The 57,141-nt window shown below is 70.7% G+C and carries 50 protein-coding genes and 1 pseudogene (1 of these 51 only partly in view); 21 read left to right on the plus strand and 30 right to left on the minus strand.

The features are described 5' to 3' along the window. The first annotated feature begins 249 nt into the window (after window positions 1-249). Together corA and AB0I10_RS16655 are read left to right on the plus strand one after the other, a co-directional pair. Window positions 250-1,341, plus strand: a complete 1,092-nt coding sequence (corA, locus tag AB0I10_RS16650) for a magnesium/cobalt transporter CorA (RefSeq protein WP_363153278.1) — start codon at window positions 250-252, stop codon at window positions 1,339-1,341. Window positions 1,342-1,681: 340 nt separating this feature from the next. Next, window positions 1,682-2,569, plus strand: coding sequence for a methyltransferase domain-containing protein (locus AB0I10_RS16655; RefSeq protein ID WP_363153181.1), 888 nt, complete (start codon window positions 1,682-1,684; stop codon window positions 2,567-2,569). Window positions 2,570-2,783: 214 nt separating this feature from the next. Here the strand turns inward: AB0I10_RS16655 and AB0I10_RS16660 are convergent. Both AB0I10_RS16660 and AB0I10_RS16665 read right to left on the minus strand, forming a co-directional pair. Beyond that, window positions 2,784-3,050 (minus strand): annotated as a pseudogene (locus tag AB0I10_RS16660) (DUF4158 domain-containing protein); the annotation flags it as partial. A 182-nt stretch (window positions 3,051-3,232) separates the two neighbouring features. Next, window positions 3,233-3,790, minus strand: a complete 558-nt coding sequence (locus AB0I10_RS16665; RefSeq protein WP_363153182.1) for a DUF3291 domain-containing protein — start codon at window positions 3,788-3,790, stop codon at window positions 3,233-3,235. Window positions 3,791-4,242: 452 nt separating this feature from the next. Here AB0I10_RS16665 and AB0I10_RS16670 point away from each other — a divergent pair, with 452 nt between their 5' ends. Genes AB0I10_RS16670 through AB0I10_RS16680 form a run of 3 tightly spaced genes read left to right on the plus strand, consistent with a single transcriptional unit; the run spans window position 4,243 to window position 5,482 of the window. Continuing rightward, entirely contained in the window at window positions 4,243-4,590 is a 348-nt protein-coding gene (locus AB0I10_RS16670) for a helix-turn-helix domain-containing protein (protein ID WP_363153183.1), read from the plus strand. Beyond that, on the plus strand, window positions 4,491-4,880 hold the full coding sequence (locus tag AB0I10_RS16675; protein WP_363153288.1) for a hypothetical protein: 390 nt from the start codon (window positions 4,491-4,493) through the stop codon (window positions 4,878-4,880). The genes AB0I10_RS16670 and AB0I10_RS16675 overlap by 100 nt, the downstream gene beginning before the upstream one ends. Further along, on the plus strand, window positions 4,877-5,482 hold the full coding sequence (locus AB0I10_RS16680; RefSeq protein WP_363153184.1) for a transposase: 606 nt from the start codon (window positions 4,877-4,879) through the stop codon (window positions 5,480-5,482). The genes AB0I10_RS16675 and AB0I10_RS16680 overlap by 4 nt, the downstream gene beginning before the upstream one ends. Window positions 5,483-5,655: 173 nt before the next feature. On the opposite strand, the gene AB0I10_RS16685 is transcribed toward AB0I10_RS16680, so the two are convergent. Genes AB0I10_RS16685 through AB0I10_RS16695 form a run of 3 tightly spaced genes read right to left on the minus strand, consistent with a single transcriptional unit; the run spans window position 5,656 to window position 8,339 of the window. Then, complete coding sequence (locus tag AB0I10_RS16685) at window positions 5,656-6,843, minus strand: oxygenase MpaB family protein (RefSeq protein WP_363153185.1); 1,188 nt, start codon at window positions 6,841-6,843, stop codon at window positions 5,656-5,658. A gap of 49 nt (window positions 6,844-6,892) precedes the next feature. Next, window positions 6,893-7,966 (minus strand): polyprenyl synthetase family protein, encoded by a 1,074-nt coding sequence (locus tag AB0I10_RS16690; protein WP_363153186.1) that lies wholly within the window; start codon window positions 7,964-7,966, stop codon window positions 6,893-6,895. After that, window positions 7,959-8,339, minus strand: coding sequence for a hypothetical protein (locus tag AB0I10_RS16695; RefSeq protein ID WP_363153187.1), 381 nt, complete (start codon window positions 8,337-8,339; stop codon window positions 7,959-7,961). Before AB0I10_RS16695 ends, AB0I10_RS16690 begins: the two co-directional genes overlap by 8 nt. 992 nt (window positions 8,340-9,331) lie before the next feature. On the opposite strand from AB0I10_RS16695, the gene AB0I10_RS16700 reads away from it, so the two are divergent. From AB0I10_RS16700 to AB0I10_RS16710, 3 genes are all read left to right on the plus strand, one after another. Beyond that, window positions 9,332-9,925 carry a carbonic anhydrase gene (locus tag AB0I10_RS16700; protein WP_363153188.1) on the plus strand — a complete coding sequence of 198 codons (594 nt, stop codon included), beginning with the start codon at window positions 9,332-9,334 and terminating at the stop codon, window positions 9,923-9,925. Window positions 9,926-9,951: 26 nt separating this feature from the next. Then, window positions 9,952-11,517 carry a SulP family inorganic anion transporter gene (locus AB0I10_RS16705; protein WP_363153279.1) on the plus strand — a complete coding sequence of 522 codons (1,566 nt, stop codon included), beginning with the start codon at window positions 9,952-9,954 and terminating at the stop codon, window positions 11,515-11,517. A gap of 181 nt (window positions 11,518-11,698) precedes the next feature. Then, window positions 11,699-13,105: a M1 family metallopeptidase gene (locus tag AB0I10_RS16710; RefSeq protein WP_363153189.1), complete on the plus strand. Its 1,407-nt coding sequence runs from the start codon at window positions 11,699-11,701 to the stop codon at window positions 13,103-13,105. A gap of 45 nt (window positions 13,106-13,150) precedes the next feature. On the opposite strand, the gene sigJ is transcribed toward AB0I10_RS16710, so the two are convergent. From sigJ to AB0I10_RS16725, 3 genes are all read right to left on the minus strand, one after another. Next, the gene (gene sigJ, locus AB0I10_RS16715; protein WP_363153280.1) at window positions 13,151-14,092 is read right to left on the minus strand and encodes an RNA polymerase sigma factor SigJ; all 942 of its coding nucleotides are present in this window, start codon (window positions 14,090-14,092) and stop codon (window positions 13,151-13,153) included. A gap of 202 nt (window positions 14,093-14,294) precedes the next feature. Further along, entirely contained in the window at window positions 14,295-14,825 is a 531-nt protein-coding gene (locus AB0I10_RS16720; protein WP_363153190.1) for a hypothetical protein, read from the minus strand. Window positions 14,826-14,875: 50 nt separating this feature from the next. Next, window positions 14,876-15,214 carry an SH3 domain-containing protein gene (locus AB0I10_RS16725; RefSeq protein WP_363153191.1) on the minus strand — a complete coding sequence of 113 codons (339 nt, stop codon included), beginning with the start codon at window positions 15,212-15,214 and terminating at the stop codon, window positions 14,876-14,878. Between the two features lie 251 nt (window positions 15,215-15,465). Here AB0I10_RS16725 and AB0I10_RS16730 point away from each other — a divergent pair, with 251 nt between their 5' ends. Continuing rightward, window positions 15,466-17,814: a serine/threonine-protein kinase gene (locus tag AB0I10_RS16730; RefSeq protein WP_363153192.1), complete on the plus strand. Its 2,349-nt coding sequence runs from the start codon at window positions 15,466-15,468 to the stop codon at window positions 17,812-17,814. A 72-nt stretch (window positions 17,815-17,886) separates the two neighbouring features. Here the strand turns inward: AB0I10_RS16730 and ilvD are convergent, their stop codons facing one another. The 4 genes from ilvD to AB0I10_RS16750 all read right to left on the minus strand — a co-directional run bounded on the left by ilvD (window position 17,887) and on the right by AB0I10_RS16750 (window position 22,506). Continuing rightward, window positions 17,887-19,737, minus strand: a complete 1,851-nt coding sequence (gene ilvD / locus AB0I10_RS16735) for a dihydroxy-acid dehydratase (protein ID WP_363153193.1) — start codon at window positions 19,735-19,737, stop codon at window positions 17,887-17,889. Between the two features lie 224 nt (window positions 19,738-19,961). Then, window positions 19,962-20,594 carry a TetR family transcriptional regulator gene (locus AB0I10_RS16740; protein ID WP_363153194.1) on the minus strand — a complete coding sequence of 211 codons (633 nt, stop codon included), beginning with the start codon at window positions 20,592-20,594 and terminating at the stop codon, window positions 19,962-19,964. Beyond that, window positions 20,591-21,403, minus strand: coding sequence for a sugar phosphate isomerase/epimerase (locus AB0I10_RS16745; protein ID WP_363153281.1), 813 nt, complete (start codon window positions 21,401-21,403; stop codon window positions 20,591-20,593). The genes AB0I10_RS16740 and AB0I10_RS16745 overlap by 4 nt, the downstream gene beginning before the upstream one ends. Before the next feature lie 164 nt (window positions 21,404-21,567). Continuing rightward, window positions 21,568-22,506 (minus strand): Ppx/GppA phosphatase family protein, encoded by a 939-nt coding sequence (locus tag AB0I10_RS16750; protein WP_363153195.1) that lies wholly within the window; start codon window positions 22,504-22,506, stop codon window positions 21,568-21,570. Window positions 22,507-22,563: 57 nt separating this feature from the next. Between AB0I10_RS16750 and AB0I10_RS16755 the strand changes: the two genes are divergently transcribed. Next, a complete protein-coding gene (locus AB0I10_RS16755) occupies window positions 22,564-23,412 on the plus strand; it encodes a hypothetical protein (RefSeq protein ID WP_363153196.1) in 849 nt (282 codons plus the stop codon). Between the two features lie 75 nt (window positions 23,413-23,487). Here AB0I10_RS16755 and AB0I10_RS16760 read toward each other — a convergent pair whose 3' ends face one another. Beyond that, the gene (locus AB0I10_RS16760; protein ID WP_363153197.1) at window positions 23,488-25,374 is read right to left on the minus strand and encodes a sigma-70 family RNA polymerase sigma factor; all 1,887 of its coding nucleotides are present in this window, start codon (window positions 25,372-25,374) and stop codon (window positions 23,488-23,490) included. A gap of 278 nt (window positions 25,375-25,652) precedes the next feature. Here AB0I10_RS16760 and radA point away from each other — a divergent pair, with 278 nt between their 5' ends. Then, window positions 25,653-27,065 carry a DNA repair protein RadA gene (gene radA / locus AB0I10_RS16765; protein WP_363153198.1) on the plus strand — a complete coding sequence of 471 codons (1,413 nt, stop codon included), beginning with the start codon at window positions 25,653-25,655 and terminating at the stop codon, window positions 27,063-27,065. A gap of 122 nt (window positions 27,066-27,187) precedes the next feature. Further along, window positions 27,188-28,312, plus strand: coding sequence for a DNA integrity scanning diadenylate cyclase DisA (gene disA / locus AB0I10_RS16770; RefSeq protein WP_363153199.1), 1,125 nt, complete (start codon window positions 27,188-27,190; stop codon window positions 28,310-28,312). 228 nt (window positions 28,313-28,540) lie between these two features. Here the strand turns inward: disA and AB0I10_RS16775 are convergent, their stop codons facing one another. From AB0I10_RS16775 to AB0I10_RS16785, 3 genes are all read right to left on the minus strand, one after another. Further along, complete coding sequence (locus tag AB0I10_RS16775; RefSeq protein WP_363153200.1) at window positions 28,541-29,527, minus strand: NAD-dependent epimerase/dehydratase family protein; 987 nt, start codon at window positions 29,525-29,527, stop codon at window positions 28,541-28,543. Window positions 29,528-29,780: 253 nt separating this feature from the next. Beyond that, window positions 29,781-30,608: a hypothetical protein gene (locus AB0I10_RS16780; protein WP_363153201.1), complete on the minus strand. Its 828-nt coding sequence runs from the start codon at window positions 30,606-30,608 to the stop codon at window positions 29,781-29,783. Window positions 30,609-30,938: 330 nt separating this feature from the next. Further along, entirely contained in the window at window positions 30,939-31,676 is a 738-nt protein-coding gene (locus AB0I10_RS16785; protein ID WP_363153202.1) for a hypothetical protein, read from the minus strand. Window positions 31,677-31,960: 284 nt separating this feature from the next. Here AB0I10_RS16785 and AB0I10_RS16790 point away from each other — a divergent pair, with 284 nt between their 5' ends. Then, window positions 31,961-32,917, plus strand: coding sequence for an A/G-specific adenine glycosylase (locus tag AB0I10_RS16790; protein ID WP_363153203.1), 957 nt, complete (start codon window positions 31,961-31,963; stop codon window positions 32,915-32,917). A gap of 356 nt (window positions 32,918-33,273) precedes the next feature. Continuing rightward, a complete protein-coding gene (locus AB0I10_RS16795; protein ID WP_363153204.1) occupies window positions 33,274-33,825 on the plus strand; it encodes a SigE family RNA polymerase sigma factor in 552 nt (183 codons plus the stop codon). A 108-nt stretch (window positions 33,826-33,933) separates the two neighbouring features. Here AB0I10_RS16795 and AB0I10_RS16800 read toward each other — a convergent pair whose 3' ends face one another. Next, entirely contained in the window at window positions 33,934-34,146 is a 213-nt protein-coding gene (locus tag AB0I10_RS16800; RefSeq protein WP_363153205.1) for a hypothetical protein, read from the minus strand. 16 nt (window positions 34,147-34,162) lie between these two features. Here AB0I10_RS16800 and AB0I10_RS16805 point away from each other — a divergent pair, with 16 nt between their 5' ends. The 3 genes from AB0I10_RS16805 to cseC are packed head-to-tail and all read left to right on the plus strand — an operon-like array spanning window position 34,163 to window position 36,693. Further along, on the plus strand, window positions 34,163-34,663 hold the full coding sequence (locus AB0I10_RS16805) for a hypothetical protein (RefSeq protein WP_363153206.1): 501 nt from the start codon (window positions 34,163-34,165) through the stop codon (window positions 34,661-34,663). A 9-nt stretch (window positions 34,664-34,672) separates the two neighbouring features. Next, on the plus strand, window positions 34,673-35,383 hold the full coding sequence (gene cseB / locus AB0I10_RS16810; RefSeq protein ID WP_363153207.1) for a two-component system response regulator CseB: 711 nt from the start codon (window positions 34,673-34,675) through the stop codon (window positions 35,381-35,383). 8 nt (window positions 35,384-35,391) lie between these two features. Next, complete coding sequence (gene cseC / locus AB0I10_RS16815) at window positions 35,392-36,693, plus strand: two-component system sensor histidine kinase CseC (RefSeq protein ID WP_363153282.1); 1,302 nt, start codon at window positions 35,392-35,394, stop codon at window positions 36,691-36,693. 498 nt (window positions 36,694-37,191) lie between these two features. Here cseC and AB0I10_RS16820 read toward each other — a convergent pair whose 3' ends face one another. After that, entirely contained in the window at window positions 37,192-38,703 is a 1,512-nt protein-coding gene (locus AB0I10_RS16820) for an MDR family MFS transporter (protein WP_363153208.1), read from the minus strand. Between the two features lie 208 nt (window positions 38,704-38,911). On the opposite strand from AB0I10_RS16820, the gene AB0I10_RS16825 reads away from it, so the two are divergent. Beyond that, complete coding sequence (locus tag AB0I10_RS16825; protein WP_363153209.1) at window positions 38,912-39,526, plus strand: TetR/AcrR family transcriptional regulator; 615 nt, start codon at window positions 38,912-38,914, stop codon at window positions 39,524-39,526. On the opposite strand, the gene AB0I10_RS16830 is transcribed toward AB0I10_RS16825, so the two are convergent. Further along, a complete protein-coding gene (locus tag AB0I10_RS16830; protein ID WP_363153210.1) occupies window positions 39,508-40,200 on the minus strand; it encodes a M23 family metallopeptidase in 693 nt (230 codons plus the stop codon). The genes AB0I10_RS16825 and AB0I10_RS16830 overlap by 19 nt on opposite strands. A 720-nt stretch (window positions 40,201-40,920) precedes the next feature. Here AB0I10_RS16830 and AB0I10_RS16835 point away from each other — a divergent pair. Continuing rightward, on the plus strand, window positions 40,921-43,593 hold the full coding sequence (locus tag AB0I10_RS16835) for an NACHT domain-containing protein (RefSeq protein ID WP_363153211.1): 2,673 nt from the start codon (window positions 40,921-40,923) through the stop codon (window positions 43,591-43,593). Between the two features lie 149 nt (window positions 43,594-43,742). Here AB0I10_RS16835 and AB0I10_RS16840 read toward each other — a convergent pair whose 3' ends face one another. After that, window positions 43,743-46,268, minus strand: a complete 2,526-nt coding sequence (locus AB0I10_RS16840; protein WP_363153212.1) for an ATP-dependent Clp protease ATP-binding subunit — start codon at window positions 46,266-46,268, stop codon at window positions 43,743-43,745. A gap of 498 nt (window positions 46,269-46,766) precedes the next feature. Between AB0I10_RS16840 and AB0I10_RS16845 the strand changes: the two genes are divergently transcribed. Further along, window positions 46,767-47,486, plus strand: a complete 720-nt coding sequence (locus AB0I10_RS16845) for an SCO3374 family protein (RefSeq protein ID WP_363153213.1) — start codon at window positions 46,767-46,769, stop codon at window positions 47,484-47,486. On the opposite strand, the gene AB0I10_RS16850 is transcribed toward AB0I10_RS16845, so the two are convergent. From AB0I10_RS16850 to AB0I10_RS16895, 10 genes are all read right to left on the minus strand, one after another. Continuing rightward, window positions 47,417-47,749 carry an Lsr2 family protein gene (locus AB0I10_RS16850; RefSeq protein WP_363153214.1) on the minus strand — a complete coding sequence of 111 codons (333 nt, stop codon included), beginning with the start codon at window positions 47,747-47,749 and terminating at the stop codon, window positions 47,417-47,419. The genes AB0I10_RS16845 and AB0I10_RS16850 overlap by 70 nt on opposite strands. Window positions 47,750-47,906: 157 nt before the next feature. Beyond that, window positions 47,907-48,425, minus strand: coding sequence for an amino-acid N-acetyltransferase (locus AB0I10_RS16855; RefSeq protein ID WP_363153215.1), 519 nt, complete (start codon window positions 48,423-48,425; stop codon window positions 47,907-47,909). A gap of 9 nt (window positions 48,426-48,434) precedes the next feature. Continuing rightward, window positions 48,435-48,920 carry a BlaI/MecI/CopY family transcriptional regulator gene (locus AB0I10_RS16860; RefSeq protein WP_363153216.1) on the minus strand — a complete coding sequence of 162 codons (486 nt, stop codon included), beginning with the start codon at window positions 48,918-48,920 and terminating at the stop codon, window positions 48,435-48,437. 145 nt (window positions 48,921-49,065) lie between these two features. Further along, entirely contained in the window at window positions 49,066-49,245 is a 180-nt protein-coding gene (locus tag AB0I10_RS16865; RefSeq protein ID WP_363153217.1) for a hypothetical protein, read from the minus strand. 62 nt (window positions 49,246-49,307) lie between these two features. Next, window positions 49,308-49,949, minus strand: coding sequence for a hypothetical protein (locus AB0I10_RS16870; RefSeq protein WP_363153218.1), 642 nt, complete (start codon window positions 49,947-49,949; stop codon window positions 49,308-49,310). A 107-nt stretch (window positions 49,950-50,056) separates the two neighbouring features. Further along, the gene (locus tag AB0I10_RS16875; protein ID WP_363153219.1) at window positions 50,057-50,854 is read right to left on the minus strand and encodes a type III pantothenate kinase; all 798 of its coding nucleotides are present in this window, start codon (window positions 50,852-50,854) and stop codon (window positions 50,057-50,059) included. A 5-nt stretch (window positions 50,855-50,859) separates the two neighbouring features. Then, complete coding sequence (gene nadC / locus AB0I10_RS16880; protein ID WP_363153220.1) at window positions 50,860-51,936, minus strand: carboxylating nicotinate-nucleotide diphosphorylase; 1,077 nt, start codon at window positions 51,934-51,936, stop codon at window positions 50,860-50,862. Beyond that, window positions 51,933-53,660, minus strand: coding sequence for an L-aspartate oxidase (locus AB0I10_RS16885; protein ID WP_363153221.1), 1,728 nt, complete (start codon window positions 53,658-53,660; stop codon window positions 51,933-51,935). The genes nadC and AB0I10_RS16885 overlap by 4 nt, the downstream gene beginning before the upstream one ends. Further along, a complete protein-coding gene (gene panC, locus AB0I10_RS16890) occupies window positions 53,657-54,811 on the minus strand; it encodes a pantoate--beta-alanine ligase (protein WP_363153222.1) in 1,155 nt (384 codons plus the stop codon). The genes AB0I10_RS16885 and panC overlap by 4 nt, the downstream gene beginning before the upstream one ends. Then, the gene (locus AB0I10_RS16895) at window positions 54,808-55,926 is read right to left on the minus strand and encodes a DUF2520 domain-containing protein (protein ID WP_363153223.1); all 1,119 of its coding nucleotides are present in this window, start codon (window positions 55,924-55,926) and stop codon (window positions 54,808-54,810) included. The genes panC and AB0I10_RS16895 overlap by 4 nt, the downstream gene beginning before the upstream one ends. 203 nt (window positions 55,927-56,129) lie before the next feature. Here AB0I10_RS16895 and AB0I10_RS16900 point away from each other — a divergent pair, with 203 nt between their 5' ends. Next, on the plus strand, window positions 56,130-57,141 hold the 5' portion of the coding sequence (locus tag AB0I10_RS16900; RefSeq protein WP_363153224.1) for a beta-eliminating lyase-related protein. The gene runs 293 nt beyond the window's last position; 1,012 of the gene's 1,305 nt are visible here — the first part of the coding sequence; it begins with the start codon at window positions 56,130-56,132; its stop codon lies beyond the right edge, outside the window.

Below are 57,141 nucleotides of genomic sequence, written 5' to 3' on the forward strand. Positions count from 1 at the left end.
GGGACAGCGGGAGTGGTCCGCCGGTGTGAAGCTGGGACCTACGGCCTGGATACGGTTCATCACCGGGACGGGCACGGCAGCGTCGGCCCGATCTCGTCGTCCTGGCAGCGGTGGTCGACCGACCGGACGGCAAGCCAGCGCAAGGGGAACCTGGGAGCCCGAGCTCAGAGCCTTCCCGGCGACCTTGGTTCCGCGTTCCGCAGCTAGGCATACTGGCGGCCACGCCACCAGGTAGGAGCCAGCGTGTCGATGATGCATAACCTTCGCAAAACGGTCCGTATCCCTAGCGCGCGCCAGAAGGGCGTGGACCTGAGCCATCCGGCGCGGTCGCCGCTCGGTAGCTGCGTCGTGAACTGTGCGGTCTACGTGGACGGTGTGCGCCAGACCAGCCACTGCCCGGCGCACGAGGCGATCGAGCGGGTCCGCAAGACCGGCAACGGCTTCGTATGGATCGGTCTGCACGAACCGACTGAGGAGGAGTTCTCCGGCATCGGCGAACTCTTCGGTCTGCACCCGCTGGCTGTGGAGGACGCCGTCGACGCCCACCAGCGGCCGAAGCTGGAGCGCTACAACGACACGCTCTTCACCGTGCTCAAGACCGTCACCTACGTCGAGCACGACCGGCTCACCGCGACCAGCGAAGTGGTGGAAACCGGGGAGATCATGGTCTTCACCGGCCCCGACTTCGTGATCACCGTCCGGCACGGCGGCCACGGCTCGCTGGGGCCGCTCCGCGAAAGCCTCGAATCGACGCCCGCCCATCTGGCCAAGGGCCCGTCCGCCGTACTGCACGCCATAGCCGACCACGTCGTCGACGACTACCTGGCGGTCATATCCGCCGTGCAGGCCGACATCGACACGGTGGAGAGCGAGGTCTTCTCAGACCACCGGGGACGTGGCGCAGACCCCGGCCGGATCTACCAGCTCAAGCGCGAACTGCTCCAACTCAAACACGCCGTGGTGCCGTTGGGCCGACCTGTTCAGCTTCTCGCCGAGCAGCCCACGCAGCTGGTCGACGCTGAGATCCGGAAGTACTTCCGTGACGTCGCGGACCACCTGGCCCGGGCCAACGAGCATGTCACCGCCTGCGACGAGCTGCTCAACTCGATCCTTGAGGCCAACCTCGCCCAGGTGTCCATGGGCCAGAACGAGGACATGCGCAGGATCAGCGCCTGGGTCGCCATCATCGCCGTCCCCACCATGGTCTTCGGCGTGTACGGAATGAACTTCGACTACATGCCCGAGCTGCGCTGGACCTTCGGCTATCCGCTGGTGCTCGGCGTCGTGGCCGTTGCCTGCTTCCTCATGCACCGCGGGTTCCGCCGCAACGGCTGGCTCTAAGGGGCGTGTTCAGCCGTCCGTACGGTGGCGTCGGCGGCGCTTCCGCCCCTCTCGCCGGTCACAAGTGCTTCTGCTTCAGCAGGAGTTGACCGCGATGTGGGCGCGCCTGTCCTCTGTCGTCCACCGCAGTACGGTGGCCTGGGGCAGCCTGGAGTCCGTGGCTATGACCCGTGGCGGGACACCTGCGCGTGAGACGGAGTGGGGGCCGAATGCACGTACCCCTTCCGGCGCGTCACGGTGCAGAACCGTGCTGTAGGACGTGCGGGGTTCGCTGGCCGTGTGAGATATCCCCCTCCCGTCGTCGTGGCGCTGGTGGCCTGGGAAGGTTGACCATGTAGTCATGACCTCCTCGCCCCGCCCGCCGCACGTCGGACCGGATCCGATAGGCGGGACTACCGCGCTCGGTGGAGAGCCCGCTCCCGCCCGCGGGTACCTGCTGGACAACGCGCGTGCCGAGGCGGGCGAGCGATTCGTTTGGCTGGCCGAGCTGTTCGACGGTGTGACGCGCGGGCACTTCGATCGACTGGGGGTCAGGGCTGGCTCGCGCTGCTGGGAGGTGGGGGCCGGTGGCCGCAGTATCCCGGAGGCGCTCGCGGCGGCCGTCGGTCCGACCGGGCACGTGCTGGCCACGGACATCAACCCGTCGTGGCTGAAGGCAGGCGGCGGGTACGAGGTGCGCCGGCACGACGTCGCCGCTGATCCACCCCCGGAGCCGGGGACGTTCGATCTGGTGCACGCCCGGCTCGTGCTGGTCCATGTACCCGACCGGGCTCGGGCGTTGGCCACGATGGCGGCGGCGCTGCGGCCCGGCGGCTGGCTGCTGGTCGAGGACGCCGATACCGCTCTGCAGCCACTGGCATGCCTGGACGACAGCGGCCCGGCGCAGCGGCGGGCCAACCGGCTGCGCGACGCGGTCCGGGAGCTGCTGACGCGCCGCGGCGCGGACCTGCGCTACGGCCGGACACTGCCGCGGGCATTGCGTGAGGCCGGCTTGGTAGATGTCGCCGCGGCGGGCTCTTTCCCGGTCGGCGGGCTGGCCTGCGACCGGCTGGAGGCGGCGACCATCCGGCACGTGCGCGGCGAGCTGCTCGCGGCCGACCTGGCCGACGACGCCGAGATCGACGCGCACTTGGCCGCCATCCACGCGGGCAAACTCGACCTGACACTCGCGCCGCTGATCTCGGCCTGGGGACGCCGCCCAGCCGAGCACCCGCCGGCACTCGGTTAGTTGCGGATCCAGGCGTTGTCCGACCTGCCCACAGCGCTGTTCGTCGAGGAGATTTTCGGGCCGCCGGAGACGACGTCGGACCGATCCCCAGCCACGCAAGCGGGGTTCGCCCGAGGTAGGCGTCCGGCATCAGCAGCAGATCCAGCTCGTCGCGGCTCCGCGATGTGAGCAGGTGCGCCACCCGCGTCCAGGTCTCCTTGCGGGCACGGGCCCGCGCGGTGGCCACATGCTCCAGACTCGTCCAGCTCCTTCCACTCGCCGGTGTCCGTCGCCCGCCAACCGGCGTACGCGACCACCTCCGTAGATGATTCGTGCGCGTCTGCTCCCGCTCGCCGTACCCGCGCAGCTCACCCATCGCGATCCCGAGCCGCGGCGACAGCCGGCCCACCCCCGCTGCCGGCACCGCCGGCACCTTGTCGGGTACGAACCCCAGCCACGGCAGCGTGCACAACTGCACAGCGACGCCGAGTCGGGGGTGCCGGCGAAGCCGCTGGTGGGCAGGATGGTGTCTTGGTACTCATCGGTGCTCGCGAGGTAGAGGGCGAAGCCCCAGGTACTGGCGGATCCGCCGTAGCGCAGACGCATCTGTTCGCCGTCATTCAATCGAGCCTGCTTGAAGGGTACGGGCGTTTGACAGCGAACCCAGTCGTTCAGGCTCCCTTGTCAGCGAACCTGGTCGCTCATCGGCCCGATGCTTTTGATCCTGGTCGGAGTTCCGTCCGGGGCGAACGAGTGGTGGAAGGTGAAGGCGTGCGGCGCGGAGCCGTGGTCGTGGAGGTGTTCCAGCCTGGAAACCCCGTCCTGCCAGGTGGGTATCACGCCGTCGGAGACCCACCAGAACACGTAATTCGGGTGTCCTGTCCTCTCGAACCAGTCGTAACGCCTGTTCAGCGCCTCACGGTGCAGACCGGTGTAGATGGCGTCGAAGGCGGGGCGCAGGTCGGTCCAGAGTGAGAGGGTCGCGGCCAGGGCGGTGGTTTCCACCGTATGGCCCTTGCCGTACCAGGTCGGTACGGCGAACTCTCCCCATGCACCCCAGTCCGCCCCGAAGAGCATGCCCCGGTCACCGTCTGCCGCTTCAGCACGAGCGAGGTACCCGGGGTGCTGACTGATCTTCCGGTAGACGGCCTCACCAATGTCGTAGAACTCGCGCGTGAGAGGTGCGGGATCGGCGAGAGGTGACTTCAGGACGCCGAATGTGTACAGCGCAAGATGGGGCATGCGTCTCTCCCTGGGTGGGGGTGCCTGGTGTGGACCCGGTTCGGTGGCTTACGCACCGGGGCGAGGATTCGTGGGGCGTGACCAACTCATCCCGTCGCGGGTGGCTCAGCCTGAAGGAACTCCTGCGCGACCGTGGGCGATCGCCGAAGACCAGGTGAAGGTAGCTGCCTCTGCGGGCCATGTCGAAGTTGCGTTTTCCCTGCCCAAGTGGCCTCTTGCACCGGTCATTGCGGGGGCTGGGGCGGTGACGGGCGGGGAAGGCCGCGGGGTACCAGTGATCCACTTCGGCCGATCGGTTCGCCCGCCATGCCCGTCCGCACCCCCTGTCCGATAGCCCCGAGTGCCGCCGAACGCGTGCGGTTGAAGAAGATGGCCTACGGCCACAAGACCGAGCACCGGCTGCGGGTGCGTGCACAGGTGGTGCTGCACGCCGCGCATGGACGCTCCAACGCATGCAACGCCCGGGAGACGGGGCTGCTTTGGACACCGTGCGCCACTGGCGTAGCGGGTTCGCCCATGCGGGCCTGCCCGGGCTCAAAGACGGTCAACGCTGCGGCCGTCCCGCCTCGTTCACACCGCTGCAGGCCGCCGAGGTCAAGGCGCTGGCCTGCCGGCTGCCTGCCGAGAGTGAAGTACCGCTCTCACGCTGGTCGTGCCCGGAACTGGCCCGCGAGGCCGCCCGGTGGGTATCGCCCCGTTCATGTCGGCGTCGACCGTGCGCCGCTGGCTGGCCCAGGACGCGCTCAAGCCCTGGCAGCACCGCTCCTGGATCTTCATCACCAGCCCCGGCTTCCGGCTGAAGGCCGCCTGGGCGCTGGACCTGTACGCCCGCACCTGGCAGGGCGAACAGCTCGGCGATGACGAGTACGTGATCAGCACGGACGAGAAGACCTCCATCCAGGCCCGGTGCCGCTGCCACCCCACCCTCGCCCCTCGGCAAGGCCAGGGCGATGCGCGTCAATCACACCTACGGACGCGGCGGTGCCCTGGCCTGTCTCGCCGCCTACGACGTCCACGCCGCGAAGGTGTTCGGCCGCACCGAAGAACGCACCGGCATCGTCCCGTTCATGAACCTGGCTACCCAGGTTGAGCCAGGAACCCCACGCAAGCGCCAAGCGCGTGTTCTGGATCGTCGACAACGGCTCCTCCCATCGCGGTCAGAAGGCGGCCGACCGGCTCACCGCGGCGTTCCTGAACACGGTCATGCTCCACACCCCCGTGCACGCCTCCTGGCTCAACCAAGTCGAGATCTACTTCTCTGCCGTCCAGCGCAGGGCCCTCTCGCCCAACGACTTCACCGACCTCACCGAGGTCAGGGACCGGCTCCGAGCCTTCGAAGGCCGCTATCCGAAGACTGCGGTGAGGGCGCGCTGGATGCTCGCAGGCGACCGGGACGGAGAGGGCGAGGTCGCTCGCGTAGCCCCGGGTGGTGTGCCAGGAGCGCCCGATGTTCTGGAGAAAGCAGAGTTAGTCCTCAGCAGGCCCGACGACGCCATTGGGTCCAGGCAGGGTTGCGCTGAGGTTCCCGTCGGCGTTACGGACCCTCTGGGCTCGGTACTGACTCACGTTCGGGATGCCAGATCGACACTACGGATAACGTCTGTCTGGATGCTTCATCCGCGTGTCGGCCAGTGCTGTTTCTGCAGCGCGGAGCGTGAAGGGAGGGGTACGGATAGACCACGACGGTTGTGATACCGCAAGGAAGTTCTCAACTCCGAGGCCGTGGTCGAGCCCTGTCAGGGCAAGAACTGCAAGCTCACCGGTCTCAGATGCGCGCCCAACAGGGCAAGGAGGAGGCGGGAGGCTCGTTCCGCCTCCTCCTGCGAAGACTCCCGGCGGGCAGTCTCCGCGTCACCCCGTCTCGGTCAGTTCGCCGGGGTGGGCGTCGGAGCTGGGGGCACCCAGCGATGGGTGCGCGGCGCTTGCGAGCGTACGCCGTACTCGCCCTTGATCTCCTCCGGGATGGCGTACTGCATCACCCGGCCCCGGGTGAGCGAGCCCAGCTCGAAGGCAGCGAGCAGACTGCCCGCCTTGTCCAGCGCCCACTCGCCGAGCGGGCTGCTGTCCTCCACGGCCTCCAGCAGGCCGAGCATGATGGGCACCGCCTTGGCCGCCGTGTCCCACGGGCTGCGCGGGATCTGGAGCCAGTCGGCGAGGGTGGGGCCGACCAGGAAGCGGATGGTGGCGGGGACGATCGGGTCGAAGAGGGTGCCCGGGACCACGTCCTCGTACATCCGCATCAGCTGGTTGTTCAGCCGCACACCGTCCTCGGACGGGCCGAGATTGCGAGTCAGGTAGAGATCGGCGAACGCGCGGGCCTCGGTGAGGTTGTCCGGGGCGGACTCCATGTCGCAACCCAGGATGGAGCCGACGACCCGCCAGGCGTAGTAGTACGCCTCCGCTCCCTCCTCGCTCATGTGCACACCGAGCCGGTGCATCGCGTCCAGGACGAGGATCGAGAAGCAGATCTGCCCGCCGATCATGTCCTCCTGGCAGAGCGGCACCCCGTCCTTCTCGATGTCCCACCGCCCCGACCGGGTGAGGTGGTGACGCACCGCTGCGTGCAGCAGCCTCACCTTCTGGGCAGCCGGGATGAACTTGCTGCCCTCCTCGAAGGCATTGGTCTGCATCAGGTACGTGACGAACTGCCCGGTGTTGGCCATCCGGCGCGACGGGTAGTCCATGGAGTGCGTCGAGGCGAGCAGCTTGGCCACGCGCGGCACGGCGTAGGTGGCCGGCATCGCCGCGAAGGACAGGCCCGTGTTGATGTGCGCGACGTTGTCCATGAAGAACAGCCGGGCGCGTTCCATGATGTCCCAGTCCACCCACTTGGGCGGCATACCTGTCGTCTCCAGGAACGACTTCGCGGACGGCGGCAGTTCCTCGGGGAGCTTGTGCCCCGCAGTACTGAAGAAGCGCATGAGGACGTTGAAGTCCCGCACCTCATCGCGCTCGAACATGGCCGCGACGGTCTCGTCGGCGAGCGGGTCGCCCTGGTTGCGCAGCTCGTCCAGTTTCGCATCGGTGTAACGCTGCTCGGTTTGGGCCGACACAGTTTGCTCCTCTTTGTTCGTCTGTCCGTTGCTTGTGTGGAACTGCTGCTCACAGGGCCCGATCGGCCACCGAGGTGGCCATCGATCCGAGCGCCGTGCGTACTTCCATCGGCAGTGCTGTGGAGTTCAGGGCGCCCCGTGCCGCGGAGACCCGCTCCGCGATCATGTCCTCGATGCGCCGCCGGGCCCCGCAGTCGTCCATCAGCCGTCTCGCGAGCGCCGCATCGGACTCGTCCAGGGCGGGGTTGCCGAGGGTCTTCTCCAGTAGCAGCCGGTCGTCGGGAGCCAGGAGCGAGAGGGTCATGGCGAGCAGCGTGGTGGGCTTGCGGTCCCGCAGGTCGTCCAGGGTCGACTTTCCGGTCTCGGCCGGGTCGCCGAAGGTGCCGAGCAGGTCGTCGCGCAGCTGGAACGCCTCGCCCAGCGGCAGCCCGTACGCGGTGAAGGCGGCCAGTACGTGCCTGGGGGCCCCGCCGAGGGTGGCGCCCATGTGCAGTGGCCGCTCCACCGTGTACTTGGCGGTCTTGTACCGGGCGACCTCCAGCGATTCCGCGACCTCGGGTGCGGTGCTTCCGGTGCGCAGCACCTCCAGGAACTCGCCCGCGATGGTTTCGCGCAGCAGCGTCGACCACAGCGGTACCGTGCGCGCCACGTACGCGCCGGGTAGGCCGCAGGTGGCGAAGACCTGGGCCGCATACCCCATCAGCAGGTCGCCCAGCATCATGGCGAGCGCGGCGGACCGCTCCTGCCGCGCGTCATGGGGCTCCGCGCTCCCGCTGCCCCATCCTCCCGCGCCGTCCCCGGCGAAGGCGGCATGGGCAGTGGGGGCGCCGTGCCGCAGGCGGCTGTCGTCGATGATGTCGTCGTGCGTGCAGGCCGCCGCGTGCACCAGCTCCATGGCGGCAGCGGCCCTGATGACACCGTCGCAGTCCGGCTGACCCGCGGCCCGCCAGCCCCAGTACAGGAAGGCGGCACGCATCCGCTTCCCCCGGGTCAGCGAGTTGCGTAACTGGACGCACAGCGGCGCGAGTTCACTGGAGAGCCGAAGCAGTTCGGCCTCCTCCTCGTCGACCAGCCGATGCAGGTACGCGTCGATGCGCCGCCGGAATCCCAGGTCGTCATGCATGGGGCGACCCGACCCCCTCGGCCCGCGCGATGGCTTCGGTCCGCTCGACGGCCCGACGGGCCATCAGCTCAAGGTAGTTCTTGCTGTCCGCCTCAGTGACGCGCCGCGAGGCAAGTTCACCACGCGCCCGCAGCTCCTTCATCCCGTCCTCCATCAGCTCGCGCAGATCGGAACGCCGCATCGCTCCCTGCCCCCGGTCCGTCGCCTGCCGCACCTGGTCGAGCGCGAGATCGGCGGCCCCCAGGGCGAGCAGGCCGACTTGTTCCAGGGCGGCGAACGGATTCCACGTGGACGCTCCAGATGCCCCGTTGGACTGCGCTTGCCCCTGCTGCGCCTGTTCCTGCTGTGCCTGTTCCTGCGCTTGCTCGGCCATGCCCCGCACTCCTCTGCCAAGAGATCGTTAAGGAGCACCCAGTGAACCTTTTCGGCGCTCCGTCCCCCGGAGAAGGGCCATGGTTCCTACGAAAGAGTGATGAGCTTCCCAAACGCTTCAGGCCCGCGAGCATGGGCTGGGCGTCGCTCACCAAGCGAAGCGGATTCACTACGCAGAGTGAAGGGGTGGGATCGGGTCGCCAGATCGATCCGCTGAGTCGTCCACGCAGGGCGTGACCAGCTCCCTCAATAATGGAAATGACATTCATTCTCAGATTGCGTAAGGTGAGGTCGCGTGGATCGACACCGAGGAGGAACTGTGCCGCTGGCGATGTTGCAGGTACGGAAGACGGCCCATGCGTTCGTGGCCCTGATCTCAGGGCCGGGGGAGCGAGGGGAGGGCGCAGGTGGCGTCCCGTGACCGGGGGCTGTTGAACGTCAATGTGCGGCAACGCCCCTGACGCGCATGGTCCCGGGGGGCAGAGTCCCATGCGGTCGCAACAGTCGATGCCAGAGTGCATGCTCTGCTGTGCGACCACTCCCCGGTGCCGGAAGAGGCGTCAGGGTACTTCTGGGCCACCCGTAACCGCCTGAATCCCGACGACTTGCCCGCGCCTTTGGCGGACGCCGACGTGCCGTCGCCTGCCGTCCCCGCCATGGTTGCTTCGGACATCTCCGGTGCGGTGCGGTACGGCGACGGCCGGTCATCGGCCGATAGATCTCCTGCCGCGCTCCAGGTCTTCCGCGCTCCAGGTCTTCCGCTGCTGATCGGACCGTAGAGCGAGCCGCAATCTCCAAGACCGTGGCGCCGGTTCAGACACCTGCTGAGCATCCGCTCGGCCGGGCAGCGATTCCCGTCTGCCGCACCGAGTCGGCACTTACCGCTGGGCTCTTGCTCGCTCCGTAAGCGCTCACCACTCTCACCATCCGCGTCACATCGACGCGATCTCCGTCACACCGACGCGCCCGAGGGCGCTCAGGAGGCACCCCAACATGAAGCACCTCATCGACCACGCTCGCTCTTTCCCGCAACGGACCGCACAGTGGCCCGAGGAGTTGAGCCGACTGGCCGACGGGCAGTCACCACACGCCCTGTTCATCACCTGCTCGGACTCCCGGGTCATCCCTTCCCTGATCACCGGAGCACGCCCCGGAGAGCTCTTCGAGCTGCGCACGGCGGGCAACATAGTGCCTCGCCACAACGGGCCGCACCCTGCCGGCGAGGCGGCCACCATCGAGTACGCGGTCGAGGTTCTCGGCGTCGCCGACATCATCGTGTGCGGGCACTCGCACTGCGGCGCGGTGGGCGCGATGGTGCGGGGCGAGGACCTTACAGCGGTGCCCGCCGTCCGTGACTGGCTCGGACACGCGACACCACTGCCGGACGACACGGACTCCACAGGCCCCGACATCGCCGAGGCGGTGCAGTCCCACGTTCTCCACCAGCTCGACCGACTGCGCACTTACCCCTGTGTTGCGCGGCGCCTGGCCAACGGACGGCTGAGCCTGCACGGCTGGTTCTACGAGGTCCACACCGGTTCCGTGCTCGCCCACCGGCCGCACGCCAACACCTTCACCGCGCTGTGAGCGCGCCCAACCGGCAGCGGCCGGACCTGCTCCGCCGCGTCAAGAATTCCGGTTCCTTCGATCTGCGGCGCGACTTCGCCGCTTCCCTTGTCGTCTTCCTCGTCGCTCTGCCGCTGTGCGTGGGCGTGGCCGTCGCTTCCGGGGTGCCGGCCGAGCTCGGTCTGGTCACCGGCATCGTCGGCGGACTGCTCACCGGTCTGCTGCCGGGCAGCAGCCTCCAGGTCTCCGGCCCGGCCGCCGGACTGACGGTGCTGGTCTACGAGGCAGTTCAGGAGTACGGCCTGTCGGCCCTCGGCGTACTGGTTCTCGCTGCGGGCCTGCTGCAGCTGCTCATGGGCGCGCTGCGCCTCGGCCGTTGGTTCAGAGCCATCTCCGTCGCGGTCGTCGAGGGCATGCTTGCCGGCATCGGGCTGGTCCTGATCGCCGGTCAGCTGTACTCCATGGCCGATACCAAGGCTCCGTCCAGCGGCTTGGAGAAGATCGCCGGGCTGCCCGGGATGCTCATCTCCACCGTAGGTTCCGGCACCGCGCTGGCCGCTTTCGGGCTGGGGGCGGGCACGATCGCGGTACTCGTGCTGTGGAAGAAGCTACCGAAGGCCGTGCAGGTCATTCCCGCGTCGCTCGCCGCCGTCGCGGTGGCGACCGCTGCCTCGGTATTCCTCCAACTGCCCGTGGCCAAGGTCGAGGTGCAGGGCCTCCTGGGTGCCATCCAGCCGCCGGGCCCGGGCGACGTCGGCCGGCTCGCGGGCGTGGGCGCCATCGGCACCGTCCTCGCGTTCACCCTCATCGCGTCGGCGGAGTCGCTGTTCAGCGCGGCCGCGGTGGACCGGCTGCACGACGGGCCGCGTACCGACTACGACAAGGAGCTGATCGCGCAGGGCGCGGGCAACACGGTGTGCGGTGTGCTCGGCGCGCTGCCGATGACCGCGGTGATCGTACGCAGCGCGGCCAACGTCCAGGCCGGAGCGCGGACCAAGGCCTCGCGGGTGCTGCACGGCGTCTGGCTGCTGGTCTTCGCGGCGGCGTTCCCGGCCGCCCTGGGCGTGGTGCCGGTGGCGACGCTGGCCGGCGTACTGGTGTATGCGGGCTGGAAGCTGATCCCGCACAAGGAGCTGGTGCCGCTGTGGCGGGAGCACCGCGGCGAGGCGGTGGTGCTGGTGACGACGGCATTGGCGATCCTGTCCACCAACATGTTCGAGGGCGTGCTGCTGGGGCTGCTGATGGCCATCGCCAAGTCGGCGTGGGAGACCTCGCACGTACACCTGGAGATCGTGGGGCTGGAGGAGCCGGAGGCGGACGGCGAGGCGGTGGCTGCGCCCGGCGCCGATCCGGAGAGCCCGGACAGCCCGGGAAGCAACGTCTCCCGGCGGCCCATCCGCGTACGGGCCGTCGGCCATGCGACCTTCCTGCGGCTGCCCAAGCTGCTCGACCAGTTGGAGGCGCTGCCCCGGAACCGGGAGATCGAGCTGGATCTGTCCGGGCTTCGACATCTCGACCATGCGTGCGCGGCCGCGCTCGCCAACTGGGCCGAGCAGCGCCGGCGGGCCGGGAAGGAGGCCGGGGCGCCGGAACCGGCGCGCAAGGGGGTCTAGACGAGTAAGTCCCATGTCCCTTCTGGCTCGCGGCGTCTGGCACGGCACCGGCAGCACGCCGGCCACCACATCCGCCCTCCCGTGACGCCATCCAAAGCACCTTCTGACCGGAAGGGACCGGCGTTGCGGCGAAAATGACCGTAGGGTCGGTAATGCTGTGATCATCGACCCTAGGAGTGCTGTGAACCGCCGGCCCCTCCGCTCCTGCGGTGCGACCGCCGCCCTGTCCGTCGCCCTGCTGCTGTCCGCCTGTACGAGCGGGACCGGCGTCAAGGGGACGGACGGCGCGGGCGGGGTCGGCGATCCGCTGTTCCCGGCGCTCGGCAACGGCGGCTACGACGTCACCCACTACGGGCTCGATCTCGACTACGACATGCCGAGGGCTCATCTCGACGCGACCGCCGAGATCACCGCCAAGGCGAAGAAGGACCTGCGGTCCTTCAAGCTCGACCTCCAGGGGCTGAAGGTGTCCGGCGTCCGGGTCGACGGCAAGGACGCCGCCTTCACCCGCAAGGGACACAAGCTGACGGTCCGGCCGACCGTCGGGATCGAGAAGGGCGCGACGTTCCGCACCACCGTGACCTACGGCGGCACACCGCAGGAGATGACGGACCCGGGCGGCGCCCACGAGGGGTGGGTCAAGACCCGTGACGGCGCGTTCGTGGCCGGTGAGCCGGCCGGGGCGATGACCTGGTTCCCCGGCAACAACCACCCCGGCGACAAGGCCGCCTACGACTTCAAGATCACCGTGCCGAAGCGCTACACCGCCGTCGCCAACGGGGAGCTGCGGTCGCAGAAGACCGCCAAGGGCCGGACGACGTACGAGTGGCACAGCGGCGAGCCGATGGCCAGCTATCTCGCCACCGCCACCATCGGGACGTTCAACGTCAGCACCTCCCGTATGCGCGACGGGCTGCCGCTGTATGTCGCGGTGGACCCGAAGGAGGCCGCGGAGAGCAAGCAGGCACTGGACCGGCTGCCCGAGATCATCACGTGGGAGCGTGGGCTGTTCGGCAAGTACCCCTTCTCCTCCGCGGGCGCGATAGTCGACAACACGCCCGGCCGTATCGACTGGGGCGCCCTGGAGAGCCAGACCAAGCCGGTCTACGCCGGGGCGGCGGACACCGAGACCGTGGTCCACGAGATGGCGCACCACTGGTTCGGCAACTCCGTCACACCGAAGACCTGGAAGGACACCTGGCTCAACGAGGGCTTCGCGACCTACGCCGAGTGGCTGTGGGAGGAGCACGAGGGCGGCAAGACGCCCCAGCAGCAGTTCGACGCGTTCTTTGAGGACGACGAAGAGAACGACCGCTGGGACTTCCCGCCGGGCGATCCGGGCACGGCGGAGAACGTGACGGAGACGCCCGTCTACGAGCGCGGCGCGATGGTGCTCCAGCAGCTGCGCAAGGCCGTCGGCGACAAAACGTTCTTCGAGATCCTCAAGGAGTGGCCCGCCAAGTACCGCCACTCCAACGCCGATTCGAAGGATTTCATCGCCTTCTGCCAGGCGCGGACGGACGAGGACCTGACGGATCTCTTCGACGACTGGCTGTACGGGAAGGGGAAGCCGGACTGGGAGTACTGAGCCGGGCGGGCTCCTTGAGGCGCACCGGGAAGCGGCCTGCGGGTCTCACAGCCGGTCGAAATCGAGATGGCGGAGCTTGTCGGGGTTGATGACCGCGTCCACCTCCGTGATCCGCCCGTCGTGCACCGTGAAGGCGAAGACGCCGGCCTGCCGGCCCGCCGTGTCGACGAAGAGCAGACCGGTGGCGCCGTTGACGTCCTGCAGCGCGACCCGCATCGCCGACGGGTCGAAACCGCGGCTGACCATGCCGTGCACGTAGCGGGCGACCTTCTCGCGGCCCAGCACCGGGCGACGGGCGGCCGTCACCTTGCCGCCGCCGTCGGAACGCCAGACGACCTCGGGGTCGAGGACCGCCAGCAGCCCGTCGAAGTCGCCGCCCATGACGGCGGACAGGAACGCCTCGACCGTGCGCCGGTGTTCCACCCGGTCGACACTGCGGCGCGGCGCCTCGGCCCGTACCCTCTTGCGGGCGCGGGAGGCCAGCTGCCGTACGGAATCCGGGGTGCGGCCGACCGCCTCGGCGATCTCCGGGAAGGGCACCGCGAAGACGTCGTGCAGGATGAAGGCGGTGCGCTCGGCGGGGGTGAGCCGTTCCAGGACGGTGAGCAGCGCCATCCCCACGGACTCGTCGAGGGTGACCCGGTCCTCCGGGCTCTCGGGGAGCGCACCGCCCGCACCGCCCAGGGTCAGCGCCGCGCCGCCGACGGACCCGGCGAGCACCGGCTCCGGCAGCCACGGCCCGACGTAGGTCTCGCGGCGGGCGCGCGCCGAGCCCAGCAGGTCGTAACAGATGCGGCTCACGACAGTGGTGAGATAGCCGCGCGGGTTCTCCACCTGCGGATCGTCGGGCAGCGCCTGCCAGCGCAGCCAGGTCTCCTGCACGGCGTCGTCGGCGTCCGTGACCGTCCCCATGATCCGGTACGCGACGGCCCACAGCCGGCCCCGCTGCTCCTCGAACTGCGCGAACCGCTCGCCGCCGCGCGCCAGGTCCCGGCCGCCCTCCGGGGTCCCCGTTTCCGCCACCACTTGCTCCTCCGTTGTTGTCGTGCGCTACCTCGGCCGACCGCCGGTACAGGGCGCGGCCATCCCATAGGACGAAGCGGGTGGGCGGAGTGTGACAGGCGGGAGATCCGTACGTTGCCAAGTGCGGCGCTGCGGTGACGTGTTGCCGCTGCGCGGGGCCCTGGGGCTAGGTGCGCTTCTTGCCCTTCGGCTTGGGCTTTCTTGCTGCTGGGTTGCCCGTGCGGGCGCCGCGGCGGCGTTCGTAGCGTTCGCGGGCCGTCTCGTATTCCGTGCGGTGCAGCTTCTCGCCCGGGGCCTCCAGGAGGCTGCGGCAGAAGTAGGCGAGGAGCGAGCCGATGAAGCCGATGAGCATCAGGCTCTGTGCGGACTTGTCGGCCGCGCTCTGGGCGGCCGGGTCCGGGCGGCGGACGAAGCCGTCCCAGGTGCGGCGGAAGGCGAGAGCGCTGCAGATCGCGAAGCCCGCGACGACGAGGATGCCGACGAACGCGCCGACGTCGGCGACCTCCAGCCCCTGGAAGGCGAAGCGCAGGACGGCCGCGCCGGCCGCGGCGAGTGCCAGCGAGCCGACCGCGACGCCGGCCCGGCGCAGGCCGTAGCCGCCGTCGTGGTGGACCCAGGTGGTGCCGAAGAACCGGATCTCCTCCGGCTCCGGGCCGCCCCGCTCCGCGCCGCCGGGGGTCGTCTGCTCATCGCTCATACCGCCGATTATCCCGGCGGCTGTCCCCGGCGGCGCGGGCGGCCCGCGGGTCAGCTCGTGCAGGGCCTCGTGACCGGGCCGTCACTGCCCGTCTGGACGTAGGCGTCGGAGACGTACTGACCGGGGGCGATGTTGTCCCAGATGTCCGAGGTGCCGCACGGGCCGCTGACCCGCTGGCCGCGCCGCTGGCAGTGGATCTCGATCCGCGCGCCCTTCGCCAGCTGGCGGACGACCGGGGTGTCGGTGCTGGGGCCCTTGCGGACATTGACCTCGTAGCCGGGCGCGATGGGGAAGGTGCGGCGGTGGGTGGCGGCCTGGACGGTGGTCGGCGCGGCGGTGGCGGTGGCGGTGTCCGTACCCGGGAAGCCCTGTGGGTCCTGTGTGGTCATTTCGTGTTCCCCCGTTGAATCGTGACGTCGAATCGTGACGTCGAATCGTGAGTCGGAGTCGGAGTTGGAGTTGGACTCGTGACGTGAATCGTGACGTGAATCGTGCTTTGGGAGCCGCGCCCCCTGCGGGGCGTTGCCATAGTGCAACCCGCACGCTAGCAAGCCTCATTCATCTCGTACGTGGCATCGACTAGGCTCCGCGCGTCGCACCTGCGACCGAATGGCACGGGTAATGACACGGGGGTGGAACGATGCCGCCGCTGCGTGATTCCGGGGTCGGCCCGGAAGCGGAGCGTCCGGAATACGCTGGGCAATACCGCCTTGAGGCACGTCTGGGCGCCGGCGGTATGGGCGTGGTCCATCTGGCGCGCTCGTCCTCCGGACTGCTGCTCGCGGTCAAGGTCATCCATGCCGAATTCGCCCAGGACCCGGAATTCCGGGGGCGGTTCAGGCAGGAGGTGGCGGCCGCGCGCCGGGTCAGCGGGGCCTTCACCGCACCCGTCGTGGATGCCGACCCGGACGCCGCGCGGCCCTGGATGGCGACCCTCCACATCGCCGGTCCGACCCTTTCCGAGCATGTGAAGCGGAATGGCCCGCTGCCCCCTGCCGAGGTGCGGCGGCTGGCGTCCGGTCTGGCGGAGGCGCTGCGTGACATCCACCGGGCCGGGGTCGTGCACCGCGACCTCAAGCCGGGAAATGTGCTGCTGGCCGCCGACGGTCCGAAAGTCATCGACTTCGGTATCTCGCGGCCGTCCGACAGTGAAATGCGTACCGAGACCGGCAAGTTGATCGGGACGCCGCCGTTCATGGCGCCCGAGCAGTTCCAGCGGCCGCGCGAGGTGGGGCCCGCGGCGGATGTCTTCGCGCTGGGTTCGGTGCTGGTGCACGCCGCCACCGGAAGCGGGCCGTTCGACTCGGAGAGTCCCTACCTCGTCGCGTATCAGGTGGTGCACGACGAGGCGGATCTGGCGGGTGTGCCCGAGGAGTTGGCGCCGCTGATCGAGAGCTGTCTGGCGAAGCATCCGGAGGACCGGCCGACGCCGGACGTCCTGATGAAGCTGCTGCACACCGATGTGCCGACGGAGGTTCAGGAGCAGGCACTGCAGCAGGTAAAGCGCTGGCCGGGGGTGGAACGGGGCGGCGCGGCGGATGAGACGGGCGCCGGTCCCGGGCCCGGCGCGCGGATACCGGGCCAACGGCAGCCGGTGCGCGCCGAGTCCACACCCGTCCGTGCCGAGCCCGCACCATCGCGGGCCGAGGCCACGCACGTCCGCGTCGTGGCGCCCCGGACGACGGAACCCGCCGACCCCGTCCCCCCGGCTCCCGGCCCACTCCGTCGTCCCCGACGCCGCTGGCCGGTCTGGGCGGCCGTGGCGCTGGTCCTGTCCGGAGCGGGGGCCTTCGCGGGATTCCGGGCGCTGTCCTCCGGGGAGCCCGAAGGGGACCCGGCGCTGCAGACCCATCCGCCGCGCGCCTCCGCCGCCGACTTCCGCCCCTGGCGGACCACCCTCCTCGAACGCCCCGAGGGCCACGCCGCCGAGATGCCGTTCTGCACGACGGGCACCGCAGGCGGATCCGGTACGGACACCGCCGCACGTCCGGCCGCCGTCTTCTGCGTCCAGTCCGGGATACGGGCCGCCCGCCTGGACCCGGCCACCGGCCATGTGGTGTGGCGCCGTACGGCCGGGCCGACCACGAAATCCGCCACGCCGCCGACCGAGCCGGTGCTCTCCGGCGGGCTGCTGTACGTCTTCTCCCCCGACGGCAAGCGGCTGGAGGCGCTCGACCCGTCGGTCGGCGGGAAGGGCGCCACCCGCTGGACCAAGGACCTCTCCGGGTACGAGGGCGGGGCCACGATCGTCGGCGACCGCGTACTGCTGGCCTCCGGTGACGGTACGGTCACCGCGCTCGACAGCACGACCCACCAGCAGCGATGGCGCAAGCGCTACCCCCAGCACAAGCGGGCGTCCTTCAAGGCGTTCGGCGACGCCCGTACCGCCTATGCCGTGGGAGGCTCGGTCGACGGCCCCGACACCCCGGTCACCGCCATCGATCCGAAGGACGGCGAGGTGCGCTGGCAGCGGCGGCTGTCCGGCTCGCTCACCCTGGCCGGCACCGGCTCCTCCGGCGCGCTCTATTTCACCGTCGCCGACCCGGTGTCCAGCTTCACCACCACCGCCGTCGTCCGCTACGACCCGGACACCGGGCGCAGCCGGCGCATCCCGCTCGCCGTGCCGCTCGACGGCGTCCTGGCCGTGGTGCGCGGCGAGACGGTGTATCTGCTGGCCGAGGGCGGTGGGCTGCACGCCGTCGGGGAGCGGAAGTGGGATCTGGAGACGTCGGTCAGCCGGGCCTCGGCGCCGGTGGTGACCGGCGACCGGCTGTATTTCACCGCGCCGGACGGGCGGCTGCTGGCCGTCGACACCAGGTCCGGCACGCTCCTCGGGCAGACCCGGGCACGGCTGGCCGCGGACCGGCACAACGGCTTCCTGGAGACGCTGCCCGCCCCGCTGGTGGACGGGCCCCGCGGCCGGATCTATGCGGCGGCGCCCGACGGCACGGTCTTCAGCGCGGCGGCGAAGGACCCGGCGGGCTGGTGACGCCCCCGTCCCCGTAGGCGAAGGGCCCCGGCCGCTGATTCCAGCGGCCGGGGCCCTCACAGAGCATCAGGTTCAGCCCAGCTTCGACACGTCCCGCACCGCGCCCTTGTCGGCGCTGGTCGCCATGGCCGCGTACGCGCGCAGCGCCTGCGAGACCTTGCGCTCGCGGTTCTTCGGGGCGTACGTGCCGTTCAGCGCGGCCTCGCGGGTGCTCAACGTGGCCTCGTCGACGAGGAGTTCGATGGTCCGGTTCGGGATGTCGATGCGGATCCGGTCGCCGTCCTCGACGAGCGCGATCGTGCCGCCGGAGGCCGCCTCGGGCGAGGCGTGGCCGATGGACAGGCCCGAAGTGCCGCCGGAGAAGCGGCCGTCGGTGATCAGGGCGCAGGTCTTGCCGAGGCCGCGGCCCTTGAGGAACGACGTCGGGTAGAGCATCTCCTGCATGCCGGGGCCGCCCTTGGGGCCCTCGTACCGGATGACCACCACGTCGCCGTGGGTGATCTCCTTCTTGAGGATCTTGTCGACGGCTTCGTCCTGCGACTCGCAGACGACGGCCGGGCCCTCGAAGGTCCAGATCGACTCGTCGACGCCCGCGGTCTTCACGACACAGCCGTCGACCGCGAGGTTGCCCTTGAGGACCGCGAGGCCGCCGTCCTTGGAGTACGCGTGCTCGGCGGAGCGGATGCAGCCGCCCTCGGCGTCCGTGTCCAGGGCCTCCCAGCGCTCGGACTGCGAGAAGGCGGTGGCGGAGCGGACGCAGCCGGGGGCCGCGTGCCACAGCTCGACGGACTCGGCGGACGGCGAACCGCCTCGCACGTCCCAGGTCTTGAGCCAGTCGGCGAGCGAGGAAGAGTGGACGGTGTGCACGTCCTCGTTGAGCAGGCCCGCGCGGTACAGCTCGCCGAGCAGGGCCGGGATGCCGCCCGCGCGGTGCACGTCCTCCATGTAGTACGTGCGGTCCTTGGCGACGTTCGGGGCGACCTTGGCGAGGCACGGGACGCGGCGCGAGACCGCGTCGATGGCCTCCAGGCCGAAGTCGACGCCCCCCTCCTGGGCGGCGGCGAGCAGGTGCAGGATCGTGTTGGTGGAGCCGCCCATCGCGATGTCGAGCGCCATGGCGTTCTCGAAGGCGTCGAAGGTGGCGATGTTGCGCGGCAGGACCGTCTCGTCGCCCTGCTCGTAGTAGCGCTTGGTGATGTCGACGATCGTGCGGCCGGCGTTCTCGTACAGCGCCTTGCGGGCGGTGTGCGTGGCGAGCACCGAGCCGTTGCCGGGGAGGCTCAGGCCGATGGCCTCGGTCAGGCAGTTCATGGAGTTGGCGGTGAACATGCCGGAACAGCTGCCGCAGGTCGGGCAGGCGTTCTCCTCGATGAGCTGGATGTCCGCGTCGGAGATGTTGTCGTTGACCGCGTCCGAGATCGCGTCGACCAGGTCGAGCGTGCGGACCGTGCCGTCGACGAGCGTGGCCCGGCCGGACTCCATGGGGCCGCCGGAGACGAAGACCGTCGGGATGTTGAGCCGCAGGGCGGCGTTCAGCATGCCCGGGGTGATCTTGTCGCAGTTGGAGATGCAGATCAGGGCGTCCGCGCAGTGCGCCTCGACCATGTACTCCACGCTGTCCGCGATCAGGTCGCGGGACGGGAGGCTGTAGAGCATGCCGCCATGCCCCATCGCGATGCCGTCGTCGACCGCGATGGTGTTGAACTCGCGGGGCACCGCGCCCGCCGCCTTGATCACCTCGCTGACGATGCGACCGACCGGCTGCAGATGCGTGTGACCGGGCACGAACTCGGTGAAGGAGTTGGCGACGGCGATGATCGGCTTGCCGATATCCTCGCTCGCTACACCCGAGGCCCGCATAAGGGCGCGGGCACCCGCCATGTTGCGGCCATGGGTAACGGTGCGGGACCTCAGCTCAGGCACGATGGTCACTCCCTCGGTATTCGTCCGTACGACCGCCGGTGGCGGTGGGTCCCCCCTGCTCCTCAAGAGCTTGGGGGCGGGCCGGATCGGCCTGCCACGTGCCGCCCGGCGTCATATAGCAGCTGAAGCCGAGATTACGCTCTTGATCCAAGATCTGGACGGTGACTCCGGTATGTGAGATGGCTGACCAGAGTGCGGACGGACCGGTGCCGGGTCCCGCCGCCTCACGGCTGGGTCAGATACCGCTGGAGCGTCGGCGCGACCATCGCGATGATCTCCTCGGTGTCCGCCGAGGCGACCGGCTCCATCTTGATCACATAGCGCAGCATCGCAATACCGATCAGATGGCCCGCGGCCAGCTGCACCCGGAACTCCGGATCGGGAACGTGCACTTCGCCCGCGACCCGCTGGAGCAGCCGGCGCTCGATGAGCCCGCGCAGCACCGCCGCCGCGGTGTCGTTGGTCAGCGCCGAGCGCATGATCGCCAGCAGCGGCTGCCGGCTGACCGGGTTCTCCCACACGCCGAACATGAAGCGGGCCATCCGCTCGCCCACCGCCTCGCCGCCACTCGCGATGACCTCCGGCATGGTCAGCGCGGGCGCGAAGGACAGCTCGATGGCGGCGGCGAAGACCTGCTCCTTGGTGCCGAAGTAGTGATGCACCAGCGCCGGGTCCACCCCGGCCGCCTTGCCGATACCGCGTACCGACGTCTTGTCGTAGCCCCGCTCGGCGAATTCCGTACGGGCCGCGGCCAGGATCCGCTCGCGGGCACCGGGCCCGCCCTCGGTCTCGGCACGGGCCGGGCGGCCGCGGCGGCGGCCCGGAGCCGGGGCCCCGTCGTCTCCGCCGCCGGTCACGAGCCCGGCACCCAGGTCGGCGAGGCGAGATGCAGGCGGGTGAAGGCCAGCGCCTCGGCGAGGTCGGCCTCGCGTTCGGCGGCGGACATCGCCCGGCGGGTGTTGACCTCGACGACGACATGGCCCGCGAAACCGCCGGCGGCCAGCCGCTCCAGCAGGTCGGCGCAGGGCTGGCTGCCGCGGCCCGGCACCAGGTGCTCGTCCTTGGCGGAGCCGTTGCCGTCGGCGAGATGGACATGCGCCAGCCGGTCGCCCATCCGCGCCACCATCTCCAGCGCGTCGTTGCGCGCCGTGGCGGTGTGCGACAGGTCGACGGTGAAGTGCCGGTAGTCGTCGGTGGTCGGGTCCCAGTCCGGCGCGTACGCCAGCATCTCGCGGTCCCGGTAGCGCCACGGATACATGTTCTCGACGGCGAACTTCACATCCGTCTCATGCTCCATCCGCCACACGCCGCGGACAAATTCCCTCGCGTAGCCGCGCTGCCACCGGAACGGCGGGTGCACCACGACCGTGGACGCACCCAGCTTCTCCGCGGCGTTCCGCGCGCGCTGCAGCTTGACCCAGGGGTCGGTGGACCAGACCCGCTGCGTGATCAGCAGACAGGGCGCATGCACGGCCAGGACCGGCACCCCGTGGTAGTCCGAGAGCCGGCGCAGCGCCTCGATGTCCTGGCTGACCGGATCGGTCCACACCATGACCTCGACGCCGTCGTAGCCCAGGCGCGCGGCGATCTCGAAGGCCGTCGCCGTCGACTCCGGATACACCGAGGCCGTGGACAGGGCGACCTTCGCATCCGGGATGCGCACCACTGGCTCTGTCACGAGGGACAGCGTACGGGCCAGGACTGCGCACGGGGCAGGAGGTCCGGACGACCACGCTCCGCCGTGTGACGCGCCTTACACATACAGCCGCCGTACGCACACACCCCATCCGTACGGCACCGGCACGCCACGCGCGGCGGCAGCGACACGCCCTACGGAGTCGGCGCCGGAAGATGGTCCAGCCGCCGCAGGATGACGCCCTCCCGCAGCGCCCACGGGCAGATGTCCAGCGTCTCGACCCCGAACAGGTCCATCGCCGCCTCCGCGACCAGCGCCCCGGCCAGCAGCTGCCGCGAACGTCCCTCGGACACGCCGGGCAGCGCGGCGCGCTCCAGCGCCGACATCCCGGCGAGCCGCGGCACCCACTCCTCCAGCTTCTTGCGGGTCAGCTCCCGCTGGACGTACAGCCCCTCGGCAGAGCGCGCCGCGCCCGCGATCCGGGCCAGCTGCTTGAAGGTCTTGGAGGTCCCGACGACATGATCGGGCGTCCCATAGCGGGAGAACTCGCTCACCACCCGGGCGATCTCGGCCCGCACCCGGCGGCGCAGCGCCCGTACGTCGTCGCTCTCGGGCGGGTCGCCCGGCAGACCGCTGCTGGTCAGCCGGCCCGCACCGAGCGGCAGCGAGACCGCCGCGTCCGGCTCCTCGTCGAGACCGTAGGCGATCTCCAGCGAGCCGCCGCCGATGTCCAGGACCAGCAGCCGGCCCGAGGACCAGCCCAGCCAGCGGCGGGCGGCGAGAAAGGTGAGCCGCGCCTCGTCCTCGCCGGACAGCACCCGCAGCTCGACGCCGGTCTCCCGGGCGATCCTGCGCAGCACCTCCTCGCCGTTGGTGGCCTCGCGGATCGCGGAGGTGGCGAACGGCAGTACTTCCTCGACGCCCTTGTCCTCGGCCACCTGGAGCGCTTCGTGGACCGTGGCCTCCAGCCGCTCCACGCCGGCGTCGTTTATGGCGCCGGCTTCGTCGAGCAGTTCGGCAAGGCGCAGTTCGGCCTTGTGCGAATAGGCGGGCAGCGGGCGTGCGCCGGGGTGTGCGTCCACCACCAGGAGATGGACCGTATTCGAACCCACATCGAGGACACCGAGTCTCATACGAGGAAACCTACTGCCGTGGCAGGCGTCACTTGTCAGCCGCCTTAGGCTGGAGTCGTGGCAAAGACGAAAAAGGCGAAGCAGGAAAAAGCCCTGAAGAAGGACGAAAAGCGGCGCGCCCAAGCGGCGCGGGCGGCGCAGACTGCGCACGGGGCCTCGGCCGACGAGGTCGGCCTCGACTTCGCCCGCGCCTGGGTCACCTTCCCCGACCCGGCCGACGACGAGCAGCTCTTCCGCTGCGACCTGACCTGGCTGACCTCCCGCTGGACGTGCATCTTCGGCAGCGGCTGCCAGGGCATCCAGGCCGGCCGCGCGGACGACGGCTGCTGCACGCTCGGCGCGCACTTCTCCGACGAGGACGACGAGAAGCGGGTCGCCCAGCATGTGGCACGTCTCACGCCCGACCTGTGGCAGTTCCACGACGTCGGCACGGACACCGGCTGGGTCCAGGAGGACGAGGACGGCGAGCGGCAGACCCGGCGCTGGGAGGGCTCGTGCATCTTCCAGAACCGTCCCGGCTTCGCGGCCGGCGCCGGCTGCTCGCTGCACATCCTCGCGCTGCGCGAGGGCCGCGAACCGCTGGAGACCAAACCGGACGTCTGCTGGCAGCTGCCGGTCCGGCGTACCTACGACTGGATCGACCGGCCGGACGACACCCGCGTCCTCCAGGTGACGATCGGCGAGTACGACCGGCGCGGCTGGGGCCCCGGCGGCCATGACCTGCACTGGTGGTGCACCTCGGCGACCTCGGCGCACGGCGCGGGCGAGCCGGTCTACGTCTCCTACAAGCCCGAACTCACCGAGCTGATGGGCAAGAAGGCGTACGCCAAGCTGGCGGAGCTGTGCGAGGAGCGGCTGTCGGCGACGCTGCCGATGGCGCCGCATCCGGCGGACCCGCGGAAGTGAGCGTCCGGGCGCCGCTGTAACGGCGTCACAGGCCCCGTACCGTCGCCCGGCCCGCTCCCGCCCCTGCCCGCACGGTCAGCGAGCGGGGCGAGTGGTGTGCGACGGCCGCGGCGCCGACGGCCCGCCGCTGCTGCTGCCGCTGGGAGCCTGGCTCGCGGTGGGCGTCGGCGTCTCGCTCGGCCGGGTCGGGGACGGGCTGGGCGTGGAGTGCGTCGGCGTCGGCCCGGGCTCGCTGTGGGTCGGCGTCGGCGTCGGATGCGACGGGGTCGGATGAGGGTGCGTCGGCGAGGGGCGGCCCGGGGCGGGACCGGACGCGCCGTAGCCCTCCAGCGTGACGGCGGCGCTGCCGGGATCGATGGCGATACGGGCCCGCCAGTGCCCCTCGGGCTCCCGGTCATGGTCGACATGGACCGTGACCGTCGTGGACTCCCCCGGCCGCAGCTTGCCGGCCGTCTGGCTCAGCTGCACCCAGGGGGCGACCGCCGACGCCGCCCACCGCACCGGGGAGCCGCCGGACGCGCTGATCGTGATGACCGTCGTGCCGCCGCTCGGCTGCGCGGTGACGGTCAGCCGCCCCGGCCCCTTCCGCTCCCGGCTCGGCTCACCGGGCCGCCGCGCGGTGCCGTCCGCACCGACCACCTCGACCGACACATCGGGTGACCCCGCGCCGGCCGCGAAGCCCCGCTCGGGCGTCGCCCTGGCGTTGCCGGCGTTCTTGTACGGGCGGCCGTCCAGGCGCCCGCTGTCCGACTCGTTGGCCGTCACCGAGGGGACACCGTCCATCTCGCCGGTCGCCGGGGCGTTGCGGTACGCCGCCCACACCGCCAGCACCGGCGCCGCCAGCACCGTCGCGACGACAGTGGTCGTCAGCGCCCGGCTGCGCAGCTTGCGGCGGCGGGCGGCCCGGTCCGTGGGCCCTACGGGGAAGCCGGTGCGGTCGTAGCGAGGAGAACCGTTTGGCCTGCCGGAGCGGCCGCCTCCGGTCCCGGCCGACGCGCCCGGCACCCCCTCCGCACGCCCCGACCGGGAGCGCCGGGCCGCCGCCAGCGCACCGAGAACGGCCTCGCGCTCCGCGCTGACCAGCGGCAGCGCGCCCTGGGCCGCGGGCGCGGTGCCCGGCCACGGCCCGGCGGCAGTGGCCCGCTCGGCCGTCCGCCGGCACTCGGCACACTCGTCCACATGGCGCACCAGCTCACGGCGGAGCGCCACACCCAGCAGCATCTGGGTGTCGCCGGCCAGCCGCGCGACATCGGGACACCGGCCGCGCTCGACGACGGCCAGCGCGGCCCGGGTCCGCTCGACCTCGCAGGACGCGGCGGCCAGCAGCGCACGGGTGGCGACCGGTTCCGCACCGAGCACCGCGGCGACCTCACGGGCCGGGAGGCGATGGCGTACCGACAGCTCCAGCGCCTCGCGCTGCTCGGGGCTCGTCCCGGCGGCCTCCGGCCAGGCCAGCGCGGCGAGTTCGCGCTGCCGCCGGGCGTCGACGGCCGCCTCGGCGTCCGGCTCGCTGGGGGTCCCCCCGCTCGAACGAACGTGAGAGTGGGGGAGGAGCTGAGACCGGGGGATCGTCGGAGGTGCTTGGGGGAGCTCGGCGAGCCGGCGCAGACAGGCCCAGCGGGCCAGCGCGTAGAGCCAGGGGCGGTAGAGGGCCGGGTCGGCGGGCCGCCGGCCGTGCTGCCGCTCGGCGAGCGCGAGCGTCTCACCGAGCACCACGGTCGCCGCGTCGTGCTCGCACAGGACGGACAGGCAGTAGGTGAACAGCCCGTCCAGATAGGGCTCGTAGGGCTCCTGGCGGCCTGCGCCGTACCGGCTGTTGGAGACGTCGGCACCAAGGGGACCGTTGGCGCCGTCGGACCGGCCGGGCCGCTCGGAAGGCTGCGGCCGGCTCCGGCCCGGAGAGCCGCTGCGCGACCGGTGTGCGCCGGTGGACTGCCTGGAGTGCTCTGGCCTGCTGCTCATCACCCGGCGACGGTAGGCGGATGATGCAGCCGCACTCGCTCCTCTTGGCCGCTTTTAACCCATACGGGTGACCATCTCCCTCAAAAGGGGACACGAATCGCCCATTCCGCGCCCGGCGTGCTCGGGTTACGTCACCCGGTTGGCGCAATGATCGGCGATATCAGCAATACCGGCGATATCACCAACGGAGCCGCCGCTGCTCCTTGAGCGCTGGGACGGGGGCCTGCTCCTGAAGCGCTCCGGGGAGCATTGTCGGACCCCGCCGATACGGTGAGCCCATGGCAACCCGTAAAACGTCGGCCAAGGAGCGCCCCTCCTACCGTTGCACCGAGTGCGGCTGGACCACCGCGAAGTGGCTCGGCCGCTGCCCCGAATGCCAGGCGTGGGGCACGGTCGAGGAGTTCGGCGGCGCCCCCGCGGTGCGTACGACCGCGCCCGGCCGGGTCACCACCGCGGCCCTGCCCATCGGCCAGGTCGACGGCAAGCAGGCCGCCGCCCGCTCCACCGGCGTGCCCGAGCTGGACCGCGTCCTCGGCGGCGGGCTGGTCCCCGGCGCCGTCGCACTGCTGGCCGGCGAGCCCGGCGTCGGCAAGTCCACCCTCCTCCTCGACGTCGCCGCCAAGGCCGCGAGCGACGCCCACCGCACCCTCTACGTCACCGGCGAGGAGTCCGCGAGCCAGGTACGGCTGCGCGCCGACCGCATCGGCGCCCTCGACGAGCACCTCTACCTGGCCGCCGAGACCGACCTCTCCGCCGTCCTGGGCCACCTCGACACCGTCAAGCCGTCCCTCCTCGTCCTGGACTCGGTGCAGACCATCGCCTCCCCCGAGATCGACGGCGCGCCCGGCGGCATGGCCCAGGTCCGCGAGGTGGCCGGCGCGCTGATCCGGGCCTCCAAGGAACGCGGCATGTCCACCCTCCTGGTCGGCCATGTCACCAAGGACGGCGCGATCGCGGGCCCCCGCCTCCTGGAGCATCTCGTCGATGTCGTCCTGCACTTCGAGGGCGACCGGCACGCCCGGCTCCGCCTCGTACGCGGCGTCAAGAACCGCTACGGCACCACCGACGAAGTCGGCTGCTTCGAACTGCACGACGAAGGCATCACCGGCCTCACCGACCCCTCCGGCCTCTTCCTGACCCGCCGCGCCGAACCGGTCCCCGGCACCTGCCTGACGGTCACCCTGGAGGGCCGCCGCCCCCTGGTCGCCGAGGTCCAGGCGCTGACCGTCGACTCCCAGATCCCCTCCCCCCGACGTACGACATCCGGCCTGGAGACCTCCCGGGTCTCGATGATGCTCGCCGTCCTGGAGCAGCGCGGCCGGATCAGCGCCCTGGGAAAGCGCGACATCTACAGCGCGACGGTCGGCGGCGTGAAGCTGTCCGAGCCCGCCGCCGACCTCGCCGTGGCCCTCGCACTCGCCAGCGCGGCCAGCGACACCCCCCTCCCCAAGAACCTGGTCGCCATCGGCGAGGTCGGGCTCGCCGGCGAGGTCAGACGGGTCACGGGCGTCCAGCGCAGGCTCTCCGAAGCGGCCCGCCTCGGCTTCACCCACGCCCTCGTCCCGTCCGACCCGGGCAAGATCCCCGACGGGATGCGGGTGCTGGAGGTCGCCGACGTCGGGCAGGCGCTGAGCGTCCTTCCCAAGCGGGTACGGCGGGAGGCCCCACGGGAAGAGGAGCAGCGCCGGTAGACTTTGCCCTGGTCTCGCCCGTCACCGCAGTCTTGCCGCCGGCCACGTACGCTCCTCTGGTACGTCACCGCAGCAAGGGCCGGGCGGCCGCGGACCGACAGACCGTGCGACGGAGGAGTGCAGTGGCAGCCAACGACCGGGCATCGTCTCCCGGCAGGTCCGGTGGAAGCTCCGGCACCGAGAGCCTGATGCGCGCCTCGCTGAGCGCCGTCGCGCCGGGCACGGGGCTGCGCGACGGCCTGGAGCGCATCCTCCGCGGCAATACAGGCGGGCTGATAGTGCTGGGCTTCGACAAGACCGTCGAGTCCATGTGCACCGGCGGCTTCGTGCTGGACGTCGAATTCACCGCGACCCGCCTCCGCGAGCTCTGCAAACTCGACGGCGCCCTCGTCCTCGACAAGGACATCACCAAGATCCTGCGGGCCGGTGTGCAGCTGGTGCCGGACGCCTCCATCCCGACGGAGGAGACCGGCACCCGCCACCGCACCGCGCAGCGCGTCTCGATCCAGGCGGGCTTCCCGGTCGTCTCGGTCAGCCAGTCCATGCGCCTGATCGCCCTCTACGTCGACGGCGAGCGCCGCGTCCTGGAGGAGTCCGCCGCGATCCTCTCCCGCGCCAACCAGGCGCTGGCCACCCTGGAGCGCTACAAGCTCCGCCTGGACGAGGTCGCCGGCACCCTCTCCGCCCTGGAGATCGAAGACCTGGTGACGGTCCGCGATGTCTCCGCCGTCGCCCAGCGCCTGGAGATGGTCCGTCGCATCGCCACCGAGATCGCCGAGTACGTCGTCGAACTCGGCACCGACGGCCGGCTCCTCACCCTCCAGCTCGACGAACTGATCGCCGGCGTCGAGCCCGAGCGCGAGCTGGTCGTCCGCGACTACGTCCCCGAACCGACCGCCAAGCGCTCCCGCACGGTCACCGAAGCGCTCTCCGAGCTGGACGCGCTCAGCCACACCGAACTGCTCGAACTCCCCATCGTGGCCCGCGCGTTGGGCTACAGCGGCGCTCCCGAGACGCTGGACTCCGCGGTTTCCCCGCGCGGCTTCCGCCTGCTGGCGAAGGTCCCGCGGCTGCCCGGCACGGTCATCGACCGCCTCGTCGACCACTTCGGCGGCCTGCAGAAGCTGCTCGCGGCGAGCGTGGACGACCTCCAGACCGTCGACGGCGTCGGCGAGGCCCGCGCCCGCTCGGTCCGCGAGGGCCTCTCGCGACTGGCGGAGTCGTCGATCCTGGAGCGGTACGTGTAGGCGTAGGCCCAGGCCGTACGTCTAGGACTACGTCGGTCCAGGCCGTACGCCTAGGAGTACGGCCAGGAGCACGTCCAGCCCTCGGAGCGTTTCACGACCGCTCCACGACCCCGTACGGCCCGCACGGTGCACACCGCGCGGGCCGTACGCATTCCCGACGCCGCAGGCATTCCCGACGCCGTACGGATTCCCGACGCCCTACACGGCCCCGCCGCTCCCCCGCCGCCCTCAGGCGCGCAGCACCTGCGCCTCCTTCTCCGGTGCCAAGCCCTTCGCCGGGCGGTCCGGACGCTGCGGTGCCGTGCCGCCGATGCTCTGGAGCCAGGCCCAGGTGTCGGCCACGGTTTCGCTGACGGGACGACAGTTCAGCCCGGTGGCAAGGGCCTTGGACACATCACCGTGGTAGATCGCGTCACACAGCTCGCCCGGCGGCAGCCAGACGGGCAGCTCCGTCCATGGCTCGATACCGGCGGCAAGCACGTCTTCCGGGGCGGTCCAGCGCAGTTCGGCGTCCGAGCCCGTGACCTTCACACAGCTCTCCAGCAGCTCGCCCATGGTGGCGTGCCCCGGCGCGCTGATCATGTTGTACGGGCCGCCGAGCCCCGCCTGCACCGCGTCCAGCGTCCATTCCGCGAGGTCGCGGGCGTCGACGTACTGCAGGGCCAACTCCCGCGGCCCCGGCGCGAGGACGGGGCCGCCGCGGGCGATCCGGCCCAGCCACCACGGCAACCTCCCGCAGTTCTCGTAAGGACCGATGATCAAGCCGGCCCGGACCAGCAACGCCCGGTCCCCGAATGCGCCGATCGCGGCCAGTTCGCCGCCGCGCTTGGCCTGCGCATAGTCGTCGGAATCCGTGGAATCCGGGGACCCCGGCACCAGCGGGCCCTCCTCGTCGAGCCCCCGCGCGGCCGGATACTCATACACCGACCGGCTGGAGACATACACATACGTCCCGACCCGGCCCGCGAGCAGCCGCGCTGTGTCCCGTACGGCCGACGGCGCGCCGGACCAGGTGTCGACGACGGCGTCCCACTCGCCTTCCTCCAGGGCCGCGAGCCCCGCCGCGTCCCCGCGGTCGCCGTGCAGCGCCGTCGCGCCCTCCGGCGGGGCGTGGCGCCCACGGTGGAACACCGTCACCTGCCAACCCCGCGCCAGCGCCGCCTCGCTGACCGCCCGGCCCACGAACTCCGTTCCACCCAGCATGAGTAGCTTCATGCCGCGACTGTGCCCCACGACTGCCGGCCGAGCCAGCACTGCACGCTCTCAGCGCAACGAACGGAGCATGAGGCTCCGGAGGCGTGCGGGAGCCCGTCAGGGCAGGAGCCCGTCAGGGCGGGGCGGGCGCGTGGCGACACCTCCTGGGCCGGGGCGTGTGACGACACCTCCTCGGCCCGGGGGCTCATCACCAGCCACCCCCACCCCCGGCTGCTCAGCCCTTGGCAGGACCGCTCAGCCCTTGCGGGACCGCTCAGCCCTTGCCGAGCACGAAGTACGTGTGGACCGGCGACAGGCCCGGCACCTCGGCCTCGATGCGGTACTTGCCGGCCGGGACCGCGGCCGCGCTCGGCGTCGCGCACTGGGGGGCGCTCGCCCGGCGGTCCCACTCGACGGTGCGCTTCACGGCGCCCTTCGCCGGGACCTGCAGCAGCGCGGAGCCGGTGCCCGACGGGCAGTCGTTGGAGGCCCAGACCCGGTCGTCGTCCGCGGTGTCGTCGGTGATGGTGAGCACCGCCGCCTTCCGACCGAGGTCCACCTTGCAGGCGGAACCCGTCGTGTTCTTCACCGTCAGCTCGAACTTCGGCTTCTCGCCCGGCTTGTAGGAGTCCTTGACGCTGCGCAGCGTCAACTTCCCAGTGTCGGAAGTGCAGTTGGGGAGAGGAGAGCCGGCCGGTACGGCGTCGCTGCCCGAACCCTCCCCGATCGGCACGCTGCCGCCGGAGCCCGAACCGCCGCCTGTGCCACCGCCGGAGCCACCCGCTCCGGACCCGCCGCCCGAAGAGCCCGATCCGCCACCGGAGTCCGAACCCGATTCACCGCCGCCGCCCGAACTGTCGCGCCCGCCCGGCTTTTGACTGATCGCGGGCCCGGTACCGGAGGGGCCGGGCGTGATCGACGCAGCGGGCCCCGAGCCCTCCGCGCCCTTGCCCTCGTCACCGGTCTTGCCGCTGTTTCCGCCCAAGTTGAGCGCCCACACCACCAGGAGGGCGAGCAGTGTGACGATGGCCAGCGCAACGGCCCTCCGCCGCCAGTAGATGGAGGAGGGAAGCGGCCCGATCGGATTGCGCAGTGATCCCACGCGGAAACTCTACGAGAGATCCGCAGCCGCACCGGCCAGTACCCGCCGCACGAAGCTGCAACTTTTCCCATGATCGGCCCGGAGACGCACCCCCGACCGCTTTTCCCCCATCCCCCTCACGTCTCCTCCACATCCCATGAGCGCGTACGGGGAGCCCCGGCGGGGCCGATGAGCGGGAAACCCCAGCGGGGTCAAGGAGCGGAACGGGCGGGAAACCCCGGCAGGGCCAACGGGCGGAACGAGCGGGGAACCCCGTCAAGGCCAAGGGGCAGAACGAGCGGGAAACCCGGCAAGGCCAAGGGGCGGGGAGCCCCGCCAGGGCCGACCGCCTTACGGGGCGTCCGGCCGCCGCCACTCCTCCTTGTGCCCGAAGCCCTGGCCGTTGTCGATCAGCCGAAGCCAGTCGGGACGCAGTTCCCACAGCGTGGTCCGCTCCAGGGCCGCGCGGAGCTGCTCGCCGGCCACGACGAAGGGGAAGCGCTCGGTGTAGACGCGCCAGCCGGCCTCCCGCTCGGCACCGGTCAGCGGGCGGCAACCGCCCCGGCCCTGCAGCCCGGTCAGGCCGGTCCACTCCTGGCCGTCCTTCTGCGCCGTGAACGCCACCCGCGCGCCCGGCTGCGCGAGGGCCCGGCCGTGCCGCGTCGTGGTCGCGCTGACGAAGTACAACGAGGGACCGGCAGCGATCCGCCCAGCGGGCCCGTCACCGGCGGGCCCGGCACCGGCGGGCTTGGCACTGGCAGGCTTGGCAGGCCCGGCACCTCCCGGCCCAGCAGCCTTGACACCGGCCGGCCCGACACTCCCGCCTGCCCCCCATACGTACGCCTCCTCCGCGGCGTACAGCACCGCGCACGCCTGCGGCCCGTCCTCGTCCACGTACGCCAGCGTCATCGTCGTATGCCCGGCCAGCGCCCGCCGGATCGCCTCCGGGCAGGCCGCACCGCCTGCCGCCCCCGCAGCACCGGCCCCCGCCACCCCCGCCGCGCCGCCCACGCCCGCCGCGCCGCCCTCACCGCTCATCTCCGCCATACCCGCATCCTCGCTCGCCGCCTCCACTATTACGAGCAACAATTACGGAGAGTAATCAATTCCTTCGGATTGTAGCCGGTTTGCAGTGAGGCGAGGGGAGCGAGGGGGCGAGGGCAGGGGAACGAGGCGAGGGGAGCGAGTTGGCCTGGCCGAGACGTGGCCGAGCAGCTCGGGGCGTGCCTTCTCCCCTTCCTCCACCTCGCCCCCGTACCGCCGGTAGCCCCCACCCGTGCGCATCCGGCCGTGCTGCGTGCGGGTGGGCGTGCGGCGGGGCGGGCCCGGTGCGTTACCCGGGTGCCGCTCGGCGTGCCAGGATCGGTGGTGCCATGACTTCGACGCCTGCCACCACCACTGCCACGTCCGCCGCCGCCGAGACCGCTTCCGCCGCTTCCGCCGCGGAGACCGCCGACGGGACCGGCCTGCACGGCCCGGTCACCGCCTGGTTCGACGAGCACGCCCGCGATCTGCCCTGGCGCCGCCCCGAGGCGGGTGCCTGGGGCGTAATGGTCAGCGAGTTCATGCTGCAGCAGACGCCGGTCAGCAGAGTGCTGCCGGTGTACGAGCAGTGGCTGGCCCGCTGGCCGCGCCCCGCCGACCTGGCCGCCGAGGCGCCGGGCGAGGCGGTGCGCGCCTGGGGCCGGCTCGGCTATCCGCGGCGCGCGCTGCGCCTGCACGCCGCCGCATCGGCCATACAAGAGCGGCACGGCGGCGACGTCCCGCGCGAGCACGCCCAGTTGCTGGCGCTGCCCGGCGTCGGCGAGTACACGGCCGCCGCCGTGGCGTCCTTTGCGTACGGGCAGCGGCATGCGGTGCTGGACACCAATGTGCGCCGGGTGTTCGCGCGCGCCGTCGCCGGCCGTCAGTACCCGCCGAACGCCACCACCGCCGCCGAACGCAAGCTCGCCCGTGCGCTGCTTCCCCAGGACGAGACGCTCGCGGCGCGTTGGGCGGCGGCCACGATGGAGTTGGGCGCGCTGGTGTGCACGGCGCGCGGCCCCGAGTGTGTGCGCTGCCCGATCGTCGCGCAGTGTGCCTGGCGGCTGGCCGGTTCCCCTGCGCACGAGGGTCCGGCGCGCCGTACGCAGACCTATGCCGGTACGGACCGGCAGGTGCGCGGCAAGCTGCTCGCCGTCCTGCGGGAGGCTGTTGCGCCGGTGCCGCAGGTGGTGCTGGACGCGGTGTGGGACGAGCCGGTGCAGCGGGCCCGTGCGTTGGACGGGCTGGTGGCGGACGGCCTGGTCGAGCCGCTCAGTGGTGGCCGGTACCGGCTGCCGCTGACGTAACGGTCACCCAGGGTGCCGGTGGCTTCGGGCCGTTGCATCACTTGGGCCGGATGGCCGGAAAATGACCCCGAAGCGGCTTGATTACCGCCGCTGTGCGGGCCGCATGCGGCCGCCATGCAGCCCATAGGTCTTCCGGTGGGGGTGACCCTCCCCCCGGAGTATGACCCGCCAGGGCCCCCCGTCCGCCCAAGGTATGACCCCTGGAGCGCTGTTACACAACCGAGGGTTTTCCGTGCATTCGCTGTGGGGGCGACGCACATTACGTCGCAACACCCCCTCCGTAGCGTCTTCCTCGTGCTGGAGATGACTGCCAGCGCAGTCAACGTGGGGAACGCAAGCGGATCGGAGGCGTCGGAATGGCGACCAGCGGCGGCAAGGTACTGGACTTCGAAGAGTACGTACGTACGCGGCAGGAGGCTCTGCTGCGCAGTGCCCGGCGCCTGGTACCCGACCCGGTGGATGCCCAGGACCTGCTCCAGACGGCCCTGGTCCGCACGTACGGCCGCTGGGACGGCATCGCGGACAAGTCCCTGGCGGACGCCTACCTCCGCCGCGTCATGATCAACACCCGGACGGAGTGGTGGCGGGCCCGCAAGCTGGAGGAGGTGCCCACCGAGCAGCTCCCGGACGCGAGCGTGGACGACGGCACCGAGCAGCGCGCCGACCGCGCCCTGCTGATGGACATCCTCGGGGTGCTGGCTCCCAAGCAGCGCAGCGTCGTGGTCCTGCGGCACTGGGAGCAGATGAGCACCGAGGAGACCGCTGCGGCGCTCGGTATGTCCACCGGTACGGTCAAGAGCACCCTGCACCGGGCACTGGCCCGGCTCCGTCAGGAGCTGGAGAACCGCGACATCGACGCGCGGATCCTGGAGCGCGGCGAGCGGGAGCGGGAGCGGTGCGCGGCCTGACCGGCGGCGTACGGCACCCGGGAGCACGCAGGTCAGCGCGCAGGTCGGCACGGCGGACCGGGCGTAATTCAGGGCTCACAACACGGCGCACAGCTTTACGCGCCACAATCACCACAGGAACAGCAGCGGGATCAGCGGCTGTGCGAGCAGCACGGTGAGCGGGAGCGGATTGTCCAGGAACAGGTTGACCAGGAGCGGGTTGACCAAAGGCGGCGCGGCCACGGCGGGGGTGGCCGCCGTCGGCCTTTTGCTGTCCGGGTGCAATCCGGGGGGCGGTGGCGTACGCACCGAGGGGTCGGCGAGCAGCTCGCCCGCGCCCAAGGGTTCGCTGAGTGCTGTGCCCGCGCCGTCGTCGTCCGGGGGCGGTGACGAGGTCGATGTGGTGTCGCTGATGAGGGACGACCCGAAGGTCGGCGACTATGTGAAGAAGTCGCTGGCCGCACCGTGTGCGGCCGATGCGTACCCGGTCGAGGTGTCGTATGCGTCGCTGACCGGCGGCAAGTCCCGCGATGTGATCGTCAATGTCCTCACCTGCGCGGACTCGGTCGGTATCGGCTCGTACGTCTACCGTAGGGACCGAGGTGCGCCGGGCGGTTATGAGAATGTGTTCGCCGATGAGCAGCCGTCGGTCAGCGCCGCGGTCAACAATGGCGAGCTGGAGACCTCCACGCAGACCTATAAGGCAGGCGACAAGGTGGGCTACCCGTCCGGCGAGGATGTGACGATCTACCGCTGGGCGGATGGTCGTTTCACCCGGCGCGCCAGCCACTACACCGACTACAGCAAGACCACCGTCAACGGCGTGGAGCCGGACGACGGCACGGGATCGGAGGGTTGAGACAACCGCATGGCCGACACCCATGTGCTCTTCGTCGAGGACGACGATGTGATCCGCGAGGCCACCCAGCTCGCTCTGGAACGGGACGGCTTCATGGTCACCGCGATGCCCGACGGGCTGGCGGGCCTGGAGGCGTTCCGCGCGAACCGCCCCGACATCGCGCTGCTCGATGTGATGGTGCCGGGGCTCGACGGCGTCAGTCTGTGCCGCCGGATCCGCGATGAGTCCACCGTTCCCGTGATCATGCTGTCGGCGCGTGCCGACTCCATCGATGTGGTGCTCGGTCTGGAGGCCGGCGCCGACGACTACGTCACCAAGCCGTTCGACGGCGCGGTGCTGGTCGCCCGGATACGGGCCGTGCTGCGCCGCTTCGGGCACGCCAGCGGCCCGGACGGCAACGGCGCGGGCGCGGTGGACGTGGCCGGGCCCGCCGAGGCGGTGCTGCGCTTCGGTGATCTTGAGGTGGACACCGAGGGCATGGAGGTCCGCAAGGGCGGCGAGAACGTCGCGCTGACGCCGACCGAGATGCGTCTGTTGCTGGAGTTCTCGCACGCGCCGGGTACGGTCCTCTCGCGTGACCGGCTGCTGGAGCGGGTGTGGGACTACGGCTGGGGTGGTGACACCCGGGTCGTGGACGTTCATGTCCAGCGGTTGCGCGGAAAGATCGGGCAGGACCGGATCGAGACGGTCCGCGGCTTCGGTTACAAGCTGAGAGGCTGATGGCCGCGGTGGTCAGGGTGGCCCTGCGGACGGGTCTGAGGTGGAAGCTCAGCGCCGCGATCGCGCTCGTCGGAGCGCTGGTCGCGATCGCGCTGAGCCTCGTCGTACACAATGCCGCCCGCGCCTCCATGCTCGAAAACAGCCGCGATGTACAGATCGAGCGGCTGAACTTCACGCAGAAGATCTTCGAGTCCACGAACCAGCTGCAGTTCGGTGCCCGGATAGACGACCCGGCGCTGCCGAAGCCGCTGCGTGACGAGGTCGCCGGCGGCGAGCGCGCCACGTATCTCCAGGACACCGGGGAGACCGTCCCCGAGGTGTGGGCGGCGTCCCCGCTCGGCAACGGCAGGGTGCTGTCCATGCACGACCGGTTCCCCGACCGGTTCGCCGTTCTGGACGACCTGGACCGGGCGCTGGTCATCGGTTCGACGGCGGTCGTGGTGGGCGGCTGCGCGCTGGGCGTCCTGGTCGGCGGGCGGCTTTCCAAGCGGCTGCGCACGGCGGCGGCCGCGGTCGGCAGGCTCGCCGACGGCGACACGTCGGTCCGTATCCGCGACGAGGTCGGCGGCCGGGTCAGGGATGAGACGGACGACCTGGCCTGGGCCGTGGACGCGATGTCGGACGCCCTCCAGCAGCGCATCGAGGCGGAGCGCCGGGTGACCGCCGACATCGCGCATGAGCTGCGCACGCCGGTCACCGGCCTGCTGACCGCCGCCGAGCTGCTGCCGCCAGGCCGCCCTTCCGAGCTCGTACGGGACCGGGCGCAGGCGATGCGCACCCTCGTCGAGGACGTGCTGGAGGTGGCCCGGCTCGACGGCTATGCGGAGCGCGCCGAGCTGCAGGACGTCGCGCTGGGCGAATTCGTCACCCGCCGTGTGCGCTCCCTGAACCCGGACATCGGCATCGATGTCGTGCGGGATGCGGAGGTCACGACCGACCCGCGCCGCCTGGAGCGGATTCTCGGCAATCTCATCGCCAATGCCGCCCGGCACGGCAAACCGCCGATCGAGGTCACCGTCGAGGGCCGGGTGCTGCGGGTCCGCGACCATGGGACGGGCTTCCCCGAGGCGTTGCTGCGTGAGGGCCCGAGCCGGTTCCGTACCGGCAGCAGCGACCGGTCGGGCCGCGGCCACGGCCTGGGCCTGACGATCGCGGCCGGTCAGGCGCGCGTCCTGGGCGCCCGTCTGACGTTCCGCAACGCGGACGAGCTGACGGACGGGTCGACCGGTGCCGTCTCGGTGCTGTGGCTCCCGGAGAACGCACCGACGTCGACCGGGAGCTTTCCGGTCATCCAGCTTCCGGATCGCTAGCCTCTGCGCTTTGCCTGGGCCGTCTTGGTTGCTCGCCGGTTCGCTGCGCTTTGCCTGAGCCGTCTTTGGCTGTCCCGCCGTGGTGGTTACGCGCCGTTGCGCCTGCGGCGGGCGTGGTTTTGTCGGGTGCGGTGACAGCCCTCCGGACTCCGTCCTGCGGGCTGTCCCCTCCCGTGGGTGGGTGGAGGAACCGAGTGGGGGCGGACGTTGAGTGTCCAGTTCCCCATGACTCGTCCACTGGGCGACTCGTCCACTGGGCAAGCGTGATCGCTTACGTGCACCCCCACCGTCTTTTCCCACAGTCAACGGGAGGGGCCGGACCGCAGGACGGAGTCCGGAGGTCCGGAACCGCACCCGACAGCCCCGCGCAGCGGCAACAGCCCCGCCGCAGGCGCAACGGCGCGTAACCACCACGGCGGGACAGCCAAAGACGGCTCAGGCAAAGCGCAGCGGACCGGCGGGACAGCCGAAAACGGCGAGCAACCAAGCCGGCCCAAGCTAAGCGCCAGCGCCCCGCAACGGGACCTCCTTAAGGAACCAGGCCGCGGCGAAGCCGATGATGCTGATCACTGCGCCCCACAGGAAGACCTGGTGGGTGCCGGTGGCGACCGCGTGGGCGTATGCGTCCTTGATCATCGGCGGCAGTTTGGCCAGGCTCTTCGGGTCCATCTGGGCGCCGCCGCTGGTCAGCTTGTCGCCGGCCCCGCCGATCCGCTCGGTCATCGCGGTCTGCACCTTGCTGGTGAAGACCGCACCGAAGATCGCGACGCCGAAGGAGCCGCCGATCGTACGGAAGAGGGTGGCGGAGGAGGAGCCGACGCCCATGTCCTTCATCTCGACGCTGTTCTGCGCGATCAGCATCGTGGTCTGCATCAGGAAGCCCATGCCGGCGCCGAGCACCGCCATGAAGGCGCCCGAGGTGAAGCGTGTGGTGCCGGTGTCCATCAGGGACAGCAGCGCGAGTCCGGCGGTGATCAGCCCGCCACCTACGACGACGAAGATCTTGTACTTGCCGGTCGTGGTGGTGACCCGGCCCGCGAACAGCGAGACGGCCATCATCGCGAGCAGCATCGGCAGCAACAGCAGCCCGGAGTTGGTGGCCGAGGCGCCCTGCACGGTCTGCTGGAACAGCGGCAGGAACGTCATCGACCCGAACATCACGAAGCCCACCAGGAAGCCGATGACGGTGACGAGCGAGAAGTTGCCGTTGCGGAAGATGTGCAGCGGCAGCACCGGCTCGGTGACCTTGCGCTCCACCAGGAGGAAGGCGGCGAGCGCGACGACGCCGAGGAGCCCGAGACCGATGATCTCCTTCGAGAGCCAGTCGTACTCGGTGCCGCCCCAGGTGGTGATCAGCACCAGTGAGGTGATGCCGACGGTGAGCAGCGCGGCGCCGACGTAGTCGATCCGGGCCTGCGACCGCTTCTTCGGCAGATGCAGCACCGCGGTCACCATGACCAGCGCGATCGCGCCGAGCGGCAGGTTGATGTAGAAGCTCCAGCGCCAGCCGAGGTGGTCGGTGATGGTGCCGCCGACCAGCGGTCCGCCGATCATTGCGACGGCCATGACGCCGGCCATCATGCCCTGGTATTTGCCGCGCTCCCGCGGCGGGATCAGATCGCCGATGATCGCCATCACACCGACCATCAGGCCGCCCGCGCCCAGGCCCTGCACCGCGCGGAAGCCGATCAGCTGCCCCATGTCCTGGGCCATGCCGGACAGCGCGGAGCCGATCAGGAAGAGCACGATGGACGCCAGGAAGACGCCCTTGCGTCCGTACATGTCGCCGAGCTTGCCCCAGATCGGGGTCGAGGCGGCGGTGGCGAGCGTGTATGCGGTGACCACCCAGGACAGGTGCTCCAGACCGCCCAGCTCACCGACGATGGTCGGCATCGCGGTGCCGACGATCATGTTGTCCAGCATCGCGAGCAGCATCGCGATCATCAGCGCGAAGAGCACCACCCGCACGCCGGCCGGCTGTTTCCCCTCGTCCGGCGCCGGTTTCTGCATCTCGTCCGCCGGTATTTCCCCCGCTGGTATTTCCCCCGCTGGGGTCGCGTTTCGCTGCGACATCCCACATCACTCCACAACTACTTACTTGCCGCCCGGCTAGTTCTGTACAGTGATGACGGTAGGGCGCAACTAGCCGGTCGTCAAGTAAGTTGAATTCGGCAGCCCGAACGGCCCCTGGTCGGCATCGACAACGCAGGAGAGCACCATGAGCACATCGCAGGCGCGCAGGGGCAACACCCGTCAGCGCATCCAGGACGTCGCTCTGGAGCTGTTCTCCGAACACGGCTACGACAAGACCTCGCTGCGCGAGATCGCCGAGAAGCTGGATGTCACCAAGGCGGCGCTCTACTACCACTTCAAGACCAAGGAAGACATCATCATCAGCCTGTTCCAGGATCTGGCCAGGCCGATAGACGAGCTGATCGCCTGGGCCGGGACGCAGCCGCGCACCCTGGAGACCAAGCAGGAGCTGATCCGCCGCTACAGCGAGTCGCTGCGCGTCGGCGAGCGGCTTTTCCGCTTCATGCAGGAGAACCAGGCCGCGGTACGCGATCTGAGCATCGGCGAAAGCTTCAAGCAGCGGATGCTGACCCTCTTCGACCTCCTGAAGGAACCGGACGCCGAGCTGGTGGATCAGGTGCGCTGCATCACGGCGCTGTTCTCGATGCACGCGGGCCTGTTCGCCATGCAGAACATGAAGGGCGACCCCGAGGAGAAGCGCAAGGCCATCCTCGAGGTCGCCACAGAACTGGTCACGGCGGCGAACCCGCCGAGCCGCCGGCCAGCCCGGCCGGACTCAGCTCAGACGGAAGCGCCGTGAGCCCGCAGGAATCCGGTCGGCTCGATGCCCGTCCCGTAGTTGGGGCCGGTGCGGACCTCGAAGTGCAGGTGGGGGCCGGACGAGTTGCCGGTGCTGCCGCTCAGGCCGATCTCCTGGTCGGTGCCGACCTGCTGGCCGACGTGGACCTGGATCGATGACAGGTGCGCGTACTGGGTGTACGTACCGTTGCCGTGCTTGATCACAATGGCGTTGCCGTACGCCGGGCCGTCGCCGCCACCGTTGGGGCCGGCCTTGACGACGGTGCCGGTGTGCGCGGACTTCACGGAGGTACCGGACGGCACGACGAAGTCCTGGCCGCTGTGGCTGCTCGCCCACATGTTGCCGGCCAGACCGAAGGTCGAGCCCAGGGTGTACTTGTCGAGCGGCGTCACCCAGCCGTTGGCCTTCTTCGCGGCGGCCTTCCTGGCCTCGGCCTTGGCCTGCTTGGCCTTCGCGGCGGCCTTCTTGGCGTCGGCGACGGCCTTCACCTGCGCGTCGGCCTGCTTGCTGACCGCCGGGCCGACGCCCGAGGCGAGGTTCGACAGGCTGGAGTCGGCGGCATTGGCTATACCGGCGCCGAGCGCGGCGGTAACGCCGAGACCGGCGGCCACAACGGCGACTCGGGTGTGCAGAGCGGAGTTCTTGGAATTACGGATGGCGGCGAACTTCGACATGCGGGTTTGACCTCCAGAAAATGATTGGTTCCCGGCTGCGGACCGGGATCGCCATTCCTTGGTAACCCGCCTTCGCCGTCCCGCCAAGGCCCCTTTCTACTACCCGGGCCCGTATTGGACCCCGGGGAATTGACCCCCTTGCGGCACCCTCGACGACCCACCACCAAACGCCCGAACTAGGACATGTCGAAGCCAGGCAGACGCCTTACATACCCCCGTTGAACTGGTCATTTCCCCATACGTCCCTGGGGTGACCGACGGCCCGCCACGCCCCCTCCGCGCACCCCCCGCTCCCGGCCGCCGGGGACCCCGAATCCCCGCGACACACTTCCCCTATTTCTTTTAGTAGGCCCGGAATCGCGTGTGCGGCATGTCACGAGCACACGAGATCAAATGGCTTTCCACGGGCCTTTTGTGCGTCCACCCCGGACCCAAAGCCCTTGTGACCTGAGTTACTCAAAGCCTTTGTGACGTGAGTTACCCGGCCTTTGTGACCTGAGTTACCCGGGTTTTGTGACCTGGGCTACCCCGGCTTTGTGACGTGAGTTACCCAAAGGCTGGGAAATGTCCGAATTGGGATAAATGGGCGCGCGGCATCCCGCACCTGCCCTCCCCCAAGCTCCTAAGGAGCAGGGGGGACCCCCATCCCGTCCGCTCGCCTAGGCTGAGTGCCTGCCCGCCTTCAACGACCTTGACCTGAAACGCAGTTACGGGGAACGCATGGATCCCACGAGCATCGCCGCCCGCCTTACGCCGCATGTCCTCGATCCGCTGATCCGCACGCTGTTCGTCCACGAACGGCCGGAAGGGCCGGGAGAGCCGGAACGGCCGGGAGAGCCGGGAGAACCAGGAGCCGACCTCTTCGACCGGCCCGTGCGCATCTCCCGCCTGGTCTCCTTCGCCGGCGAGAAGCCCACCCGTACCGAGCGGGACCTGGACCGCCTCGCCGCGGCCCTCGTCGAGCGGGCCCTGGGGGACGAGAGCAACGGTGAGCGGCCCATCGGCGCCGCTGAGGACCAGGACGTCGCCGAGGCGCTCGCCCGTACGCTGCAGGCGCTCGGCGACATCGAGATGGACGATCTCCAGGCCGCCCGGCTGCTACCGGCCGAGTTCGCCCGCCGCCTGGGGGCGACCGTGCCCGGCGTCACCCACCGGCTCACCGCCGACGGCACCCGGCTCTACGCGCTGCTGCTGGACGCCGCGGCGCTGCACATCCTGCACTTCTTCACCCAGCGCTCGGCGTTTGTCGCCCGCACCCTCGTCGAGCAGAGCCGCACGCTGGCCGAGCTGGTCCACGGCCACGGGGCACCCGGTGCCCGGCCGTCATCCCGCTCCGCCGAGGACGCCGCCTTCGAGGAGCGCTTCGCCCACGACACCGCCGTCCTCCACAACCACCTGACGATCTTCGGCATCGACCTCGCCCACTCCCCCGACAGCTGGCCGCTGGACGCCGCCTACCTGGGCCTCCAGTGCGAGCCCGGCCACATCGGCACCGAGGGGGCCGGCGGGGCGCGGCCGGCCCCCGACGGCGCCGCGGGACAGGGGGAGCCGCCGGTCCCCGCCGAGCAGGCGCTGTCCGGCCGCAGCCGGGTCCTGGTACGGGGCGTCGCCGGCTCCGGCAAGACGACGCTGCTGCAGTGGCTGGCCGTCGCCACCACCCGCGACGAGCTGCCCGACGCTCTGGCCGCGCTCCGCGGCCGGGTGCCGTTCCTGCTCCCCGTACGCCGCTTCGCCCGCGACGGCTTCCCCTCCCCCGATTCCTTCCTGACCGCCGTCGGCTACCCCGGCGCCGCGTCCCAGCCGACCGGCTGGACCGACCGCGTCCTCGGCTCGGGCCGCGCCCTGCTGCTGATCGACGGCATCGACGAGGCCCCCGAGAGCGACCGCGAACTGCTCCGCCGCAAGCTCCGCGGCTGGACCGCCCGCTACCCCGGCAACATCTGGGTCGTCACCTCCCGGCCCTCCGCCGTCCGCGACAACTGGCTCGCCGCCGAGGGCTTCACCGAGCTGTCACTGGCGCCGATGAGCCGTGAGGACGTCGCCGCGTTCATCCAGCGCTGGCACCGCGCCGCCGCCCAGCAGAACCCCGCCGACCTCGACCGCCTCGACCACTACGAGCACACCCTGCTCAACGCCGTCCGCATCACCCGCGACCTCGGCCGGCTGGCCACCAATCCGCTGATGTGCGGCCTGCTGTGCGCCCTGCACCGCGACCGCCGCGGCTATCTGCCCAACGGCCGCAAAGAGCTCTATGACGCCGCGCTGTCCATGCTGCTGGAGCGCCGCGACCGGGAGCGGGCGATGGTCCCCACCGACGGCGTCGATCTGCCCCGGCAGCCCAAGATCCAGCTGCTGCAGAAACTCGCCCACTGGATGCTGATCAACGGCCGCTCCGAGATGGACCAGGACGTCGCGATCGACACGCTCGCCGAGCATCTGCCCGCCATCCCGGACGCGGCCCGGCAGGGCGGCCCCAAGGACGTCTACCGGCATCTCCTCAACCGCACCGGCCTGCTGCGCGAGCCCACCCCCGGCACCGTCGACTTCGTGCACCGCACCTTCCAGGACTATCTCTCCGCCCGCGCCACCGTTCAGCGGCACGACTTCGGGCTGCTCCTCGACCACGCCCACCACGACGACTGGGAGGACGTCATCCGGATGGCCGTGGCGCTGGCCCGCCCCGACGAGTGCGCGGCCCTCCTGGACGGCCTGCTCGCCCCGCACCCCGGCGTACGGGCCGCCGAGGCCCGGCACCGCAAGCTGCTCGCGGCCGCCTGCCTGGAACACGCCAGCGAGCTGGACCCCGCGGTCCGCGCCCGCGTCCAGCGCTTCACCCGCGACATGGTGCGCCCCAGCACCCCGTCCGCCGCCCGCACCCTGGGCTGGATCGGGCCGATCGTGCTGGAGATGCTGCCGGACCCGGCGGATGTCTCCGACGACGAGGCCTGCCTCCTCGCCATCACCGCCACCTCCATCGCCGACGACATGGCCATCGACTATCTGACGGGCCTGCGGGACCGCGCGCACCACGACGTACGGGCGCAGCTCGCGGGGGCCTGGCGGCGCTATGACACCGCCCGCTACGCCCGCGAGATCATCGCCCACCTCGAACCGGCCGAACTGTACTTCCCGGTCTCCGACCTGGAGGAACTGCACGCCCTACGCCGCCTCGGCGGCCGGCCCCATCTGCAGATCGCCGGGCCCTTCACCCCCGGCCAGCTGATCGAGGGCATCGCCCCGGCCGATGGCCTGACCCGGCTGTGGCTCGCCTATGACCTGGGCGTCTCCATGGAGTGGCTGTCCGCGTTCCCGAAGCTCGACACCCTCAGGATCGGCAACCGGATTCCCCCGGTGACCGGTGTCCCCGACGGCATCCGCGTCATCCAGCTGTAGTGGACCGGCCGGTGAGCCGGAGCGGCCCCTTGATACGGGGCTTCACACGGATCGATACGGGCCTTCACACGGAACCACCCCGTCACGCAGAACTGCCCCGGAACCGTACGAAACGGTTCCGGGGCAGTGCCGTATGCCTACGCGGCTGGCTAGGCGTCCTTGCTCAGGTTCGGGCCCGAGCCGCCGGCCGCGGACTCGATCGGCGGGGCGTCCGGCAGGGCCGACTTCTCCTCGCCGCGGAAGGTGAACTTGGCGCTCTCACCTTCGCCCTCGACATCGACGACCACGATGTGGCCCGGACGCAGCTCGCTGAAGAGGATCTTCTCCGACAGCGAGTCCTCGATCTCGCGCTGGATCGTCCGGCGCAGCGGACGGGCGCCGAGCACCGGGTCGTACCCGCGCTTGGCCAGCAGCGACTTGGCCTCGCCGCTGAGCTCGATGCCCATGTCGCGGTCCTTGAGCCGCTCGTCCACCTTGGCGATCATGAGGTCGACGATCTGGATGATGTCTTCCTCGGTCAGCTGGTGGAAGACGACGGTGTCGTCGACACGGTTGAGGAACTCGGGGCGGAAGTGCTGCTTGAGCTCTTCGTTGACCTTGTTCTTCATCCGCTCGTAGCTGGACTTGGTGTCGCCCTGGGCCGCGAAGCCGAGGTTGAAGCCCTTGGAGATGTCCCGGGTGCCGAGGTTGGTCGTCATGATGATGACCGTGTTCTTGAAGTCCACGACCCGGCCCTGGGAGTCGGTCAGTCGACCGTCCTCCAGGATCTGCAGCAGCGAGTTGAAGATGTCCGGGTGGGCCTTCTCGACCTCGTCGAAGAGCACGACGGAGAACGGCTTGCGACGCACCTTCTCGGTGAGCTGGCCGCCCTCTTCGTAGCCGACGTAGCCGGGAGGCGAACCGAACAGCCGGGAGACCGTGTGCTTCTCGCTGAACTCCGACATGTCGAGGGAGATCAGCGCGTCCTCGTCGCCGAACAGGAACTCCGCGAGCGTCTTGGACAGCTCGGTCTTACCAACACCGGACGGGCCGGCGAAGATGAACGAGCCACCGGGACGCTTGGGGTCCTTCAGGCCGGCACGGGTACGGCGGATGGCCTGGGAGAGCGCCTTGATGGCGTCCTTCTGGCCGATGACGCGCTTGTGCAGCTCGTCTTCCATCCGCAGCAGCCGGGAGGACTCCTCCTCGGTGAGCTTGAAGACGGGGATGCCGGTGGCCGTCGCCAGGACCTCGGCGATCAGCTCCTCGTCCACCTCGGCGACGACGTCCATGTCGCCGGCCTTCCACTCCTTCTCCCGCTTCGCCTTGGCGGCCAGGAGCTGCTTCTCCTTGTCGCGCAGGCCCGCGGCCATCTCGAAGTCCTGCGAGTCGATCGCGGACTCCTTCTCCCGGCGCACATCGGCGATCTTCTCGTCGAATTCGCGCAGGTCCGGCGGCGCGGTCATGCGGCGGATCCGCATCCGGGAGCCGGCCTCGTCGATCAGGTCGATCGCCTTGTCCGGCAGGAAGCGGTCGGAGATGTAGCGGTCGGCGAGGGTGGCCGCGGCGACCAGGGCGGAGTCCGTGATGGACACGCGGTGGTGCGCCTCGTAGCGGTCCCGCAGGCCCTTGAGGATCTCGATGGTGTGCGGCAGCGACGGCTCCGCGACCTGGATCGGCTGGAAGCGGCGCTCCAGGGCCGCGTCCTTCTCCAGGTGCTTGCGGTACTCGTCGAGCGTGGTGGCACCGATGGTCTGCAGCTCGCCTCGCGCCAGCATGGGCTTGAGGATGCTCGCGGCGTCGATCGCGCCCTCGGCGGCGCCCGCACCCACCAGGGTGTGGAGCTCGTCGATGAACAGGATGATGTCGCCGCGGGTGCGGATCTCCTTGAGGACCTTCTTCAGGCGCTCTTCGAAGTCACCGCGGTAGCGGGAGCCGGCGACCAGGGCACCGAGGTCGAGGGTGTAGAGGTGCTTGTCCTTGAGGGTCTCGGGCACCTCGCCCTTGACGATGGCCTGCGCCAGGCCCTCGACGACCGCCGTCTTGCCGACGCCGGGCTCGCCGATGAGGACCGGGTTGTTCTTGGTGCGGCGGGACAGCACCTGCATGACCCGCTCGATTTCCTTCTCGCGCCCGATGACCGGGTCGAGCTTGGTCTCCCGGGCGGCCTGGGTGAGATTGCGGCCGAACTGGTCCAGGACGAGCGAGGTCGAGGGGGTGCCCTCGGCCGGGCCGCCGGCGGTGGCGGCTTCCTTGCCCTGGTAGCCGGAGAGCAGCTGGATGACCTGCTGCCGCACCCGGTTGAGATCGGCGCCCAGCTTCACGAGGACCTGGGCGGCGACGCCCTCGCCCTCGCGGATCAGGCCGAGCAGGATGTGCTCGGTGCCGATGTAGTTGTGGCCGAGCTGGAGGGCCTCGCGGAGCGACAGCTCCAGGACCTTCTTGGCACGGGGGGTGAAGGGGATGTGCCCGGACGGGGCCTGCTGGCCCTGGCCGATGATCTCCTCCACCTGCTGGCGGACCGCCTCGAGCGAAATCCCGAGGCTCTCCAGGGCCTTAGCGGCGACACCCTCACCCTCGTGGATCAGGCCCAGGAGGATGTGCTCGGTGCCGATGTAGTTGTGGTTGAGCATCCGGGCTTCTTCCTGAGCCAGGACGACAACCCGCCGCGCACGGTCGGTGAACCTCTCGAACATCGTTAATCGCTCCTCAGAGCGGTCAGAAAGATCGGGGACGATCCCCTCCCTGTCCTTCCGCATGCTAGTCCCGCAGGGCGGGACAGCTCATTCCAACTGCCGACACCCGTCCGGATCACCCCCGCGCTGGCGGGGAAAGTTACTGCCGAACAGCTGACATCTGCTCCAACTCGATGGTGCGAGACGATGTTCCCGCAGGCCAGGCATATACGCCCTCCGCTACTACGCCGATGGCGAACGCGGGCCGTGCCGACACGCCCGTCCACCGCCCGCCGTCAGTACGAGCGGCGCGCATTACGCGCGGTCACACCGTTTTTTCCCACTGAGACTGTCTTACCCGCTGCCACTGACACTCCATGCGGCGCGGGGCCCTTCCATCCGCTACGGGCGAACATCCACACGCCACCGAATGCACTGTCACGCCCCCTCTTTGAGCACCCTGGGTATTCACCAATCAACCCAGCGTAACTTCACGGGTGTGTGGGAGTTGCACCGGGCATGGCCCGCGCCCTTCCGCGACCCCGTACGCCTCTTGCCGCCGTCCGCAGGTGGTACGAGGACGAGCTGGGCTGGCCGACCACCGGCACGGAGCCGGTGGAACTGCTCACGGGGCTGCGTTTCGACGTCCTGGAGATGCCGGCCGACGCGGGAAGTGCCGTACTGCGGCGCATTCCGTACACCGGTCCGGTGGCGCTGCTGCGAGCCGGACGCGACGGGAAACGCACGGTTCATCGGCCGAAATTGCTCATGCTCATCGCGGCCGGCGGCGCCGAGGAACTTCCCGGAATCCTGGAATGGCTGGAGTGGGGTGCGCTGGCACCGGATCTCACCGCGCGGGGAACCGGAGACCGGATGCCCGCACCGTCGTTCCCCACTACGGCGCCGCCATCAAGCGGGCCGTCGGCATACCTGCCGTCATCCTGCGGATTCGGCTCGCGGGAGGCCGCCGGATGGTTGCGGCCTCCCGAGCCCGGCCGCGAGATGGCGAATTCCCTGCCCGCCCCACAGCTCATGGCCGCCGGGGCGGGAAACGGGGACGGTGGGGGCGCCCCCGATCTCGTGCGACTCGTGAGCACGGCAGCAACGGAATGCCACCGCGCCCGGCTGCTGCGTGCTCGTAATGCCCAATCGGATCGCGCGTGCGGCGATCAGCCGTTGGCCTTCTCAAATGCCTCGCGAATGTCGGCGGGGACGCGGCCGCGGTCGTTGACGTTGTAGCCGTTTTCCTTGGCCCATGCGCGGATCTTCGCGGTGTCCTGGCTGCCGCCGGACGCCGCACGCACCTTGCCGCGGGCACCGGAACGGCCACCGGTCTTCCGGCCGGCCTTCACGAACTCGCCGAGAGACTCGCGCAGCTTCTGCGCGTTGCCGTCGGAGAGGTCGATCTCGTAGGACTTGCCGTCAAGCGCGAACGTCACGGTCTCGTTGGCCTCGCCGCCGTCGAGGTCGTCGACAAGAAGAACCTGAACCTTCTGTGCCACCGGGAATCCCTTTCATCGAATGCGGATTACAACAGAAAGCAAACCGCTTTTCCGGGAAAAACACAAACCCTTGGGTAGGGTTCAGTTGCCCACCGGCCGGGGAACACTTGCTTCCGTACCCATGAGATAGGGGAGCGATTCGGACATAGAACGCTGATCACAGGTGCAGAAGCATGCGACTGTTACCCAGGGTGTTGGGCTTCACTCGTTCGAGACCGAGGAACTCGGCAACGCCCTCGTCATAGGAACGCAGGAGCTCGCTGTAGACATCACCGTCTACCGGAGTCTCGCCGATCTCCACGAAGCCGTGCTTGACGAAGAAGTCGACTTCGAAGGTGAGACAGAAAATGCGCCGTACTCCGAGCCAGCGCGCGGTACGCAGCAGCTTGTCCAGGACTTGGTGGCCGACTCCCGACCCCTTCAGTTGCGGATCCACCGCGAGAGTGCGCACCTCTGCGAGGTCTTCCCACATCACGTGGAGTGCCCCGCAGCCGACCACCTCGGCGTCTTCGTCGCGCTCGGCCACCCAGAACTCCTGGATGTCCTCGTAAAGCGTGACGGTGGCTTTGTCGAGCAGGATCCCGTCGCGTGAGTAGGCGTCGATGAGGCGGCGTACGGCCGGTACATCGCTGGTCCTGGCACGGCGGACGGTGAGGCCTTTTGAATGCGGAGGCATGTCCGGACGCTATCGCCCCTTGCCCCTGGCGCCCGCCCCGGGTTCTTCCCCTTCGGCGGATGCGGCTTCCGGTTCCGCTTCCGGTGCGGGTTCCCGTTCACCGACTTCCGCGGGATCGTCCGCTTCCGGCGGTTCATCGACTTGAACCATCCGTACGGCATCCCGCAGAGCTTGTCGTTGTTCCGGCGACATCATGCCGAAGAAGGCCACAAGAGCGGCGGCGGGGTTGTCACTGGTGGACCATGCTTCGTTCATCAGTGCGGCCGAGTAGGCGGCGCGAGTGGAGACCGCCTCATATCGATAGGCGCGGCCTTCTGCTTCACGGCGCACCCAGCCCTTCTGATGCAGGTTGTCCAATACGGTCATCACCGTCGTGTAGGCGATCGACCGTTCCTTCTGCAGATCTTCCAGGACTTCTCGAACGGTGACCGGGCGGTTCCACTCCCAGACCCGCGTCATCACCGCGTCTTCCAGATCACCCAAGGCTCTCGGCACACTAAGAACAATAGTGGGAGATGTCGCGAATGCCGGTTGATCTCGTTGCGTTTACGCCGGAAAAAGGATGTACGACCCGAGATGGGCAATCCCGGGTCGTACGGTGCGCACATGCCGCATGAATAGGCTGCGGGCGATGAGCCGATCAGACTCGGCGTGCGGTGGGTTCCTGGCGGACCGAGTCGGCGCGGCCGAGTGCGGCATCCACGGCGGCGTCTTCCTTGGTTTTGTTCTCGCCGCCCTGGCTCTTGACGATCGTCACGATCAGGGCGATGAAGGCCACGGCCATCACTACGGGCGGAAGCAGCGCTGCGATGTAATCCATGGGCGTGGGGCCTCCTTAAAGGGCGTGAGCCTCCGAGAGTACGCAGTCAGGGTACGCAGCGCTCAGGCGGTGCGGCTCTCGGGGGGCGGGGCGGGTTTGCGGCGGGGTGGGAACACCTCGCCGGGTGTGGGGATCGGGCGGTCCGGCCGCGGGCCCTTCGGCTGGGGCTCCCGCGTGGGCCGCGGCTCCGGTTGCGGCTCCGGCTCTCCCTCCCGCTCACGCTCCGGTTCACGCGCCGAGCGGCCGCCGGGCAGCGCGCGCAGCCGTGTGCGCTGCGAGCGCTCGGCGAGCTGCTCGCAGCGGCGGAGCAGTGCGGCACGGCGGGCCCTCTCGGGCACCCTGGTGCTCCGCGCGCCCAGGTCGCGCAGGGCGGCGAGGTCGGCGGGGCCGGGGACGTAGCCGGCCCTCAGGGCCTCCCGGAGCTGTACGAGGTAGCCGGCGGCCGAGCCGGGCAGGGCGTCGCGGTAGCGGGCGAGGTCGGCGTGCAGGAAGGCGCGCAGCCGGCCGCCTTCGCGGACCGCCTCGTCCACCGCCTCGGCCAGCCGGAGGTAGTCCTGGATGTCGTCCGACCCGTCCGGGCCGAGGGTGCCCAGCGGGGCGGGGTGGGACGTCGACTGCAAGGCATGGGCGAGGGCGCGACGGAGGACACGCAACTCTTCAGCGCCGAACGCCATGCCGCCGCGGGATCCGTATGGCATAGGCATGCCGCGACTTTACGACCAATTCAGACAAAAGCCGCTTAATTGGTGTGTGGTGGCGCGTGACGTGTGGTGGCGCGGTCAAAAGCCGCACCACCGCACGCGTACGGCACTCACGACCGGGCGATATTCCGCTCGTAGACCAGCCGCAGCCCGATGAGCGTCAGCCAGGGCTCATGCTCGTCGATCACCGAGGACTCGCCCAGCACCATCGGGGCCAGCCCGCCGGTGGCGATCACGGTCACGTCGTCCGGGTCCTCGGCCAGCTCCCGCGCCATCCGCTGCACCACGCCGTCGACCTGGCCCGCGAAGCCGTAGAGGATGCCGGACTGCATCGCCTCGACGGTGTTCTTGCCGATGACGCTGCGCGGCCGGGCCAGCTCGATCTTGCGGAGCTGGGCGCCCTTGACGCCCAGCGCCTCCACCGAGATCTCGATGCCCGGCGCGATCACGCCGCCGACGTACTCGCCGCGCGCGCTGACCGCGTCGAAGGTGGTGGCCGTACCGAAGTCGACGACCACCGCGGGCCCGCCGTACAGCTCGACCGCCGCCAGGGCGTTGATGATCCGGTCGGCGCCGACCTCCTTCGGGTTGTCCATGAGGATCGGCACGCCCGTCTTGACGCCCGGCTCCACCAGGACCGCGGGGACGTCCCCGTAGTAGCGGCGGGTGACCTCGCGCAGCTCGTGCAGGACGGAGGGGACGGTGGAGCAGATGGCGATGCCCTCGATGCCGTCGCCCAGCTCCTCGCCGAGCAGCGGGTGCATCCCCATCAGGCCCTGGAGGAGGACGGCCAGCTCGTCCGCGGTGCGGCGGGCGTCGGTGGAGATCCGCCAGTGCTCGACGATCTCCTCGCCGTCGAAGAGGCCGAGGACGGTGTGGGTGTTGCCTACGTCGATGGTCAGCAGCATGGCGGTCAGCGGCCCTCGTGCCCGTCGTCGTCGGTGGCCGGCACCGCGCGGTCCTCGTCCTCAGCCTCGTCCTCGCGCAGGTCGAGGCCGATGTCGAGGATCGGGGAGGAGTGCGTGAGCGCACCCACGGCCAGGTAGTCCACGCCGGTCTCGGCGTACGCGCGGGCGTTGGCGAGGGTGAGGCGGCCGGAGGACTCCAGCATCGCGCGGCCCGCGACCAGGTCCACGGCCTCCCGGGTCTGCTCCGGCGTGAAGTTGTCCAGCAGGATCAGATCGGCGCCCTCGGCGAGGATCGGCGGGATCTGGTCGAGCCGGTCCACCTCCACCTCGATCGCCACCCCGGGGAACCCGTCCCGTACGGCCGTGAACGCCGCGGCGACGCCACCCGCCGCGACGACATGGTTGTCCTTGATCAGCGCCGCGTCGGACAGCGACATCCGGTGGTTGACGCCGCCGCCGCAGCGCACCGCGAACTTCTCCAGGGAGCGCAGCCCCGGAGTGGTCTTGCGGGTGTCCCGGACCCTGGCCTTGGTGCCCTCAAGGGTGTCGGCCCACTCCCGGGTCGCCGTCGCGATGCCCGACAGCCGGCACAGGATGTTCAGCGCGCTGCGCTCGGCGGTGAGCAGATCGCGGGTGCGGGTGGTGACGGACAGCAGTTTCTGGCCGGCGACGATCCGGTCGCCGTCCTCGACGTGCCGTTCCACCGCGAACTCGTCGGTGCACACGATGGACAGCACCGCCTCGGCGATCCGCAGCCCGGCGACCGTACCGGCCTCGCGGGCCGTGAAGTCGCCGGTCGCCACCGCGTCTTCGGGGATGGTCGCCACGGTCGTGACGTCCACGCCCTGGTCGAGGTCCTCCTCGACGGCGAGGTGCGCGATGTCCTCGACCTGGACGGGGTCGAGCCCGGCGGCCACCAGGAGCGCGGCCAGATCGGGGTCCAGGCCGCAGGTCAGCGGGTCCAGCTCGTACGTCGCGTCATCGGCGCCGCAGCCACAGGCGTCGCCGCAGCCGCCGCCACTGGGGGCGTTCGAGGGCCCGCCGATCTGGAGGAGGGGGAGGTCGTCGGAGGTGCTGCTCACGGGGTCGGCTCCGTATCGGGGTAGAGGGCGGGAAAGTCGGCGGAGTCCGTGGCTCTGTGGACCAGAGAGTGCGCCGGACGGTGGGTGATCAGGGTGTGGCGCTGCCAGACCGGGTCGTCCCGGTCGGGGTGGTCCTCGCGCCAGTGGCAGCCACGGGTCTCCGCACGCCGGCGGGCGCTGGAGACCAGGACCCTTGCGACCAGCAGGAGGTTCGTGGCCTCCCATGCTTCCACGCCGGGCTCGGCGGCCTTGCCCTCATCGGACTCGGCGCGGGCCCGGGCGGTCATCCGGATCAGCGCTGCGGACGCCTCCGACAGGCTCGCGTCGGAGCGCAGCACGCCGGCGCCCGCGGTCATGATCCGCTGGATCTCGAACCGGGCCTCCGGCGCGAGCAGCGGTACGGGCGGCCCCTCGGGCAGCCGGGGTTCCCCAGGCCGCCGTACGGGCCCCGCGGCGATGTCCGCGGCGATCCGCTCCGCGAACACCAGGCCCTCCAAGAGGGAGTTGGAGGCGAGCCGGTTGGCGCCGTGGACACCGGTGCAGGCGACCTCGCCGCAGGCGTAGAGGCCGGGCACGGTCGTCCGGCCGTGCAGGTCGGTGCGTACGCCGCCGGAGGCGTAGTGCGCGGCCGGGGCGACCGGTATGGGCTCGGTGACCGGGTCGATGCCGTGGGCGCGGCAGGCGGCGAGGATGGTCGGGAAGCGGTTTTCCCACATCTGGGCGCCGAAGTGCCGGGCGTCCAAGTACATGTGCTCGGTGCCCTGTTCGTGCGCGCGGCGCATGATCGCCTTGGCGACGATGTCGCGCGGGGCGAGCTCGGCGAGTTCATGCTGCCCGGCCATGAAGCGGATGCCGTCGGCGTCGACGAGATGGGCGCCCTCGCCCCGTACCGCTTCGGAGATCAGCGGCTGCTGGCCCTCCGCGTCCGGCCCCAAATACAGGACGGTGGGGTGGAATTGGACGAATTCCAGGTCGGAGATCTCGGCGCCGGCGCGCAGCGCGAGGGCCACCCCGTCGCCGGTGGAGACGGCCGGGTTGGTGGTCGCGGAGAAGACCTGCCCCATGCCGCCGGTGGCCAGGACGACCGCCGGGGCGTGTACCGCACCGACGCCGTCGTGCTGGCCCTCCCCCATCACATGCAGGGTGACGCCGGACGTACGGCCCTCGGTGTCGGTGAGGAGGTCGAGGACGAGCGCGTGCTCGATGGTGCGCAGTCCCGCGGCGCGGACCGCCTCGACGAGCGCGCGGGTGATCTCGGCCCCGGTGGCGTCGCCGCCGGCGTGCGCGATGCGGCTGCGGTGGTGGCCGCCCTCACGGGTGAGCGCTATCCGGTCGGTGCCGGGTGCGGTGTCGAAGCGGGCGCCGCTGCCGATCAGCCGGTGGACGGCGGCCGGGCCTTCGGTGACGAGGGCCCGTACGGCCGCCTCGTCGCACAGTCCGGCGCCCGCGACGAGGGTGTCTTCCAGGTGCTGCTCGGGGGTGTCGCCGTCGCCGAGGGCCGCCGCGATGCCGCCCTGCGCCCACCGGGTGGAGCCGTCGTCGAGGCGGGCCTTGGTGACGACGACGGTCCTGCGGCCGGCGGCGGCGCAGCGCAGGGCGGCGGTCAGGCCGGCCACCCCGGAGCCCACGACGACGACATCCGCATCGATGGACCAGCCGGGGGCGGGGGCGGTCAGGCGTATGCCGGTGGTGCCGGGGTCGGCACCTGGTCCAGTGGCGGTCATCGGGTCGCTCCGAGGGGGCCTTGGGGGTCGGTGTGGGTGGCGGGGGTGGCTGCGCTCCCGTGGGGCGCCGTCGTCCCGGGGGCGGCTTGGCGGCCGAAGGTGAGGCGGATGTTGTCGATGAGGCGGGTGGTGCCGACCTTGGCAGCGACCGCGAGGACCGCCTCGCCCTCGTACCCGTCCGGGATCTCGGTGAAGTCGGACGGGTCGACCAGGGCCAGGTAGTCGAGTTCGAGCGGCGGGTCGAGGCGGGTGGCGTCGTCGAGGACCGCGTGGGCCGCGGAGCGCGCCGCGGACGGGCCGTGCGGCAGCGCGGCGGCGGCATAGGCGACGGCGTGCGCGTCGGCGGCGGCCCGGTCCTCGCCGAGGGCGGCCAGCGCCGCGGAACGGCGCTGCGCGGCCTGCCCGCTGGAAGCGGCGCGGGCGCGCAGCGCTTCCTCGGCGGTGAGCCGGTCGCGGGCCGCGAAGAGCGCCGCGGACAGCGCGAGCGCGGTGCGCCGCTCGGCGGCGGAGAGGTAGCGGTTACGGCTGGAGAGGGCCAGTCCGTCGTCCTCGCGGACCGTGGGGACGCCGACGATCTCGACGGGGAAGTTGAGGTCGGCGGCCATCCGGGTGATGACGGCGAGCTGCTGGGCGTCCTTCTGCCCGAAGAACGCGACGTCCGGCGCGGTGAGGTGCAGCAGCTTGGCGACGACGGTCAGCACGCCGTCGAAGTGCCCGGGGCGGCTGGCGCCTTCCAGGAGGGTGCCCATGGGGCCCGCGGCGATCCCGATCTGCGGCCGGCCGCCCGGGTAGACCTCGTCGACGGACGGCGCGAAGACGACGTCCGCGCCCGCCTCGCCGGCCAGCACGACATCGGCGTCCAGGGTGCGCGGGTAGCGGTCGAGGTCCTCGGCGGGGCCGAACTGGAGCGGATTGACGAAGACGGTGACCACGACCTGGCCCTGTCGCCCGGCCCGGGCACGGGCCGCGCGGATCAAGGTGGCGTGGCCCTCGTGCAGCGCGCCCATGGTCATGACGACCGCACGCCGGCCGCTGCGGTGCGGCAGGTCACGCAGGGCGGCGGCGGTGTGCACGAGCCGGATGGGTGGGGGCGGGGACGTGGGCGGCGGCGATCCCGGGGCCGGGTGGGCGTGCGGGGGCGGGGTGGTCATCGGTCGCCTCCCTGGGGGCCCGAGTCGGGGGTGTCGTCCGGGGTCTGGGGGGTTTCGGGGTCGGGGGCGCGGGTGTCGGGCGCATCCTGTCCGCCGTCGTCACGCGTCCCGTCAGGAGCCTCGTCAGGAGTCCCGTCAGGCGCGTCAGGAGTCCCCTCAGAGGCTTCTGGTGCATCGAGCACCTCGGGCGCCGCGGACACATCGGACGCATTGGGCACATGGGCGAGGACACCCAGCAGATCCTCGGCCAGTTCCGGCTTGAGCAGGCCATGGGCCAGCGCCCGGTCCGCGGTCGTACGGGCCATGGCGAGATATCCGGCGACGCTCTGCGGAGCGTGCTTGCGCAGCTCCGCGATATGGGCGGCGACGGTGCCCGCGTCGCCGCGCGCGACCGGGCCGGTCAGGGCGGCGTCGCCGGACCGCAGCGCATTGTCCAGGGCCGCGCCGAGCAGCGGGCCGAGCATCCGGTCCGGAGCCCCGACACCGGCCTCGCGCAGCAGCTCCATCGACTGGGCGACCAGCGTGACCAGGTGGTTCGCGCCGATGGCGAGGGCCGCGTGATAGAGCGGACGGGCCGCTTCCGCGATCCACTCGGGCTCCCCGCCCATCTCGATGACCAGCGCCTCGGCGGCCATCCGCAGTTCGTCGGGCGCGGTCACACCGAACGAGCAGCCCGCCAGCCGCTGGACGTCCACCTGGGTGCCGGTGAACGTCATGGCCGGGTGCAGCGCGAGCGGCAGGGCGCCGGCGCGGGTGGCCGGGTCCAGCACCGCGGTCCCGAAGCGCCCGGAGGTGTGCACCAGCAGCTGGCCGGGCCGCACGGCGCCGGTCTCCGCGAGGCCGCTCACCAGGCCGGCGAGGGCGTCGTCGGGGACGGTCAGCAAGACGAGATCGGCGCGCACGAGGACCTCGGCGGGGGAGACCAGCGGGACGTCGGGCAGCAGCGCGGCGGCCCGGCGTACGGAGGCGTCGGAGACTCCGGAGACGGCAACCGGGCGGTGCCCCGCGAGCTGCAGCGACGCAGCGAGGGCAGGCCCGACACGACCTGCGCCGACGACTCCGACAGTGAGCCGGGCGGGGCGGTCCTGGGCCTCGATGGGTGGGTTTGCGTTCACGCGGCGATGGCCTTCCGTTCCAGTCCGCGGGGGGTACCGGACGATTCATCGCCATGCTACGCGAGTGTTTCCGGCGGACTTCTGCGCTGTACGGAGGGTGAGACGGGCCTCTCCCGGGCGTGCGTATCCCTCCTCTTCCGCCCTTTTCCCGCCCACTTCCGAGAGTTATCCACAGGGCTGGCGGGTCCGCGCGGAGGTGAGCCATGATCGATGTGTCGGCGCGGGCGGAAGTAACGGTGGGGGCCTTGGACGAGAGCGGGCAGACGCAGGAGCAGGGGCGCGGTAAGGGCGACAGCGAGCTGAACGGGGGAAGCATGGGAAGCGGAGGAAGCGGGGACGGCGGGGGAAACGAGGGTGCGGCGGATCCGGGCGGCGCCCCCGTCGACCGGGCGCGGCTGCTCGCCGCGTGGCACGGCTCGAAGCGGATGCTGACGGGCGGCCCGTCGGGCGAGACGGTCCGCGAGCGGCTGAGCCGGCTGGTGGCCGACGCCCCTGGCGCCTACGACCTGGACAGCTGGCTGGATATGTACGGCAACGAGGACGGCGTAGTCGGCGAGCTGGAGCGCCGGACCGCCGATGTCCTGGGCACCGAGGCCGCCGCCTTCTTCCCGACCGGCACGATGGCGCAGCAGGTGGCACTGCGCTGCTGGGCGGGGCGTACGGGCAACGCGACGGTCGCCGGGCACCCGATGTCGCACCTGGAAGTCCATGAGCGCGATGCGTACGCGGTGGTCAGCGGGCTGCGCATGGTTCATCCGACGACCGAACCACGACTGCCGACCGCAGCGGAGATACACGGCCTTCAGGAGCCCTTCGGCACCCTCGCCCTTGAACTGCCCCTGCGTGACGCCGGTTTCGTCCTCCCGGAGTGGGACGATCTGACGGCCGTCGTGGAGGCGGCGCGGGACCACGACGCGATGGTGCATTTCGACGGGGCGCGGATATGGGAGTGCGGCCCGCACTTCGGCCGTTCGCTCCCGGAGATAGCCGCCCTCGCGGACAGCGTGTACGTCTCCTACTACAAGTCGCTGGACGGGATAGCGGGCGCCGCGCTGGCGGGCACCGAGGACTTCGTCGAGGAGGCGCGGGCCTGGCGGCACCGGTATGGCGGGCAGCTGTTCCAGCAGTGGCCGATGGCGCTGGCCGCGCTCGCCGGGCTGGACCGCGAGCTGCCACGGCTACCGGAGTACGTGGCGCACGCGAAGGTCGTCGCAC

Source organism: Streptomyces sp. NPDC050636 (genome assembly GCF_040654775.1).
Classification (GTDB): Bacteria; Actinomycetota; Actinomycetes; order Streptomycetales; family Streptomycetaceae; genus Streptomyces.

Bases quoted from the DNA above. Each gene is read 5' to 3' on its own strand.
- corA (WP_363153278.1), top strand. From the start codon at position 250: ATGATGCATAACCTTCGCAAAACGGTCCGTATCCCTAGCGCGCGCCAG.
- AB0I10_RS16655 (WP_363153181.1), top strand. From the start codon at position 1,682: ATGACCTCCTCGCCCCGCCCGCCGCACGTCGGACCGGATCCGATAGGC.
- AB0I10_RS16665 (WP_363153182.1), bottom strand. From the start codon at position 3,790: ATGCCCCATCTTGCGCTGTACACATTCGGCGTCCTGAAGTCACCTCTC.
- AB0I10_RS16670 (WP_363153183.1), top strand. From the start codon at position 4,243: ATGCAACGCCCGGGAGACGGGGCTGCTTTGGACACCGTGCGCCACTGG.
- AB0I10_RS16675 (WP_363153288.1), top strand. From the start codon at position 4,491: ATGTCGGCGTCGACCGTGCGCCGCTGGCTGGCCCAGGACGCGCTCAAG.
- AB0I10_RS16690 (WP_363153186.1), bottom strand. From the start codon at position 7,966: ATGCATGACGACCTGGGATTCCGGCGGCGCATCGACGCGTACCTGCAT.
- AB0I10_RS16695 (WP_363153187.1), bottom strand. From the start codon at position 8,339: ATGGCCGAGCAAGCGCAGGAACAGGCACAGCAGGAACAGGCGCAGCAG.
- AB0I10_RS16700 (WP_363153188.1), top strand. From the start codon at position 9,332: ATGAAGCACCTCATCGACCACGCTCGCTCTTTCCCGCAACGGACCGCA.
- AB0I10_RS16720 (WP_363153190.1), bottom strand. From the start codon at position 14,825: ATGAGCGATGAGCAGACGACCCCCGGCGGCGCGGAGCGGGGCGGCCCG.
- AB0I10_RS16725 (WP_363153191.1), bottom strand. From the start codon at position 15,214: ATGACCACACAGGACCCACAGGGCTTCCCGGGTACGGACACCGCCACC.
- AB0I10_RS16730 (WP_363153192.1), top strand. From the start codon at position 15,466: ATGCCGCCGCTGCGTGATTCCGGGGTCGGCCCGGAAGCGGAGCGTCCG.
- AB0I10_RS16750 (WP_363153195.1), bottom strand. From the start codon at position 22,506: ATGAGACTCGGTGTCCTCGATGTGGGTTCGAATACGGTCCATCTCCTG.
- AB0I10_RS16760 (WP_363153197.1), bottom strand. From the start codon at position 25,374: ATGAGCAGCAGGCCAGAGCACTCCAGGCAGTCCACCGGCGCACACCGG.
- radA (WP_363153198.1), top strand. From the start codon at position 25,653: ATGGCAACCCGTAAAACGTCGGCCAAGGAGCGCCCCTCCTACCGTTGC.
- AB0I10_RS16775 (WP_363153200.1), bottom strand. From the start codon at position 29,527: ATGAAGCTACTCATGCTGGGTGGAACGGAGTTCGTGGGCCGGGCGGTC.
- AB0I10_RS16790 (WP_363153203.1), top strand. From the start codon at position 31,961: ATGACTTCGACGCCTGCCACCACCACTGCCACGTCCGCCGCCGCCGAG.
- AB0I10_RS16795 (WP_363153204.1), top strand. From the start codon at position 33,274: ATGGCGACCAGCGGCGGCAAGGTACTGGACTTCGAAGAGTACGTACGT.
- cseB (WP_363153207.1), top strand. From the start codon at position 34,673: ATGGCCGACACCCATGTGCTCTTCGTCGAGGACGACGATGTGATCCGC.
- AB0I10_RS16820 (WP_363153208.1), bottom strand. From the start codon at position 38,703: ATGCAGAAACCGGCGCCGGACGAGGGGAAACAGCCGGCCGGCGTGCGG.
- AB0I10_RS16825 (WP_363153209.1), top strand. From the start codon at position 38,912: ATGAGCACATCGCAGGCGCGCAGGGGCAACACCCGTCAGCGCATCCAG.
- AB0I10_RS16830 (WP_363153210.1), bottom strand. From the start codon at position 40,200: ATGTCGAAGTTCGCCGCCATCCGTAATTCCAAGAACTCCGCTCTGCAC.
- AB0I10_RS16835 (WP_363153211.1), top strand. From the start codon at position 40,921: ATGGATCCCACGAGCATCGCCGCCCGCCTTACGCCGCATGTCCTCGAT.
- AB0I10_RS16840 (WP_363153212.1), bottom strand. From the start codon at position 46,268: ATGTTCGAGAGGTTCACCGACCGTGCGCGGCGGGTTGTCGTCCTGGCT.
- AB0I10_RS16845 (WP_363153213.1), top strand. From the start codon at position 46,767: ATGGCCCGCGCCCTTCCGCGACCCCGTACGCCTCTTGCCGCCGTCCGC.
- AB0I10_RS16855 (WP_363153215.1), bottom strand. From the start codon at position 48,425: ATGCCTCCGCATTCAAAAGGCCTCACCGTCCGCCGTGCCAGGACCAGC.
- AB0I10_RS16865 (WP_363153217.1), bottom strand. From the start codon at position 49,245: ATGGATTACATCGCAGCGCTGCTTCCGCCCGTAGTGATGGCCGTGGCC.
- AB0I10_RS16870 (WP_363153218.1), bottom strand. From the start codon at position 49,949: ATGCCTATGCCATACGGATCCCGCGGCGGCATGGCGTTCGGCGCTGAA.
- AB0I10_RS16875 (WP_363153219.1), bottom strand. From the start codon at position 50,854: ATGCTGCTGACCATCGACGTAGGCAACACCCACACCGTCCTCGGCCTC.
- AB0I10_RS16885 (WP_363153221.1), bottom strand. From the start codon at position 53,660: ATGACCGCCACTGGACCAGGTGCCGACCCCGGCACCACCGGCATACGC.
- panC (WP_363153222.1), bottom strand. From the start codon at position 54,811: ATGACCACCCCGCCCCCGCACGCCCACCCGGCCCCGGGATCGCCGCCG.